Origin of the sequence: Sphingomonas lutea (assembly GCF_014396785.1) — a bacterium.
Lineage (GTDB): Bacteria > Pseudomonadota > Alphaproteobacteria > Sphingomonadales > Sphingomonadaceae > Sphingomicrobium > Sphingomicrobium luteum.
On record NZ_CP060718.1, the window covers coordinates 1,620,611 to 1,676,345 of the forward strand.

Genomic DNA, 55,735 nt, shown 5'->3' on the forward strand with positions numbered 1-55,735 from the left:
TGATGCTGATGCTCTGCCCTTGGTGCAACGTGTTCCACCACAAGACCGAATAATGGATGATCGGCAGGTTGATCGCGCCGGCAAGGCCAAAAATAGCAGTGATCCGGCCTTCTCCGCCACGCTCCCGCTCTGACGCGCCGAGCGCGATGTAGCCAAGATAGAGAAGAAACAGGATCAACATCGACGTCAGGCGGCCATCCCATTCCCACCAAGTGCCCCAAGCCGGACGGCCCCAGATCGAGCCGGTGAGCAGGCAGATGGCGGCAAAGGTCGCGCCTGCAGGGGCGATCGCCCGTCCCGCAACTGCCGCCAGCGGATGCCGCCAGACAAGTTGACTTACCGCCGCCGCAGCAAGTCCCATCCAGCCGCCCATCCCAAGCCACGCTGCCGGCACGTGGATGTAAAGGATCCGTACCGTCTCGCCCTGCAGGTAATCGGGCGGCGTCAGCAGGAGCCCCGCGGCCATCCCGCCGATCGCCAGCACTAGGCCGATGGCCAGCAGCCAGCCCGTCGCCGACCGCGCAATTTTCAGGAATCGGGTGGGATTGGCGAGGAAATGCATGATTCGCCTCGGGCGGCTTAGCCCCGGCCAATCAGCCGCTGGGCCAGCGCATCGGCGACGGCAGCCGGGTTGCGGCCACTCGCCGCGCTTTCGCTCCACACTTCCTCAAGACGCACCGGAATGCCTTCGATCCTGCGGCGGACGAGCGTGGCATCGCCGTCGCCCAGATATTCTGTGCAGACGTTGATAATGCCGCCGGCGTTGATGACGTAATCGGGGGCGTAGAGGATGCCGCGCTCATGCAGGCGCTGGCCATCCTCGGGAGTCGCAAGCTGATTGTTGGCGCCGCCGGCAACCACCGGCACGCGCAGGGCGGCGATACTTTCCTCGGTGAGAATGGCGCCGAGCGCGTTGGGGCTGAACACGTCTGCCTCGATGGTCAGGATCTCCTCGGGCGGAACGATCGTGCCACCGACCGCGGCCGCGAGCTTTTGCACCTTGGCCGCATCGACGTCGGCGATCGACAGCCGCGCACCTTCCGCGCACGCATGCAGGGCAACACCCGTGGCAACGCTGCCCGCGCCCTGAAGCGCGAGGTGCAACCCGTCCAGGCTGTCCTTGCCCAGCGCGCGCTTCACCGCCGCCTTGATGCCGAGGAATACGCCCAGCGATGTGTGCGGCCCGGGGTCGCCACCGACGTCGCCGGTATTGTTGGGCAGCCCGGCAACGAACTTGGTGGCACGGCTGACCTCGATCATGTCCGACACGCTCATGCCCACGTCTTCGGCGGTGACGTAACGCCCGCCGAGGCTGTCGACGGCGGCGCCGAAGGCATGCAGCAGCTCTGGCGACTTGCGCTTGTCCGCCGGCGCCAGGATCACCGACTTGCCCCCGCCCAGCGGAAGCCCCGCCATGGCATTCTTGTAGCTCATGCCGCGCGACAGGCGGAGCGCATCGGTCAGCCCATCTTCGTCGCGCGCATAATGCCAGAAGCGCGCACCGCCGGCCGCGGGGCCGAGATGCGTCGAATGCATGGCGATGATCGCCTTGAGGCCAGTCGCCTCGTCGTCGAAGAAACGTACGTCTTCGTGCGCATCGAAATCGGGCAAAGCCTCGGGCTTGATCATAAGCTTCTAATGTCCGGGTTATCAGCAAGAATGGGGCGACCGACGGGACTTGAACCCGCGACCCTCGGTACCACAAACCGATGCTCTAACCAGCTGAGCTACGGTCGCCACAACGACTTCGGGAGCTGTTCCCTCCGGCGCTCGGGCCACTTAAGGTTGGCGTCCCCTGAACGCAAGCGAGCCGCCGCCCACGATGCACGAGACCATCTGCAAATTTGGCTATCCTGACACCTTGCTAGCGGAGCTTGACCATTGGGTGATCCTGCTTCGCCCGGCGCAGGTGACGCTGGGATCCCTGGTACTCGCAGCGAAAAGTGACGCGACCGCTTATGCCGCGCTTCCCGCGGCAGCCTTTGCCGAACAGGCCGTGGCCGTCGCGCGGATCGAGCAGGCGCTGGCCCGTTTCTGCAAATATGAGAAGATCAACTATCTGATGCTAATGATGGTCGATCCGCACGTTCATTTTCACGTGATCCCGCGCTATTCATCGCCGCGAAGCTGGGGCGGAATGGAATTCGCCGACGCCGGCTGGCCCGGCCCGCCCGATTTGGGCAACGCGGTCAAATTGACGCCGCAACAGATCGTAACGCTGACGGACGAAATCACCCCGGGCATGAACCTGGATTAATTCGCTTGCGCGCCCCCGGGTGCAGGCGCATCCTCGCCCTGGGGAGATCTACGATGGCGAGTCGGCGTTCAAAAGCGCCCGCGCCGGGCGTTCCGCTGGGCGAAACACTTGTCGCGGCCGGACTTGCACCGGAATTGGCCGAGCCTCTTGTGGCGATGCCGCACAAGGTGGTCGAAGTCGATCCCCGCCGCCCCTTCCGCGAACCGGGCGTACCACGCGACGAAGTCATGTTCGTCCGCTCGGGCATCTTGTCCAAGTTCAAGACCGATCCCGCCGGGCGCCGCCAGATCGTCGCGCTGCGCTTTCCCGGCGAAGGCATTTTGCCCCATGCCGGACGAACCGACTACGGCATCCAGGCGATCGTCCGCAGCGAGGTGATGATCGGGCGCGCCGAAGATTTCGACCCGATCGTCGAGGCCCATCCGGACATGCAGCGATTCTTCTGGCGCCTGATCCGGCGGCACGAAGCAATCGGCTATGAATGGCTGGTCAATTGCGGGCGCCGCGACTCGATCGGGCGCGTGGCGCATCTGTTGTGCGAAACGGCGGCGCGGATGCATGTGGGCTCGGGTCGGTTGAACAATCCCTTCACGCAGCAGCAGATCGCCGACATTACCGGCCAGACGTCGGTCAACGTCAATCGTGTGTTCGCGGACCTGGAACGGCAGGGCCTGATCAAGCGCCACGGGCGCGAAATTCAATTCAAGGATTGGGCGGAAATACGCCGCGTCGCGAGCTTTCAGCCCGGCTATCTCGAAGCGTGATCCGGCCAGGCAATGGTGGGCGCGACAGGGATTGAACCTGTGACCCCACCCGTGTGAAGGGTGTGCTCTACCGCTGAGCTACGCGCCCGCCGATCTTCGCGGAAAGGCGCCAGATAAGGATGGCGCCCTGCGCTGTCCAGCGGATTACTGGACCGCGTCCTTTAGCACCTTTCCGGGGCGGAACTTGGGCTGCGAGCTGGCCTTGATCTGCATCGGCTCCCCCGTCCGTGGGTTTCGCCCCGTGGAAGCTTTACGCCGAGTAACCGAGAAATTGCCGAAACCGACCAGCCGCACCTCGTCGCCGCGCTTGAGCGTCGAAGTGATCACTTCGAGCATCGTCTCGACCGCACGGCTTGCGTCGTTGCGGCTGAGGCCTGCGCGGTCAGCGACGTGGCCAATCAGTTCCTGTTTGTTCATCGATCCGCCTCTTCCCTCGGATAATTAGCGGAGACTCGCCCGCGCTCAGCATCGAACCTTAAGGCAAGAGTTGGTGGACGAGTCAAAGCCCTTCGACGCCGAGAGGGCTCTGCCCTAACGAAAGCTAGTGCCGAACAGAGGCGCCCTGGTCCGCCGCCGGCGACGATGGCGGCGGTTCCGCGGCATGTTCGTCGGCATCGGTCCACTCAATCGCGGTCACCGGCTCGACCAGCGCACGGGCAAGCACTTCATCGATATGCTGCACCGGAACGATCTCAAGGCCGTCCTTCACGCTAGCCGGGATTTCCGCGAGATCCTTTTCGTTTTCGGCAGGAATGAGCACGATGCCGATACCGCCCCGAAGCGCGGCAAGCAGCTTCTCCTTGAGGCCGCCGATCGGGAGAACGCGACCGCGCAGCGTCACCTCGCCGGTCATGGCGACGTCGCGGCGCACCGCGATGCCGGTGAGTGTCGAGATCATCGCCGTGACCATGCCGACGCCTGCCGATGGGCCGTCCTTGGGCACGGCGCCTTCGGGCAAGTGGACGTGGATGTCCTTCCGCGCGAAGATCGACGGCTTGACCCCGAATGCCGGGGCGCGCGCCTTGACGAAGCTCATCGCGGCCTGGATCGATTCCTGCATCACTTCGCCAAGCTTGCCGGTCGTCTTGATCATGCCCTTGCCCGGGACTGTTACGGCCTCGATCGTAAGCAATTCGCCGCCGACCTCGGTCCACGCCAGGCCGGTCACGGCGCCGATCTGGTCCTCCTCCTCACCCATACCGTAGCGGAATTTGCGAACCCCCAGATAATCGCCGAGATTCTCCGCGGTCAGTTCGACCGTCTCGGTCTTGTTTTCGAGGATCTGGCGCAGCGACTTGCGCGCAACCTTGGCCAACTCGCGCTCGAGCGTGCGGACGCCGGCTTCACGCGTGTAGTGACGCATGATGCCGCGTAAAGCCTCATCGGTGAAAACGAGCTCCTCGGGCTTCAAGCCGTGCGCTTCCATCTGCTTGGGGATCAGGTGGCGCTTGGCGATCTCGACCTTCTCATCCTCGGTATAGCCCTCGAGACGGATGATCTCCATGCGGTCGAGCAAGGGCTGCGGCATGTCGAGCGAGTTCGCGGTGGTCACGAACATCACATCGCTAAGGTCGTAGTCCAGCTCCAGATAATGGTCCTGGAAGCGGTTGTTCTGCTCAGGGTCGAGCACTTCGAGCAACGCCGAGGCGGGATCGCCGCGGAAATCCTGGCCGAGCTTGTCGATCTCGTCGAGCAGGAACAGCGGGTTGGACGTCCCCGCCTTCTTGAGGTTCGAAATGATCTTGCCCGGCAGCGAGCCGATATAGGTCCGGCGGTGACCGCGGATCTCGGCCTCGTCGCGCACACCGCCCAGCGACTGGCGCGCGAATTCACGGCCCGTGGCGCGGGCGATCGAGCGCCCGAGTGAGGTCTTCCCGACACCGGGGGGCCGACAAGGCACAGGATCGGGCCCTTGAGCTTATTGGTACGGGCCTGCACCGCGAGATATTCGACGATCCGGTCCTTGACCTTCTCAAGGCCATAATGGTCCTCGTCGAGCACGCGCTGCGCTTCGGCAATGTCCTTCTTGAGTCGTGACTTCTTGCCCCACGGCAGGCCGAGCAGGACGTCGAGATAATTCCGCGCGACGGTGGCTTCGGCGGACATGGGGGCCATGGCCTTGAGCTTTTTCAGCTCTGCGGTCGCGCGGGTTCGCGCTTCCTTCGACAGGCGCGTCTTGCGGATTGCGTCGGCGAGCTCCTGAAGCTCGTCGCCGCCTTCCTCGCCCTCATTGCCGAGTTCGCGCTGGATCGCCTTCAACTGCTCGTTGAGATAATATTCGCGCTGCGTCTTCTCCATCTGGCGCTTTACGCGGCTGCGGATTTTCTTTTCGACCTGCAGCACGCCAAGCTCGCCCTCCATGAAGGCGAACACCATTTCCAGGCGGCGCGACGGATTGAGCTCGCCAAGCAGCGCCTGCTTGTCGGCGACCTTGACCGACAGGTTGGACGCGACCGCGTCGGCCAGCGCCGACGGATCCTCGATCTCGGCCAGCTGGATTCCCGTCTCGGGCGGCAGGCGTTTATTGAGCTTGGCGTAATTTTCGAACTGGTCGAGCACCGAGCGCATCAGCGCCTGCGCTTCGGCCGGGCCGATCGCCTCCTCGGCAACTTCCTCGATTTCGGCAACGGTATAGCCGTCGCGCGGCGTCAGGCCGACCAGCCTTGCGCGCTTCACCCCTTCCACAAGCACACGAACGGTCCCGTCGGGCAGTTTCAGAAGCTGCATCGCGGTCGCGATCACGCCCAGGTCGTACAGCGCATCCCGATCGGGCTCGTCCTCGCCCGGGTCGAGCTGCGCGACGAGGAACAATTCCTTGTCGGCGGCCATCGCGGCTTCCAATGCCGCCACCGATTTCTCGCGGCCGACGAACAGCGGCACGATGCGGTGGGGGAAAACGACGATGTCACGGAGCGGCAGGATGGGAAGCGAACGAGTCATAAGAGGTATATGGGCGAGCGCTTCTCCGTCCGCAATGAACGACGCCATACAATAAACGCGGCAAAAAACACGGCTGGAAGCGAAGGACTTTCAGGCCGAAGTGAACGGCGGATTCTGTAACCGTTCAGTTTCACTCACTATCTTGGCCTATGTGACATTCCGTAAAACCCTTCTCGCGCTCAGCGCGCTTACCGTCCCCGCCGCGGCCGCCGCGCAATATGGCATGCCGTGGCCGGCTCCCCCGCCGCCACCCATGCCCATGCCGATTCCGCGAGCTCCGGTCGCCGAGCCGTGGCAGGTTCGGCCGCAGCCGTTCCCGCAGCAGCAGCAGCAGCGGCGCGCCCAGCCGCGCGGCGACGCCAGCCGAGCGCCCGCGCTCGAGCCGATCGATCTGCCCCCGGCGATCGAGCAAGGCGTCGACATGATCTATATCGACGAGGAGCTCGTCCCCCGTGCCGCGCTCGACAAGGGGATGCTCCACGACATCTCGATGGACGAATGGAGCGGTGCGCCGGTCGACATGTTCGTCCCGGTCAACCCCATCTACACCGATTTGCGCCGCGGCCTCGTCCGCTACCAGCAGCGCTGGGCCGATCTGCCGCAAATCGCGATCCCTGCTGGGCCGTCGCTCAAGGCGGGCGCGACGGGTGAGCGCGTGTCCCTGCTTCGGCAACGGCTCGGGCTCGCACCTGGCGGCAACTTCGACGCCGCGCTGGCCGCGCAGGTGAAGGAATTCCAGCAGGTCCATGGGCTCAAGGCCGACGGCGTCGCCGGTGCCGGCACCATCGACGCGCTCAACCGGGGCGCGCGCTATTACGAGCAACTCGTGATGATCAACATGGAGCGCGCCAAGCGCCTCCCCGCCCCGCAAGAGCAGAGCAAATATGCCGTGGTCGATTCCGGCGGCGCCCGGCTGCTGATGTATGAGAATGGCCGCGTCGTCGACAGCATGAAGGTGATTGTCGGCGCCAAGGCGACCGCGACGCCGATGATGGCCGCCTACATCCGCTTCGCCAGCGTCAATCCCTATTGGAACGTGCCACCCGAACTGGTCACTAATCTGATCGGCCCGCGCGTCGTGGCGCAGGGCGTCAGTTACCTCACCGACCGCGAATATCAGGTGCTATCCGACTGGAGCGAAAATCCACGCGTTCTCGACCCGCACACCATCGATTGGAACGCGGTCGTGGCCGGGCGTCAGGAAGTGCGCCTGCGCCGCCTGCCCAGCCCCGCCAATTCGATGGGCATGGTGAAGTATATGCTGCCCAACTATTTCGGCATCTACCTCCACGACACCCCGGAAAAGAGCCATTTCGCCAAGGGCGACCAGTGGATCAGCAACGGTTGCGTCCGGCTGGAGGACGCCCAGCGCTTCGGCCGCTGGCTGTTCGGGTCGATGCCCAAGGGTAGCAACCCGAAGGTCGAGGAGGATATCCACCTGCCGCAGCCGGTGCCTGTGTACATGACCTATCTGACCGCCGCGGCGACGCCCAACGGCATCCAGTTCCGCGCCGACCCTTACGGCAAGGACGCGCACCTGATGGAGCGGTTCGGATCGAGGATGGTCGCGGGCCGCCGCTAGGTGCCGTAGGCGACCTGGTAGGCAGGCCCTGCGTTTTGCATCATGTGAACTGCGGCGGGAATCGCCAGCGCCAGCCAGATGCTGCGCTCGCGCCATACCAGATAGAGCATCGACATGATGAGAAAGGGCCACCACACGACCAGGCCCCAGGCCGACGCCTCGAGCGAGTGCGCCAGGCCCCACCCCGCCGCGCTAACGAATACCGTCAACGTCGGGGACAGAAACAACCGAAGGACGGTCACGATTGCGGCGAGGATCAGGGTTTCGACCACTGGCGCGAACACCGCCAGGGCGAGGAAGCCGACGTGACCCTTGATCGGAAATTCAGGCAGGTCGAGCTGCGGCGCGACGGATGACACGAGATAGGCAAGGCCGAGGCTCGGCACGATGCACAGCAGCCACGCGACCGGAACGACAAGCCAGGCTCGACCCGGCTCGCGCAGGAGTTTCGGGAAAAAGCTGAGCGGACCCTCCCGGAAGGGGGCCGCTGTGACGGCCTGGCTCACCTAGCCGTCGTGATCACGCGGCGTCGCCGGCCTTGTCCTTGGCCGCATAGACCCGGACGGGCTCCTTGGTGCCCAGGACGACATCCTTGTCGATATGCACTTCGTTGACGCCGTCCATCGAGGGCAGGTCGAACATCGTGTCGAGGAGGATTCCCTCTAGGATCGAGCGTAGCCCACGCGCGCCGGTCTTCCGCTCGATCGCCTTCTTCGCCACGCAGTGAAGGGCATCGTCCGTGAACTCGAGCTCGACATCTTCCATGTCGAATAGCTTGGCATATTGCTTCACCAGCGCGTTCTTGGGCTCGACCAGGATCTTGACCAGGGCTTCCTCGTCCAGGTCCATCAGCGTCGCGATCACCGGGAGGCGGCCGATGAATTCCGGGATCAGGCCGAACTTGAGCAGATCCTCGGGCTCGCAATGCTTTAGCGTTTCGCCCGTCTTGCGCTCCTCGGGCGCGGCGACATGCGCGCCGAAGCCCATCGACTTGCCCTGCATGCGGTCGTCGATGATCTTTTCGAGGCCGGCGAAGGCACCGCCGCAGATGAACAGGATGTTGGTCGTGTCGACCTGCAGGAATTCCTGCTGCGGATGCTTGCGCCCGCCCTGCGGCGGAACCGAGGCGGTCGTGCCTTCCATCAGCTTGAGCAGCGCCTGCTGGACGCCCTCGCCCGATACGTCGCGGGTAATCGACGGATTGTCCGACTTGCGGCTGATCTTGTCGATCTCGTCGATGTAGACGATCCCGCGCTGCGCCTTCTCGACATTGTAATCGGACGCCTGGAGCAGCTTGAGGATGATGTTCTCGACGTCCTCACCGACATAGCCCGCCTCGGTCAGCGTCGTCGCATCGGCCATGGTAAACGGCACGTCGAGGATTCGCGCCAGAGTCTGTGCCAGCAAGGTCTTGCCGCAGCCCGTCGGGCCGATCAGCAGGATGTTCGACTTGGCAAGCTCGACCTCATTGCCGGCTTTGGAGCCGTGGGCGAGGCGCTTGTAATGATTGTGGACCGCGACCGACAGGACGCGCTTGGCGCGATATTGGCCGATCACATAGTCGTCGAGGACCTTGCAGATCTCCAGAGGGGTCGGGACGCCATCGCGGGTCTTGACCAGCGCCGACTTGCTCTCCTCGCGAATGATGTCGTTGCACAGCTCGACGCATTCATCGCAGATGAACACGGTCGGGCCCGCGATGAGCTTACGCACCTCATGCTGCGACTTCCCGCAGAATGAGCAGTAAAGGGTGCTCTTGCCGTCGCCGCCGCCAGTAAGCTTGGTCATTACCGTCCTTGTATCGCGACCGCACGCGGCCGTCCTCTCAGGGCCATGCTAGCCCTCTTTATGGCACAATCAACTCTGCCGGAGTGTTAACGTTGCCGCGCCCGGAATTGCTCTTTCGTTTCAAGAATATGGTCGGGGTCGGCGCACCCCGCAAGAGCCCGCCGACCAATCACGGGATGGCCGCCAGCGCGTCCTGCATGGCCTCCTGGAATTCGGACTTCGCGTAAATGTCGTTGTGACCGGCGCCCCGGATGGTGCGATCGAAGACGAGGTTCCGCACCCGTTTGCGCAGCGCGTCGGTACGCGCCGGCTGAATAATCGTGTCGTGCTGCGCGCCGATGATGGCGATTGGCACGCTCGTTCGCTCTGCCGCAGCGGCGGCGTCGATCTCATGCGCGAAAAAGGGGCCGATCGGGATCCACGGATACAAGGATTGCGCCGATGCTTTCAGCGAATCGAAGGGCGTGACGAGGATCGCCCCGGCCACGGGCCGCTGGGTCGCGAGATGTGCAGCGATGCCACTGCCAATGCTGAACCCGACCAGGATGGTGCGATCGGGGCGAATGGCGTCGACGGCATGATCGTAGAGTCGAGGCGCGTCGGCGAGAAGCGCCGACGACGACGGGGATCCCGTGGAGGGAGCATAACCGCGGTAGTGGAATGTCACGACGTGCGCGCCGGGATACAGGTCGTGTAGATAAGTCCCGACGTCCTGCGCGTTCCACGCATTGCCGCCGAAGCCGAGGATCAGTGTCGTGTCCTGGCTTGCCCTGGGAGGCGGGAAATGGACGCCGTTCAGCGTCACGCCCTTGTCGACCTTCAGCGACAGCGTCTTTGCGCCGGTGGGCAAGCGTCCGGCCTTGGGGACGGCATGCGTCGGGAAGATGAGGTGGGACTGAAATTCGAACATGGCGAGGAGCAGCGCGGCGCCCACGGCTGCCGCCGCGAGCCAAAGCCCGAGCTTAGCCGGCGAAGGCCGCCTCGATCGCGGGTGTGACACGGTCGACCGTATAGGGCTTTTCGATCACCGGCGCGTCGTTGAACTCGGGCGGCGGGGGGTCGACGTGGCCGCCAGTGGCGATCACGAAGGGGACTTTACGCGCCCGCAGCGCGCTGGCGACCGGCCAGACGTTCTCGCCCTTAAGGTTGACGTCGAGGATGGCGAGATCGAATCCGCCCTTCTCGACCTCTTCCAGTGCGCATTGCACCGTGTCGCAAGACCCACTGATGGTGTGCCCAAGGGAATCGAGAAAATCCTCGAGCATCATCGCAATCAATGGCTCGTCCTCGACGATGAGGATGGAACGCCCCGCACTCATTGATGCGCAGATAGTGGCGCGAACCCCAAGTGGAAAGGCTTATTTCGCACGCATCTCCCGCTTGGCCGCTTCGGCCAGATCCTGGACTGAAAACGGCTTGGGCAAGAAGCTGACATTGTCGACGTCGATCGAGTTGCGCAGCTGCTCCTCGGCATAGCCCGACATGAAAAGGACCCTTAGCTCAGGCCGGCTCTTCCGCGCCTCCCCGACCATTGTCGGGCCATCCATCCCGGGCATCACGACGTCGCTGATGAGAAGGTCAATCTCCTCGCCGCGATTAAGAATTTCCAGCGCGTCCTCACCATTGTCGGCGGTGATTACCTGATAACCGTGGCGGGTCAGCGCGCGTTCGGCGACGGCGCGAACCATCGGCTCGTCCTCGACCAGCAGGATCGTGCCGCTGCCCCACAATTCGCTCTCCTTGGGCTTGGCGGTGGCCTTGGACTTGGCCGCAGGAGCTTCTTCGCGATGGACCGGCAGATAGATGACGAAGCGCGTCCCCTCGCCGACCTTGGAATCGGCGAAGATGAAGCCCCCGATTGCTTGACGATGCCGTAAACAGTCGACAGCCCCAGCCCGGTCCCCTTCCCCACCTCCTTGGTCGTGAAGAAGGGCTCGAAAATCTTGCCGAGCACGCTCGCGGGGATACCCGAACCCGTGTCAGTGACCGAAAGAGCGCTGTAATCTGCGATGGGAAGGATGTCGGAACCAAGCTCGGCGACCTGGTCGGCCTTTACCGAATAGGTCTGGATCGTGAGCACGCCCGCGCCCTTGGAGGCGATTGCGTCGCGGGCGTTGACTGCAAGGTTGATGATAACCTGCTCCAGCTGGCCCGGGTCGGCGCGCACCGACCCCAGGTTGCGGCCATGCTTGACGACCAGCTCGACCGTTTCGCCGAGCAGGCGCTTTAGGAGATGTGATACCTCGGATACCACATCGGGCAGCTGAAGCACTTGCGGGCGCAGCGTCTGTTGGCGCGAGAAAGCGAGCAACTGCCGCGTCAACCCGGCGGCGCGATTGGAATTCGACTTGATCTGCTGAATGTCGTCATAGTCGCTGTCGCCCGGCGTATGGCGCATCAGCATCAGGTCGCAGTGACCAATGATCGCGGTCAGGATGTTGTTGAAATCGTGCGCCACGCCGCCCGCAAGCTGCCCGACCACCTGCATCTTGGTCGCCTGCGCCACCTGCCGCTTTAGCTTGGCTTCCTCGCTATTGTCCTTGAGCAGCAGCAGAACCGCGGCATCGCCCAGCCCGCGCAAGCCCGCGATGGTCAGCGCGACAGGGTCTGACGATTGTCGCGACAGCCGTACCGCAAGGTCGCCCGACATCGCGGGACCGCGCGCATTGCGCCGCACGGCATCTGCGACCGGCCCTTTGTCTTCCTTGACCACCAGGTCGCCGGGATAAATGGGGAGTGCCGCGCCCTTGATCCCCGCCGCATTGCGGAATGCCTGGTTCATCGTCAGGAAGCGCCCGTCGCGGTCGACCAGGGCCAAGCCGATGGGCAGGACATCTAACAGGGTCTGCAGGTTGGCCGATGCACCGGAAGGACTGTCGGCGCTGTCGAACAGAAGCAACGTTCCCGGCCCCTTCTCGCGATCAGGGTCGATCGGCAAGTGCGCAAATCGCAGCGGTCGCGCCGATTCGCCCTCGGCGACGAGGCGCATTCGCTGGCCTTCATCAGCCTGGACGATGTCCGTGATCATCAGCGGTCCACCGCCCCGTCCATTGGGAAGGGCGCGGTCGATGAAGGCGCGATTCGCCGCAAGAACGACGCCGCCGCCATCGATCACGGCAGCCATGACGCCATTGGCAGACAGTCGTTCGCCTGAATCCCCCTCGACCCTTCGCGCAGCGACCGTGAGCGCATCTGGGCTTGTCGGCGCCGGGAACCGCCACAGAAGCAAATCCTCATGCGCACCAATCCGCTCGACCTCCACCGCGCACGTCCCCGCGTCGGTCGCCGCGCCGGCCACGCACCCGGCGCCATCTCGCCAGGCAAGCTCCCGAGCCATCGCCAGTGCTTCGCGCCCTTCTGCGCCGGACGCGAGGTCCAGCGGTGAACGCGGTGGGCCGAAGCGCTCGCGATACGCCGGGTTGGCGATCAGGAGCGATCCTTCCGCGGTCGTGAGCGCGACCGGTTCCCCCGTCAGCCCGATGACTGTCCCGAGCGCCGCATAATCCGGTCCAAGGCTGATCGGCGCTTGAATCTCTGTCCGCGCCGGACGCCGCATGGCGATCACGCCAGCGCCAGCAAGTCCGGCGATCGCCAGAACCATCGCTGGCACCACAAGTCCCATCAGCAGGGCCCCAGCGCCACCGAAAGGCCTGCCGCGCCGACGATGGCGGGCATCAGCCAGCCGGTGAGCGGGCGCGAATCGATTCTGGGAAGATCCTGGTGAAGCATCTCGCGGGAACGCTTACTAACGCGAGTTGCGACGTCTGTCAGACGAAAGACGTCAGCCGTGCTGGCGCAGAAGCCGCTGCTGGTCGCGCTTCCAATCGCGTTGCTTGATCGTCTCGCGCTTGTCGTGGACCTTCTTGCCACGCGCCAGTGCGATCTCGACCTTGGCCCGGCCCGTGGCGTTGAAGTAGATCGACAGCGGGACCAGCGTCAGCCCTTGGCGGGTGATGGCGCCGTGCAGCTTGGAAATCTCGCGCGCCTTCAGGAGCAGTTTGCGCTTGCGCCGCGGCTCATGGTTCAGCCGGTTACCATGGCTATATTCGGGAATGTGGCTGTTGATCAGCCACACCTCCTCGGCATCGATCGTGGCGTAGCTCTCGGCGATCGACCCCTCGCCCTGGCGCAGCGCCTTGACCTCGGTCCCCGCTAGCTGGATCCCCGCTTCGAAACGCTCCTCGACAAAGTAATCGAAGCGCGCGCGCCGGTTCTCGGCAACCACCTTGGCTTTGTCGAACGGGGCTGGGAGATCGCGGGCCATGACGAAGGGTCAAACGAGACCAGCGTGATCCAGTGCCGCGTCGACCGCGCGTTTCGACGCATCCGACGGCGGAGTCATCGGCAGGCGCAGCTCCGTCGGGAAGTCGGGGCGGAGGCGGTTGAGGGCATATTTGGCCGGCCCGGGCGAGGCGTCGGTGAACAGCGCCGCATGGAGCGGGAAAAGCCGGTCCTGAAGTTCGAGAGCCTCCTCCCAGCGCCCTTCGCGCGTGGCGCGCTGGAAGTCGGCGCACAGCCTCGGCGCGACGTTGGCGGTGACGGAGATGCACCCCACCCCGCCCATGGCGTTGAAGCCGAGCGCCATATCGTCATTGCCGCTGAGCTGGACGAAATCCTTGCCGCAGGCCTCGCGCTGGGCTGAGACCCGCCCCAGATTGCCCGTCGCGTCCTTGACCGCGACGACGTTGGGGAGAGTCGCCAGCCGCGCCATCGTTTCCACCGAAATGTCGGTGATCGTCCGCGCCGGCACGTTGTAGAGCACGATCGGCAGGCCAACCTCGGCGACGGCGGACAGATGTGCGTAGATGCCGTTCTGGTTCGGGCGGTTATAGTAAGGCGGCACGTGGAGCGCGGCGGTAGCGCCAGCGGCTTGCGCTGCCCTAGTCAAGACAATGGCATGCGCGGTGTCGTTGGCGCCGCAACCCGCGATCACCGGAATATTTCCCCCCGCGACCTCGACCGCGATTTCGATCAGCCGGCGATGTTCGGCATCGGTCAGCGTCGCCGCTTCGCCCGTGGTACCGCATGGCACCAGGCCGTCGCTGCCCTGGGCGACCTGCCAGGCCACGAAATCACGGAATAGCGCTTCATCGACTCGTCCTGCCGCAAATGGAGTCAACAGGGCGGGTAAGGAACCGAAAAACATGATTATTTCCTCGCGTCCGGTGTGAAGCGCAACGGACGCTTAGGGCCGGCGTTCAGGGCCTGATAAGGAGGGGGACAACAGGATGTCCAGCGTGAGGCGTCGGGCGATCATTCTGGTAAGTGCATTGGTCGTGGGAACGGCCAGTTCCGCGCAGTATGCCCCCCAATATGCGGCGCGGCCCCAGGCTCCGCCCACCTATTCGACTGCCGCGGTCGGCTACGCGCTCAACGATTGGCGCCGTTTGCGCCAGAGCAGCGGCTACAGCTTCGGCGATTACGCCCGGTTCCTGAATTCCAATCCCGATTGGCCCGCCGAAACGACGATGCGCCGCTGGGCGGAGCGCCAAATGCGCCCGGGCGAGCACGGCTCCACCGTCATCGCCTTCTTCGCACGTAACAAGCCGGAAACGGGCAATGGCTGGGCGCGCCTGGCCGATGCCCATGCCGCGGCCGGCCGAATGGCGGAAGCGATGGCAGCGGCGCGCGAGGCTTGGGCTTCGCCCAACCTGTCGGCAACCGACGAACAGGCGATCTGGGCGCGCTACGGCAGCAGCATGGTGACCGCCGACCATGACCGGCGCGCAGATGCCCTGCTTTTCGCCAAGAAGGCCGACGATGCCGCACGCTTCGCGCCGATGACCAGCCCCAATCGCCGCGCCGCCTTCGCCGCGCGAGTCGCGATGCAGCAAAGGTCGCCGAACGTCGACGCGCTTTACGGCGCCGTCATTGGCAGCGTGACCAGCGATGCCGGCCTGATGATGGACCGCGCCCGCTACCTGCGGGAGACAGGGCGCGAGAATTACGCCCGCGATCTTGCCGCGCGGCCGCACAATTTCACCTATCGCCCGGCCGATCCCGAGCGTTTTTACGAAATGCTTCTGCTCCTCGCCAGTGGTGCGGCGCAGGACCGGCAGTTCAACCTGGCCTATAATATCGCGCGGCAGGTCGACGATGCGCTGCCGCCGGGGACGACGGTCAGCGCGCAGCCGCTTGGCGTGCGCGACGAATATACCAGCCTTGCCTGGCTCGCCGGCACTACCGCGCTCGACCGCATCGGGCAGGCATCCAACGCCATTGCGATGTTCGACCGCTATGCGCGCGGCGGGCGCTCGCTCCAGGTACTGACGAAGGGCCAATATTGGGCCGGCCGTGCCGCGCTCGCCGCGGGCCGTTACGCCGAGGCCAATGGCTATTTCCAGCGCGCCGCCGCTTATCCCGAGTTGTTCTACGGCCAGCTGGCGCTCGAACGGCTCGGCCGTTCGGTGACGACGCCGGGCGCTTCGGTCGCGTCCTATGCGGCGACCCCCGCGCAGCGCAGCGCCTTCGCCAACAACAGCCTTGTCCAGGCGGTCCGCATCCTTGGCCAGCAGGGTCGTTCGACCGAGCAGTCGCTCTTCGTCCGCGCACTTGCGGAATCGCTGACCAACGATGCCGATCGGGGCCTTGCGGTCGACCTGTCGCAGCAAATCCGCCGCAACGACCTCGCGGTTTGGATTTCGCGCGCGGCCCGTACTGACGGGTCGATGTTCTACGTCCGCCAATCCTACCCGACCCTGCCCGCGACCCTGTCGCCCAACGTCTGGTCGCTGGCACACGGCATCACGCGCCAGGAAAGCTCGTTCGATCCCTATGCACAAAGTCACGTCGGCGCGCGCGGCATGATGCAGCTGATGCCCGGCACCGCGCGCGAGCAGGCGGGCAAGATGGGCGTCGGATACGATGCGACGCGGCTTTATACGGATCCCGCCTACAACGTGATGCTCGGCTCCGCCTATTTTCAGCGGATGCTCAACATGTGGGACGGCAACGTTCCGCTCGCCGTCGCCAGCTACAACGCGGGCTATGGCAACGTACGCAAATGGGTTGCACGCTACGGCGACCCGCGCGGAAATGTGGACGTGCTCAAGTGGATCGAGGCCATCCCGTTCGTGGAAACCAAAGGTTACGTGCAGCGGGTGATCGAAAATAGCGTCGTCTATGATTCGATGCGCAGCGGTTCGCCGCAGCAGGCGAGTTTCCACGTCTCCCGCTACCTGGGGAAAAGCCGCCCGGGTTGATAAGTTCGGCCGATGGTCAAGGATCGTTTCATTACCCCAGCAGGGTTCGCGCGCATCCGCGCCGAATATGACAGCTTGTTCGGTGTCGAACGGCCCAAGCTGGTCGAGACCATCTCTTGGGCCGCGGCGAACGGCGATCGATCGGAAAACGGCGATTACATCTACGGCCGCAAGCGTCTGCGCGAGCTCGACCGGCGACTGGGCTATCTCGGCAAGGTCATGAAAAGCGCGAAGGTCGTCGACCCGTCTGCACAGCTGGACCGCGACCAGATTCGCTTCGGCGCAACGGTTGAGCTTGCGGACGAAGACGACGAGCGCCGCACGATCACCATCGTTGGCGACGACGAAACCGACGCTTCCGCGGGCCGCATCGGGTGGAGCGCGCCACTGTCGCGCGCGCTGATCGGCGGCAGGGTCGGCGACGAACGAACGGTTCGGCTGCCCGCTGGCGAGAAGAGCTATGAGGTGATTTCGGTCGCCTACCCGCCCGCTGGCTAAGCCGCGCGGATCGGTGCTTCGACCAAATGCGGCGGTTCGCTCGGCATGGCCTTGTCCCACGCCTCGGCGATCGCTTCGAGCGCGGCGAGGCTGGCCTCGGTCTCGTCAGTCCCGTCGATCATCCGCCACGGCGACCAACGCGTGTCGCTGTGCTTGCGCAGGTCGGCCAGCGCCTCGGCATAAGCGGGATCGCGCAGGTCGAGCGGATCGGCCGACCGCGCGACGGCGCGCCACGGATTGGCTAGGCGCTCGCGCAGCCGCACCTCCTGCGTCTCGGCGCTCACCTCGAAAAAGAGTTTCACGATCAACGTGCCATAGTCGCGCTGCTGCGCCTCGAATTCGTTGATCTCGTCGAAGGCGCGGGCCAGCGCGGCGTCATCGGTGCGACCAAGAAGGCGGTCGTCGAGCACCCGCCGGTACCAGCTACGAAAGAAGATGGCGGTATTGCCCGCACTCGGCAGCTGTCGCCAGAAGCGCGCCAGCCAATGGCCTTCGGACGCTTCGCGGCGGTCGTGAAGCGTGCAGTGGACGGCGGTGTGGCAAGGGTCGAACGCCGAGGCGAGCTGGCGCAGCGCGGCCTTCTTGCCCGACCCTTCAGGGCCTTCGAACAGGACGATGGCGCGGCGCCCGTGGACGATCTGCGGCAGCTGAAGCTCGCAAACATGCTCGCGCAAGGCGGCAAGCGCGGACTGCTGATCGTGGCCGGCGACGGGGGACATGGCGCGGAAGCTACGCAATCGCCGGAATCCGGACAATCGCCCTCTGCGCGACCGTTCCGATTTGGATCAATCGTGGCCCGGAAGCCACGAGCGCCTATTTAGGCTCGACCAGCCGGATGTTGAGCTCCTTGAGCTGCTTGGGATCGACCGCCGACGGCGCGTTCATCATCAGGTCTTCCGCTTTCTGGTTCATCGGGAAGAGGATGACTTCGCGGATGTTGGGCTCGTCGGCGATCAGCATGACAATGCGGTCGATGCCTGGGGCCGACCCGCCGTGCGGCGGCGCGCCGAACTTGAAGGCGTTGATCATGCCCGCGAAGTTCGTGTCGACTTCGTCCCTGGTATAGCCGGCGATCTCGAACGCCTTGTACATGATATCAGGGCGGTGGTTGCGGATCGCGCCGCTGCTCAGCTCCACCCCGTTGCAGACAATGTCATACTGCCAGGCGAGGATATCGAGCGGGTCCTTGCTCTCCAACGCCCCCATCTCGCCCTGCGGCATCGAGAAGGGATTGTGGCTGAAGTCGATCTTCTTCTGGTCGTCGTTATATTCGAACATCGGGAAATCGACGATCCAGCAGAAACGGAAGGCATTTTTCTCGAGCAGGTCGAGCTGCTCGCCGACGCGGGTGCGCGCGAGGCCCGCGAGCTTGGCCGCCTCCTCTTCCTTGCCAGCGGCGAAGAAGATGCCGTCGTCGGGACCGAGGCCCATCGTCTCGGCGAGCTTGTTCATGCCCGCCTCGCCGTGGTTTTTGGCGATCGGGCCACCCCATTCGCTGCCCTTGCGGGTCGCATAGCCGAGACCCGCAAAACCCTCGCCGCGCGCCCATTCGTTCATTTCGTCGAAGAATTTGCGGCTCTTCTCTGCGGTGCCGGGGGCCGGGACCGCGCGGACGACCGCGCCCTTTTCGACCAGTCCTGCGAAGAGGCCGAAGCCCGAGCCCTTGAACTGTTCGCCGACGTCGTGGATCAGCAAGGGATTGCGCAGGTCGGGCTTGTCACTTCCGTACTTTAGCAGCGCTTCCTTATACGGGATGCGAGGATATTCGCCCGCCGGAGTGACGCTGCGGCCCTCGGCGAACTCCTCGAACACGCCCGACAGCACCGGCTCGATCGCGTTGAACACATCATCCTGCGTGACGAAGCTCATCTCGAAGTCGAGCTGGTAGAATTCACCGGGTGAACGGTCGGCGCGCGCATCCTCGTCGCGGAAGCAGGGCGCGATCTGGAAATAGCGGTCGAAGCCCGCGACCATGATCAATTGCTTGAACATCTGCGGCGCTTGAGGAAGGGCGTAGAATTTGCCCGGATGGACTCGGCTCGGGACCAGGTAGTCGCGGGCGCCCTCGGGGCTGCTCGCGGTCAGGATCGGCGTCTGGAATTCGGTGAAGCCGCCGTCGATCATGCGGCGGCGGATCGAGGCGATCACCGCCGAACGCAGCATGATGTTCCGGTGCACCTGGTCGCGCCGCAGGTCGAGGTAGCGGTAGCGGAGGCGGATCTCCTCGGGATAGTCCTGCTCGCCGGCGACCGGCATCGGCAGTTCGGCGGCGGCCGATTGCACCGTTACGGCGTTGGCGAACACCTCGATCTCACCCGTCGGCAGGTTGGCGTTGGTGGTGCCCGCGGCGCGCGCCTTGACGGTGCCGTCGATCGTCACGACCGACTCGACGCGCAGATGCTCGAGCGTCGGCAGCGCCGGACTGTCGGCGTCGGCGACGATTTGAGTGATCCCGTGATGGTCGCGAAGGTCGATGAACAGCACGCCGCCGTGATCGCGCTTGCGGTGCACCCAGCCCGACAGGCGCACGCTGGCGCCGACATCGCTGGCGCGCAAGGCCGCGCAATGGTGGGTTCGATAGGCGTGCATGATGATGTGGCTCAGTTCAGCAAAAAGTGTGGAAAAATGAGCGCCGCGCTTCCTCGCCCACTCCGCTTTTGTCAACCCGCCAAGGCGCGGCTATGGCCGACGGCGAGTCATGAAAATCCATCCGTTGATTACAAAGTCCGAGGAGCTTGCAGCCCTCGTCGATCGCCTTTCGCAGCACGACTTTGTCGCCGTGGACACCGAGTTCATGCGCGAGAACACCTATTGGCCCGACCTGTGCCTGATCCAGGTCGCAAGCATCGACGAAGCCGCGGCGATCGATCCCAAGGCGGACATCAATCTCGCACCATTGCTATCGCTGTTCATCAACAACGCCGATGTCCTGAAGGTCTTCCACGCCGGCGGCCAGGATCTGGAGATCATCCATAATCTGACGGGTAAGATGCCCTTGCCGCTGTTTGACACGCAGGTCGCGGCGATGGCCCTCGGCCACGGCGAGCAGATCGGCTATTCGAACCTGATCGAAAGCCTGCTCGGCCATAGTCTCGACAAGGGGGCACGCTTCACCGACTGGAGCCGCCGGCCGCTCGACAAACGCCAGATCGATTATGCGATCGCCGACGTTACGCATCTTGCAACCGTCTTTCCGCGCATGGTCGACAAATTGCGCAAGACCGGACGCGGTGCCTGGCTCGATGAAGAGATGGAGCGGCTGGCCGATTCGTCGTCGTTCGCCTTCGCGCCCGAAGATGCGTGGAAACGGCTTAAGCTGCCGAGCCGGAATCCGGCGGTGCTTGGCCGGCTGAAGGCCGTCGCGGCGTGGCGCGAGACGGAGGCCCGCTCCAAGAACCTGCCGCGCGGGCGAATCGTCAAGGACGACACCTTGAGCGAGATCGTGCTTCACCCCCCCAAGACGCAGGACGATCTCGCCCGCATCCGCGGCCTATCGGCCGGGTGGAAGAGCAACGATATCGGCGCGCGCCTGATCGCCGCGATCGAGGGTGCGAAACCGCTCGAGGGGCACGAGCTGCCCGATCGCGAGCCGCGCCGCCCCGGACTGACCAAGGATGCCGCGCTCGTCAGCGACCTGCTCAAATTGCTGCTCAAGATCCGTGCCAAGGAAACCGGCGTTGCGGCCCGCCTGATCGCGCGTTCCGACGATCTCGAAGCGCTCGCGGCGGGCGTTCGCAAGAACCTCAACATCCTGTCGGGCTGGCGATTCGAAGAGTTTGGCAGGGACGCGCTTGACCTGGTCGAAGGCCGGCTGGGTTTCGCGATCGAACAGGGAAAGTTGAAGATGAGCCGGCTTGCCGACCAACCGCAGGAGAAAATCGATGCGTAACCTTGCGATTTGCAGCGTGCTTGCATTGGGCGCCTGCGCGGCGGCCGGGCAGACCCGGGTGGTCGGCATCGACCAGGTGCCGCCCGGGTCGACCTGCGTCCAGTCCGGCGCGCTCGACAGCTTCAAGGGCGAGATGGCGAGCACCGAGCTCGGCGCACGAATCATGGGTGCGGCGCGCGCGCCCAACCTGCGCTGGGTGCCGCACGGCGCAATGGTGACGATGGAATATAATGCACGCCGCGTGACGGTGCAGCTCGACCCGCAGAACCGCGTCCTCACCGCCAAATGCGGCTGAGCTAGGCGGCTTCCCCGATCATCTTGGCGTCGGCTAAGGCGCGGCGGATGGTCGGCAGGCTGAGTCGCGCCCGCTCGGCAATGGCGAATCGGTCGATCGCTTCGACCGCCCGCTCGGCGGTCCAGTAATCGCGGTGCAGGCGCTCGCTCATGAACCGCAGCGCGTCGCCCGGGATATGCAGGCCGCGATCGGCGAAGAACAGCTGAATCAAGGCCGCGAACAGCGCATCGTCGGGATGGTCGATCCGCGTCACCGGCGTGACGGCCAGCCGGGTCTTGAGATCGGGTAGCCGCGGGGTCCAGGCGGGCGGCCCCTGGTCGGCAACCATGACCAGCGGGCGACCGCTATCCTGGGCCTGGTTCCAGGCATGGAACAGCTCCTCCTCGTCACGTTGCTCCGCGTCGTCGAACAATCGCCCGCCGACGCGCTCGACAAAGCTTCGCGCAAGCAGCGATCGGCCCGAGCGGCGAGGCCCGGTAAGGATCGTCGCCTTGACGGGCCACAGGCTCCATTTGCGAAAATGCTCGTAAGCCTCGGCATTGGCGTCGCTGGCGATGAACCGGGCATCGCCATCGGTCTGCGGCCAGTCGAGCGGAAGCGCGATCTGGTCGGCGCCGCGAGTCATTCCTCGCGGCCCGCGGCCTGATTGGTGGTCGCCTGCGGCTGCGGCTGTGGCTGCGCCGGCGGCGGTGTCGCCGGCTGGGGCGGTGGCGGCGGCGGCGGGATCGGGGGTGGCCGCCCGCTTACCGACCGGATGCGGACGATTGTGCCGGAAACTTCCGTCGCCCAACCCCGCGCCGACAAGGCCGACGCCAGGGAGTCGATCGCGCCGCGGTAAGACACCAGCACGTAGCTCGTGCCCGACGGATTGATTTGCTGCGGGCTGGCCGATTCGACGCCCGGAAGCGTGCGCAGATGCGCCATTGCGAAATTATAGATGCCGACGTCACCGCCGCTGATCTGCACCTGGAAGCTGTTGGTGGTCTGCGTTGGCGTCGGGGCGACTTCCTCCACCTCTTCCTCGGGCAATGGCGGCGGCGGGGGCAGGTCGAGCGAGGGATCGCGCACCAGCATCCCCGCGGCGAGCGCCCGCGCAAACAATTGGTCCATGCGCTGGACGCCTTGGGCCATCAGCCGCGGAAGCGATTCGCTGTTTGCCGCAGTGAGGGTGAAGCCGCCCACGATCTCGCCATCCGGGCCGTGGCGCGCAATGAAGCGGGCGCGGGCCGGCCCGCCCGGATAAAGGCGCTGAAGCTGCACTTCGGCGACCAGGATGTCCGCCGCCCCGTAGAAATCCACAAGATTTCGCCACCAGCCGCGGCCGGGGCGAGAGACTTGCGCCGCGTTGATCAGCATCGGATCGACACCCAATCCGCTGACGCGGACGTAATCGATCGGGCTCTGTGAGGTGCGGTACTGCGCCCAGGCGCGCTGCCAGGCATTGCGCAGTTCGACGCTCGTCGCGGTGCCCCCCGTGATCGTCACGGGGATGAGCAGCATCGGCAACGAACGCTGCACTTCGCCGCCTTCGACGCCGAGGAAGGGCGCGGCGCGTGCGCGGTCGAACAGGATGCCGAGATCGGCGATATAGCGGTTGGGCCCGATCTGCTCGCGCTCGACGTTGATCGAGCTGACGATCTGGTCGAGCGTCGAATCGGGCAGGTTCGGCGCGTCGCTTAGCGGCACCTTGTGCGTCTTCGCATAAAGCGCGCGGAAACCGCGGCGCTGGGCCTCGCGCCAGCCGGCAAAACGGGCCGCCTGCGCATCCGGGCCACCGACGTCGACATGAATGCCCTCGATCTCAAGCGTGCCCGAGCTATCGATCGGCAGGATTCCGCGCTCAGCCGTTTCCAGCTGCGCATAGACCACGCCCGACAGCGCGGTGAGCAGGATGATGGCAAGGGCAAGGAACAGCGGCCGGCGAAGCATTGCTGAGGCTTTTGGCGACAACGGCGTGGAAATCCAAGCGGCTTGTCTCTAAGCGCGCTTCGCACATGACCGATACACCCCTGACCTATGCCGACGCGGGCGTTTCCATCGACGCCGGCAACGCCCTCGTCAAAGCCATTGGCCCGCTTGCGCGCTCGACCGCGCGGCCTGGCGCGGATGCGGAACTCGGCGGGTTTGGCGGATTTTTCGACCTCAAGTCCGCAGGTTACAGCGATCCTTTATTGGTGGCTGCGAATGATGGGGTGGGCACCAAGCTTAAGCTTGCGATCGACACCGGGCGGCATGACGGGGTCGGCATCGATCTCGTCGCGATGTGCGCCAACGATCTTGTCGTGCAGGGCGCGGAGCCGCTCTTCTTCCTGGATTATTACGCTTGCGGAAAGCTCGATCCGGACACGGCGAAGGCGGTCGTCGCGTCGATCGCCGAGGGCTGCCGGCAAGCCGGTTGTGCGTTGATCGGAGGCGAAACCGCCGAAATGCCGGGGATGTACGCCGCGGAGGATTACGACCTCGCCGGCTTCTGCGTCGGTGCGGTCGAACGCGACAAGGTTCTGACCGGTCGCGAGATCGCGCCGGGTGATGTCCTTCTCGGGCTGGCAAGTTCGGGGGTGCACAGCAACGGCTTCTCGCTCGTCCGGCGGATCATCGAAACGCAAGGGTGGGATCCTGGCCAGCCTCTGCCCGGCGCCGCTGGCGGGACGCTTGCCGAAATCTTGCTCGAGCCGACGCGGATTTACGTGCGGTCGCTCCTCCCGCTCGTTCAGGAACGCCGGATCAAGGGCCTCGCGCACATTACAGGCGGCGGAATTCTTGAGAATATTCCACGGGTTCTGCCCGATCATTGCCATGCCAACGTCGATGTCGGCACGTGGCCGTTGCCGCCCATCTTCTCGACACTGCAACAGGGCGGGCGCGTCGCGCCGGAAGAAATGGCGCGCACGTTCAACTGCGGGATCGGCATGGCGGTGATCGTCGCGCAGGACCAGGCCGACGCGGTGACGCAAGCGCTGGAAGGCGCCGGAGAGCGCGTGTTCCGCATCGGCGAAATCGTCGAGGGCGAACGCGGGTGCAGTGTCAGCGGCGCGGCCGGCAGCTGGAATGCGCCGCAGGAGTGGCGCGCGACCTACCACCATGGCTGAACGCGCCCGCGTCGCGATCCTGATTTCCGGTCGCGGCTCTAACATGGCCGCACTGATCTACGCCGCCAGGGCCGACGATTGCCCGTTCGAAATCGCCCTGATCACCGGCGACAAGCCAGATGCGCCGGGCCTTTCTCTGGCCGAGGCCGAGGGTGTCGCGGTGCAGCGCCTCGATGCCAAAAGTCTCGGCAAGAGTTTCTGGGACCAGCTTCAGGATGCGCTTCAAGCCGCGGACGTCGATGTCGTCGCGCTGGCCGGCTTCATGCGCATCATCCCCGCGGCGTTCGTCGAGCAGTGGGCCGGACGAATGATCAACGTCCATCCGTCATTGCTGCCGAAGTACAAGGGCCTCAACACGCACCGCGATGCGATCGCCGCGGGTGACAAACAGGCCGGCTGTTCGGTTCACCTGGTCACGGCCGAAGTCGATGACGGCCCGGTGCTCGGGCAGGTCCCGGTCGCGATCCTGCCGGGCGACACGCCGGAGACGCTCGCCGAACGCGTGCTGATCGCCGAGCATCAGCTTTATCCGCGCGTCCTTGCCGACTTCGTCGCGCGCGAAACCGGCGTCGAGTGGATCACTGCAAAGGTCGGCGAACTTGCCTTGGCGCTCCCCAGGCCAGCGCCAAGACCAGCCACGGCTCGCCCGGCTGGCGCGTCGGCAGCGAATCCAGCGGCAAGTTCTTCGCCATCATGTTCAACCGCCACCATGGCGAGGACAGCGTCGGCGTCCTCGTCAAATGCGGCGGGCAGGACGAGATGGCGCAGCTGATCGAGGCCGAGCCCGACATCTACTTCCGCCCGGCCTATTACGGGCCGTCGGACTGGATTGGGATCCGGCTCGACCGCCGCGGGGTCGATTGGGATCACGTTGGGGGCTGGCTCGAGCGGAGCTGGGGCATCTGCGCCCCACCCCGCCTCGCCAAGCTGCATCGGGTCGCCGAAGAATTCTGACGTCAGCCGACCGGGTTCATGCCCGGCGGCGTGTAGGTGAATTCGGCGCGCAGCCCGTCGGGATCGGGGATGAACAGCGCGGTCGCGCCGCCAAGGTGCTGGAGCGGCTGAATGTCGAGCCCGGCGCCAATCAGCGCGTCGCGCAACGCTTCGACCGCCGCGACGCTCGGCATCTTCACGCCCCAGTGGTTGAGCCCCGCGCCGTACCGTTCGTAGGGCTTCGTCTCGGCATGGGCCTGGCCGAACTGCAAGAAGAAGCCAGCGCCATCGGTCCAGATCTTGTCGTCGATCCGCTGGAAGCCGGCGAGCGGCAGCAACGTCCCGTAATGGCCTTCGTAGGCAGCCCAATCACTGACGTAGATGGTCAGATGATCGAGCTGCACGGCCATGTCAGCCGACGATTTCGTCTTCGCTGAAGAAAAAGTCGATCTCGATCTTGGCGTTCTCGTCGCTGTCCGACCCGTGGACCGAATTGGCCTCGATCGATTCGGCGAACGCCTTGCGGATCGTGCCTTCGTCGGCGTTTTCGGGGTTGGTCGCGCCCATCACGTCGCGGTTGCGCTTCACGGCGTCTTCGCCCTCAAGTACCTGAACGACCACCGGGCCTGACGTCATGAAGTCACACAAATCGTTGAAGAAGGGCCGCTCGCGGTGGACGCCGTAGAAGCCCTCGGCCTGCTCGCGGGTCATGTGGATGCGCTTCGATGCGACAACGCGCAGGCCGGCGTCCTCCAGCATCTTGGTGACGGCGCCGGTCAGGTTGCGGCGGGTGGCATCGGGCTTGATGATCGAAAAGGTGCGCGTCACGGCCATGACCGGGCGATCTCCTGTGTTGATGGGGCTGGAATTGGCCGCAGCGCCTAGCGGGCCGCGCGGCGCGCCGCAAGGCTCAGCCCTTCTTCACCCATTTGCCGCTTTCATTGGCCCAATAGCGGCGCTCCACGCCCTCGCGTCCGGAAAGCAGTTTCCACGCCAGCCGCGCACCTTCGAGCGTTGCATCGTCGAACAGATAGAAGACACGGTCATACGCAAGCGACGCCTCGCGCCACTGCCCGTCCGCGATGAGAATGTTGCGCGCAAGGTTGGGCGCGTCCGGGGTCGTCGTCAGCAGGATCGGCTGGCGCGCATCATCCGCGCCCCCGGCGATGCCGTGCGGCAGGAAGCTTGCCGCGCCCTGGTCCCACAACAGGCGGTCGAGGCGCGACAACGTCCCTTCGTCCTCGGCGACGATGATCAGGCGGCCGTCCTGCGTCAGCAGCTTCTCGGCGATGCTCGCGATCACCTGCTCGGGCGGCGTGGCGCCCAGCTGATAGAAGTCGACAAGCATGATCGCGCTGCGTCAGGCTTCGAGCACGTCCTCGACATATTGGTCGAGAAGCCGCACGCCAAAGCCCGTCGCGCCCTTGTCATGGAGGTGGTTGGCCTTCTCCGACCAAGCCTTGCCGGCCATGTCGACGTGCGCCCACTTCACGCCATCGTCGACGAAGCGCTGGATGAACTGCGCAGCAGTGATCGAACCGCCCTCGCGCGGACCGACATTCTTCATGTCGGCGATGGGCGAATCGATCAGCCGGTCGAAGCTGTCCGCCATCGGCATGCGCCACAATTTGTCGCCGCTCGAATCCCCCACCTTGATCAGCTTCGCGGCGAGGTCGTCGCTGTTCGAAAACAGGCCCGCCCATTCGTAGCCAAGGCTGACGAGGATAGCGCCGGTTAGCGTCGCCAGGTCGATGATCGTCGCCGGCTGAAATTCCCGCTGCACGTAAGTGACGGCGTCGGCCAGGACGAGCCGGCCTTCGGCGTCGGTGTTGATCACTTCGACCGTCTGGCCCGACATCGTCGTGACGACATCCCCCGGCCGCTGCGCATTGCCCGACGGCATGTTCTCGACCAGGCCGCAGATGCCGACGATGTTCGCCTTGGCCTTGCGCAGGCCGATCGCCTTCATCGCCCCGGCGACCGCGCCGGCGCCGCCCATGTCCCACTTCATCGCTTCCATGCCGGCCGCGGGCTTGATCGAGATGCCGCCGGTATCGAACGTCACGCCCTTGCCGACGAACGCCGTCGCGGCAGTATCGCCGCCGCCCTTCCAGCGCAGCACGAGCATCCGCGCTTCCCGCACCGATCCTTGCGCGACGCCCAGAAGCGCGCCCATGCCCAGCTTTTCCATCGCCGAGCGGTCGAGGACTTCGACGTCCACGCCCGACCCCTTGAGCGCGTCGCGGACCCGGTCGACGAAGCTTTCCGGGTAGATGATGTTGGCGGGCTCGGTCACCAGCTCGCGTGTCAGTGCGACGCCCTCGGCCACCGGCGCCCAGCGGTTCACATAGCGCTCTTCCGCGCCGGCCCCGCCGCCCACGATCGTAACTTCGGCCAGCGACGGCTTCTGCTTGACCTTGAGCTTGGTGCGGTAGCGATCGTGCCGCCATGCCCGAAGGGCCGCACCGAGCGCGACGCGCGCCGCGCCATCGGCGTCGAAGTCGCATCCGCCAAGGTCGATCACCGCGTGGCTTTCGCCCGACGTCAGAAGCTTGGCGACCGCGTTGCCGCCAATTTTTTCCGCGACTTCGGCGGACTTGCCGCGCTTGCCCGTACCGAGAACCACGACGCGGCGACCGTCGACGAAATGCTCGGCGCTTGCGGCGCCTTCGCCATCGAACCGCTGCCGGCCAAGCGCTTCCTTCAGCCCGCCGCCGAACCGGCCGATGTTGTCCGCGTCGGCCCCGGCTGCGGGGAGAACGAGAGCGAAGTCACCATCGGGCCGACGATCGGCAAAGCGGATCTGCATGCAATTAGGTCCTTGGGAAGAAAGCGGTTGGCTGGCCTTTAGGATGCGGCAAACGGCTTGGCAAAGTCCCGGATGGGAGATTGTCGCGCGCCCGGCTTGGCGATAGGCACGACAGTGTTACGGGTCAGTCATCGGGCGGGACACAGGACTTTTGCGCAAATCGATTGCCTGGTGGATGGGCCTGCCGATGCTTGCGGTCGTGCCCGCGACTGTGCACGCGCAGGAAGCGCCGACTGTCGCGCAGGCCGCGGACCCCGCCGCCGAAGTGGTCGAATTCACCGCCGACGAGGTAAGTTACGAAGGCGATGCGGAGACGATCACCGCCAGCGGCGCGGTGCGCATGTCGCGCGACGGCAATTATCTTGCCGCCGATCGGGTCACCTGGAACCGCCAGACGGGCGAGGTTCGCGCCATTGGCAACGTCGTGGTGCTGACCCCAGAGGGGATCGCCTGATCGGCGAGAATGTCGCGCTGACCGATACGCTGCGCGACGGAACGATCGACAATTTGCTGATCGTCCTCGAAAGCGGCGGCCGTATCGCCGCGGCGCGGGGCAACCGCCGCAACGGGGTCACCACGCTCGAGAACGCCATTTATTCGCCCTGCCCGGTAACCAGCGCTACCGGCTGTCCCAAGAAGCCTAGCTGGTCGATCACCGCCGCGCGCGTCACTCAGGACCCGGCGACCCGGACGGTGCGCTTCGCCGGGGGGCGCCTGCAATTATTCGGGATCGATCTGCCGCTCCTGCCGATCTTTGCGATCAGCAGCGGCGACGGCAGCGCTGGCGGCTGGCTGATGCCCGACATCAGCCTGTCGACCAAGAAGGGGCTGGAGATGGCGGTCCCCTATCATTGGAAGATCGCGCCTAACCGCGACCTCACGATCACCCCGCACCTGTACACCGGCGTGTGGCCCGCGCTGGAGGGCAAATATCGCGAGCTCAACCGCATCGGCGCGTTTCAGCTCGGCGGTTTCCTGACCTACGGAACGATCGAAAGCGCCGACTTCGCAGCGACCGACGATGAAGGCCGCGGGCTGCGCGCTTATTTCGAGGCCAACGGCCGGGCGCAGCTCGATCCGGTGTGGAGCATCACAGGCTCGCTCCGCGCGGCGAGCGACAAGACCGTCACCCGCCGCTACGACCTTACCCGCGACGACCGGCTGCGCAACGTCATCAATGCCGAACGGATCAGCCCCAATGCCTATGTCAGCATCGCCGGCTGGGCGTTCCAGGGGCTTCGTCCGGAAGACGAGCAAAAGCAGATCCCGATCGCGCTTCCGGCGATCGATGCGCGCTTCCGCCTCGACGATCCGCTGCTCGACGGACGCATCGAGCTGCAGGCGAACAGCCTGTCGATCCTGCGCATCGACGGCCAGGACACGCAGCGCGCCTTTGCCAGTGCCCGCTGGGACCTGCGCCGGCTGACCCGCTGGGGCCACGAGCTGCTGCTCACCGGCTACGCGCGCGGCGACGTCTATCATACCGACGAAAGCGCAAGTACCGCGGTGCCCGTCTATCGCGGAACCGACGGATGGCACACGCGCGGCATCGGGGCGCTGGCGGCGGACGCGCGCTGGCCGCTGGTCGGGCCGGCGTTCGGCGGAATCCAGCGCCTGACCCCACGGATGCAGGTGGTGCTGACCCCACCGACGCAGAACCTCGACATTCCAAACGAGGACGCGCGCTCGATCGACCTTGAGGACAGCAACCTGTTCGCGCTCAACCGTTTCCCCGGCTACGACCGGTGGGAAGACGGTTCGCGAGTCACCTACGGCGCCGAATGGGCGCTGGATCGTCCCAACCTATCGATCGTGACCAACATCGGGCAGAGCTATCGCATCACGCGGCGCCAGATTTTTCCGGAAGGCACGGGCCTTACCGACCGTATTTCAGATATCGTGGGAAGAACGCGGGTACGCTACGGCCGCCTTATCGACCTCACACATCGGTTCCGCCTCGACAAGGATAATCTCGGCATCCGGCGCAACGAGCTCGACCTGACAGTCGGCACCGACCAGACCTACGCCCAGATCGGCTATCTGCGCCTTGACCGGAACATCGATCCGCTGATCGAAGACCTGCGCGACAAGGAGGAATTGCGCCTTGCCGGGCGGATCCTGTTCCAGCGCTACTGGTCGATCTTCGGCGCGACGGTGCTCGACCTCACCGGGGAGGAAGAGGATCCGCTCACCCTGTCCGACGGCTTCACCCCGATCCGCCACCGCCTGGGCATCGCCTATGAAGACGAATGCCTGGAGCTTGGCCTGTCGTGGCGCCGCGATTATGAGCGGTTCGGGACGTTCCGAAAGGGCAGCACCTTCGGGCTTCGTTTGGCCCTCAAGGGCTTCGGTCGCTAAGGCTGCGTTCAGCGGCTTTGGATAAACGCCAGCTTCCAAGTAGGTCGGGGATAAGGGATCGATACGACGTGGCAGTAGCTTTTGGACGGAATATGGCGCGCGTTTTAGTGACCGCCGCAACGCTTGCACTGGTGGCCGGCACCTCGGCGATCGCCCAGCAAGCCGCACAATCGGCGCCTGGCGTAGACACGACGCGCTCGCTTCGCCTCCCCAGAACCCGCAGATGTTCGGGACGTCCATGCCGTCGGTGGTCAAGGCCACCGCGCTCGTCAATGGCGACATCATTACCCAAACCGACGTCGATCAGCGTCTTGCGCTGCTGGCGATGACCCAAGACGGCCCCATCCCGGCGGACGAGATCGACCGCCTGCGTCAGCAGGTGCTGCGCAACCTCATCGATGAGACCCTCCAGATCCAGGCGGCCAAGGCCGAGAAGATCGAAATCAAGACCTCCGATATCGACCGAACGATCGCGCGCGTTGCCGGCAACGTGAAGCAGACGCCGGAGCAACTGGCCGCTTATCTTGAAACGCGCGGCGCTTCGATCAAGTCGCTGCGCCGCCAGGTCGAGGGCGAGCTGGCTTGGGCGCGATTGCAGCGCGCCAAGATCGAAAGCGGTGTCAGCGTCGGCGACGAGGAAGTGAAGGCGGTCATCGACCGTCTGAATGCCTCCAAGGGCTCCGAAGAATATCGGGTTGGAGAGATTTTTCTTTCCGCGACGCCCGCAAACCAGGATGCCGCGCTGACCAACGCCAATCGCATTCTCGAACAGCTTCGCGGCGGCGCATCGTTCGCCGGCTACGCCCGCCAGTTCTCGGAAGCGTCGACTGCGGCGGTGGGCGGCGACCTGGGCTGGGTACGGCCCGAACAACTTCCGGGCCCGCTTGCCGCGGTGCTTCGGCAGATGCGGCCAGGATCGGTCAGCAATCCGATCGCAGTTCCGGGCGGCGTGTCGATCATCGCCGTACAGGATTCGCGCAAGATCCTGACCGCCGATCCGCGCGATGCCGTGCTTAGCCTCAAGCAGGTGACGATCAGCTTCCCAGCGGGCACGACGCGCCAGCAGGCGGAACCGATCGTCGCGCGCTTCACCCAGGCGACGCGAAGCGTAGGCGGTTGTGGCGGGGCCGAGAAGGTCGCGGCCGATTTCAAGGGCGAGGTGGTGCAGAGCGACCAGGTCAAAATGCGCGATCTTCCCCCTGCACTCCAGCAGATGATGGCGCCGATGCAGGTGGGCCAGACCACCCAGCCCTTCGGCTCGATCGAGGAAGGCGTCCGAGTCCTGGTCATTTGCGGCCGTGACGAGGCTGGCCCTGCCGAGCCTTCCTTCGACGCAATCTCGAATCAGATGGTGGAAGAGCGGATCAACCTTCGCGCCCGACGCTATCTTCGCGATCTTCGCCGCGATGCGGTGATTGAATTTCGCTAGGAGCGGTTTTCCGTTAGGGCCCGGTCATGGCACCGCCGCCGGCATCTCCCCTTGCGATTTCCCTCGGCGACCCGGCCGGGATCGGGCCTGAGGTCATCGCAAAATGCTGGGATAATCGTTCGGCTTTCGGACTTCCGCCCTTCGTCGCGATCGGAGACGCGCGATCGGTAGCGGCGGTCTGGGATGGCGTCATAGAAAACGTCGAGAGCCCTGGGCAGGCCGATGCCGCCTTCGATTTCGGGCTCCCGCTCATTCACATACCGGCGGCAAGCGCGGACCTTCCCGGCCACCCCAGCGTGGCAGGGGCGCATTGCTCGCTCGATGCGCTGGAACTTGCCGTCGGTCTGGCGCGATCGGGGTCGGCGGCCGCCGTCGTCACCGGACCCGTCGCCAAAGAGCAACTTTACGCGATTGGCTTTCAGCACCCCGGCCAGACCGAATTCGTCGCCGAGCGGTGCGGGATTTCCCCCGGCAATGTCGCGATGATGTTGGCTGGGCCGACGCTGCGCACCGTCCCGGTCACCACGCATGTCGCACTCACCGAGGTATCGCTGAAGCTCACGCCGGGCCTGATCGAATCGCGCGGGCGGACGGTGCTTCGCGGCCTCCAGCGCAATTTCGGCATCGCCGAGCCGCGCCTCGCCGTTTCCGGCCTGAACCCTCACGCGGGCGAAGGCGGCGCTCTGGGGCGCGAGGAGCTGGACTTGATCGGCCCCGCCATCGCCGCTCTCGCCGCCGAGGGATGGCGCGTCAGCGGCCCCTATCCCGCCGACACGATGTTTCATGCGCGGGCACGCGCCGCATACGATGCCGCGCTGTGCATGTATCATGATCAGGCGCTCATCCCGGTGAAGGCGCTGCACTTCGAAGATGCGGTCAACATCACGTTGGGGCTTCCGATCGTCCGCACCGCGCCCGACCACGGCACGGCGTTCGACATCGCGGGGCAGGACAAGGCCGACCCCGACCGATGGCAGCGGCCATCCGGATGGCCGCCGAATGCGCGGCGTTTCGGATGGAGATGGCTTGATCCCGGTCGATGAGCCACTGCGCGCCGTCATTGCGCGGCATGGCTTGAGTGCAAGCAAGTCGCTTGGGCAGAATTTCATCCTCGACCGGCAGCTTTTGGCACGCATCGCCGCCATTCCGGGATCGTTGGCGCAAAAGCAGGTTTATGAAGTTGGGCCAGGGCCCGGCGGGATGACCCGTGCCCTCCTCGACACCGGCGCGCGGGTGGTCGCCGTGGAGCGCGACACCCGCTGCATTCCTGCCTTGCGCGAGCTCCAGGCGCAATCCGACGGTCGTCTGACGCTGATTGAGGGCGATGCGCTGGCGATGGATGAACCCGCATTGCTCAAGCGCGGCGTGCATGTTGTCGCCAATCTTCCCTACAACATTGCGACGCCCTTGCTGATCAAATGGCTGGGCGGGCCATGGCCTCCCTGGTGGGCAAGCCTGACGCTCATGTTCCAGAAGGAGGTTGCCGAGCGGATCGTCGCGCCCGCGGACACAGAGGCTTACGGGCGCCTGTCGGTCGCGGCCCAGTGGCGGTCGCGCGCACGAATCGCAATGACGGTCAATCGTTCGGCGTTCGTCCCGCCGCCCAAGGTAACCTCGGCAGTGGTGCACCTTGAGCCGAGCCAAGCGCCCCCGGTGTCTCGGCCGAAATCCTGGAAAAGCTGACCAGCGCGGCGTTCGGCCAGCGGCGCAAGATGCTGCGGTCGAGTGTCAAGGGAATGCCCGGCGCATTAGACGCGCTGCGACGTCTCGGCCTTGACGAACAGCGTCGCGCGGAAACGCTCAGCGTCGACGAATTCGTCCGGATAGCGCGGGAGCTGTCCCCCGCCTGATCGTAATCAGTTGGTCTTCGGAGTCGCCGCCGGCTTGGCCGACGCGACCGTCGGGCCGCGATTGATCGCGGCCGAAAGCTGCGCGACCTGCGGACAGCCCTGCTTGCACAGGGCTTGCAACTTTGTCAGGTTCGCTTTGGCGCGAGCGATCGCGCCAAGTTCCACCATTGCCTCGCCCTGGACCGCGATCGCATCGAGGTCATTGGGCTCGAGCTGAAGCGCGCGGTTGGTCATGCGGATTGCCTTGCCGTGCAGCTTCTGGCGCTCGGCCACCCGGGCGATGCCGACAAAGGCGGCCCGGTTGCGCGGATCGACCGCGAGCGCCGTTTCGAAGGTGCTTTCGGCATCGTCGAGCTTGCCTGCCGAATAGAGCGTCTGCGCATCACGCGTTAGCTGCACAGATCTTGGCTGGATCTGGTCGTCCGCCGACCGCTGACCTGCCACCGGCGCTGCGAGCGCAACAGCGGCCAATCCCAAACCTGCAAGACGAGGCAAGACCCGCATCAATCTCTCTCCACTCTTCGCGCCCGCCCTAGCATGGACGCTCCAGCCGCGCGACGAAAAAGCCGTCTGTCGCATCGTGCCCCGGCGTGAGCAGTCGACCTGCCCCGTCGGACCGTCCCGCGGCAATCGGGATGTTTTGTGCATGCCATGATGAATGGCGGATGAGGAAGTCGTCAACCTGCCCTGCCCCTTCGCGGGACAGGATCGAGCAGACGGCATAGATCAGGCTGCCGCCGGGCCTCACCAACTCAGCCGCCATGTCGAGCAGATGCGCCTGCGTCGCCACGACCTTGTCGAGGCGCTGCGGCGTCAGCCGCCAGCGGCCTTCGGGATTGCGCCGCCACGTGCCGCTGCCCGAACAGGGCGCGTCGACGAGGACGATGTCCGCGCCGGCGTGCCAATCCTCCAGCTCGGCGAGTTCGTTGGGCGGGTTGAGCAGCCGCGTTTCGATCTTCGCTCCGGCGCGGTCGGCGCGGGGCGCGAGTTTCGACAAACGCGCGCGGTTGCTGTCGGTCGCCAGGATCGTCGCCGAGGGTGCTGCAGCGGCGATCGCAAGCGCCTTCCCGCCAGCGCCCGCGCACAGATCCACGACTCGATCCCCCTCCCCCACCGCGCAGGCGAGCGCGATGAGCTGGCTGCCCTCGTCCTGGACCTCGACCAAGCCACTCGCAAAAGCGGGTTGATCGTCGATCCGCGTATCGGCGGGCAGCCGGATTCCCCACGGACTAAGCCGCGTCGCCGTGCCGCCTTCGAATTCGGCGATCAGGTCGTTTCGCTCGGCGCGGGCGGCGTTGACCCGCAGATCGAGCGGCGCACGCTCCAGAAGCGCGGGCCGCTCCTCCGGCGTGATTAGGGGCGAGAATTGATCGAGCAGCCATGCGGGGACGAGGCGTGGTTCGGCAGCACCCTCGCCGGGCGCGCGCGGCTCGGGACCGCGCGGCTCGCCGAGCAGGTCCGCCAGCTCGGGCTCTTGCGCGACCAGGCCCAGCACCGCCGCACGCCCATTAGCCGGCATGTCGCCGAACAGCCGGATGACGCGGAATACGAGTTCGCGCACCGCCCGCCGGTCCTTCGATCCGGCGTAGCGCCGCTGCTTGAAGTAACGCGTGACGATCGAATCCGCGGGCGGCCCATCGGACCGCGCCGAGGCGATGACCTCGTCGATGATCTCAGCGGTCGCCTGCAGCCTTGCCGCGGGCGTCATGGCCTAGCGCGTCGGATAGTTTGGCGCCTCGCGGGTGATCGCGACGTCATGGACATGGCTTTCACTCAGCCCCGCATTGGTGATGCGCACGAAGCGCGCGCGGCTCTGCAGGTCGGCCAAAGTCTGCGATCCGGTGTAGCCCATCGCCGCTTTCACCCCGCCGACGAGTTGGTGGATGATGTCGCGCGCGGGCCCCTTGTACGGCACCTGACCCTCGATCCCTTCGGGAACGAGCTTGAGATGGTCGCGGATGTCCTGCTGAAAATAACGGTCGGCCGATCCGCGCGCCATTGCGCCCACCGACCCCATGCCGCGGTAGGATTTGTAGCTGCGACCCTGGTAGAGGAAGATTTCGCCCGGCGCTTCCTCGGTCCCCGCAAGCAGCGACCCGACCATCACCGTCGAGGCGCCCGCCGCAAGCGCCTTGGCGATATCGCCGCTGGTGCGGATGCCGCCGTCCGCGATCACCGGCACATCGCCGGCGCCCTTCGCCGCTTCGATGATCGCGGTCAGCTGCGGCACGCCGACGCCGGCGACGATCCGCGTCGTGCAGATCGACCCCGGGCCGATCCCGACCTTGATCGCGTCCGCGCCCGCATCCGCCAGCGCCCGCGCCGCTTCGGCGGTGGCGACATTGCCGGCGATGACCTGGACCGAATTGGACAGCTTCTTCACCCGCTCGACCGAGCGCGCGACATCGGTATTGTGGCCGTGCGCGGTATCGATGACGATGCAGTCGCAGCCCGAATCGATCAGCGCTTCGGACCGTTCGAAACCCGCGTCACCGACCGTGGTGGCGGCCGCGACGCGCAGCCGCCCTTCGGCATCCTTGGTCGCAAGCGGCGCCGCCACCGACTTTTCAATGTCCTTGACGGTGATGAGCCCAACGCAATGGTTGGCCTCGTCGACCACGATGAGCTTTTCGATCCGCCGCTGATGGAGGATCTTGCGCGCCTCGGCCTCGGTCGTGCCGATCGGGACGGTCGCCAAATTGTCCTTGGTCATCAGCTCGCTGACCGGCTGGTTCGGATTCTCGGCGAAGCGGACATCGCGGTTGGTGAGGATGCCGCACAATCTGCCCGACCTTTGCACGATCGGGATGCCGCTGATGCGGTGCGTGGTCATCAGCTCCAGCGCCTCGGCGAGCGACTGCTCGGGCGTCATGGTGATGGGATTGACCACCATCCCGCTTTCGAAGCGCTTCACGGCGCGCACGGCGGCGGCCTGGTCCTCGATCGTCAGGTTGCGGTGGAGCACGCCAATCCCGCCTAGCTGCGCCAGCGCGATCGCCATGTCGGTTTCGGTCACCGTGTCCATCGCCGACGACAGGATCGGGATGTTGAGCGGGATTCCGCGGGTCAGTTGGGTGCGGGTATCGGCCTGGCTCGGTAACACCGAGGATTCGCGCGGCTGCAGCAGCACGTCATCGAAGGTCAGGCCCAGCGGGATGTCGGAAGTGTCGTTGAGGACGGCCATGCGGGCCTTTGGCAAAGGCGCGGGACTTTGCCAAGGGGCGGCTAGCCGCCTGCCCGCGCCAGAACCCGCCGCGCCGCATCGACATGCATCCGCTCGATCATCTCATCCTCATGTCGCTGGGCGCCGCCATCGTAGGCCGCGATCAGCTGGCGCGCGCGCTCGACTTCATCCGGACCAGGGCTGAAAGCGGCGTTGCAGGGCGCGATCTGATCGGGGTGGATGAGGCTCTTGCCGTCGAAGCCGAGCATCCGACCGTGCGCGCATTCCGCTGCCAGCCCGTCGCCATACTTGAGTTGATTGAACACCCCGTCGAACACCGGAACACCGGCGGCGCGAGCGGCGAGGACGATCATCTGCAGCGCGGTGCAAATCGGCGCGCGGTCTGCGCCCAGAGGCAGGCGCAGATCGGCGCGCAAATCGTTGGTGCCGGCAATCAGGCCCGCACATTCCTGCGCGATCTCAGCCGCCCCGAGCACCCCCGCCGCGGTCTCAATCATCGCCAGGACCGGCTTGCCCACCGCCGCCTGATCGTTGCGGACAAGATGCGCCGAGGTTGCCCGCGGCACGACGAACAGATCCGCCGCCGACTGGGCGACTGCATCGACATCGAGCGAGTGCCATTCGGTCCCCACGCCGTTGATGCGGATTGCGACCGGCGTTGGCCAAGCGTCCGCTACCGCCGCGACCGCTGCCTCGCGAGCCGCCGCTTTGTCGGCGGGCTTCACGGCGTCCTCAAGGTCGAGCACGACAAGGTCGGCGGCGCTGTCGCGGGCCCGCACGATCGCACGCGGGTTCGACGCCGGAAGGAACAGCAACGATCGCACGGCGAACAGGTCCGGCGCTGCGCTTATGTCGCTTTTTCCTTCCGCTCTGCTCATTGCCGTATCATCATGCGGCAAAAGCGCGGGCACGGGGAAGAGGCATGCTGACGGAATTCATGACAGCGCTGGCGATCCTCGCCGCATTGTACGTCTTCATGGGCGTGAAGATCGTCCGCCAGGGCTACCAATATACGATCGAGCATTTCGGCCGCTTCGTGCGCGTCGGCCAGCCCGGCTTCAACTTCGTGCCGCCGTTTTTTTATCGCGTCGGCCAGCGCGTGAACATGATGGAGCAAGTGCTCGACATCCCGGGGCAGGAGATCATCACCAAGGACAACGCCATGGTCGCGGTCGATGGCGTGGTCTTCTTCCAGGTGCTCGACGCGCCCAAGGCCGCCTATGAAGTCAGCGATCTTTATTCGGCGATCATGGCGCTTTCGACCACCAATCTGCGCACGGTCATGGGTTCGATGGATCTCGACGAGACATTGTCCAAGCGCGACGAGATCAACGCCCGTTTGCTCGTCGTCGTTGACCAGGCGACCGAATCCTGGGGCGTGAAGATTACCCGCGTCGAATTGAAGGACATCCGACCGCCGCAGGACATTTCGAATGCGATGGCGCGGCAGATGAAGGCCGAGCGCGAAAAGCGCGCCGCGATCCTTGAAGCCGAGGGCCTCCGCGCCGCCGCCATCCTCCAGGCCGAAGGGCAGAAGCAGAGCCAAATCCTCAAGGCGGAGGGCCTCAAGGAAGCCGCCTTCCGCGAGGCCGAGGCGCGCGAGCGCGAGGCCGAGGCCGAAGCCAAGGCGACGACCATGGTGTCCGACGCGATTGCCGGCGGCAACGCGCAGGCGATCAACTATTTCGTCGCGCAGAAATATGTCGAAGCGGTGGCCGAGTTCGCCCGCTCGCCCAACGCCAAGACCATCCTCTTCCCGGTCGAGGCAACACAGCTCATCGGCACGCTTGGCGGCATCGGGGAACTGGCCAAGGAGATCGTGGGCGACCGCGCCGCCCCGCCCGAGCGCCCCGCCAAGCCTAAGTCCACGCCCACCACCAGCGGCGTGCCGAGGATCGAGGGCTGATGCTCGACGACATTGATCCCGGCTGGCTGTGGATGATCGGCGGCGTCCTGCTGCTGATCGCGGAAGTGCTGGCGCCGGGCGTCTTCCTGGTCTTCCTCGGCATCGCTGCAATCGCCGCCGGCCTCTTCACCATCCTGTTCGACCTTGGGCTGCCAGCACAGCTTGCCTTGTTCGCACTGTACGCCGTGGTCGCCGTCACCGTCGGCCGCCGAGTCTATGCGCATCGCAACGTCGACAGCTCGGATCCCCTGCTCAACGATCGCGTCGCGCGGCTGCTCGGGAAGGTCGTCATCGTTGTCGAAGCCGTCGACGACCGGGGTGGCCGCGTACGCGTCGGCGACAGTGAGTGGAGCGCGCGGGGCGGGCCAGCCGCGCCGGGCGACCAGGTCCGCATTATCGGCATTGACGGAAATTGCCTGAAAGTCGAAGCCGACCGCACCCTTCCTCCTCCTGCGTAACGGAGCGCCCCTTGACCGCATTTGAGCTGACCCGCCGCGACGCGCTCGCCGGCCTTGCCGCTTCCACCGCCCTCCCCTTCCTTTCCTCGCCGGCATTCGCCCAAGCGACAGCGGCCGATGCGCAGGCTAATGCGCTGCTCGATTCGATCGCCGAGAATTTGCTGCGTTTCTATCCGCAGACGGCGACGTCGCTTGGAATCGACAAGGACGCCCGGGCAGCAATGCGCGCGCAGCTCGATGATCGTTCGGGGCTTACGCAACAGCGGATCGCGCAGACGCTCCGTGCCGACCTCGCCCGCGCCAACGCCATTGATGTCGCCGGCCTGTCCCACTCGACCCGCACCAGCGTCGAGGTCGTCCGCAGCGCCTACACCACCGCGCTTGAAGGGTTCAGGCTGCCCTATGGCGACGTGCCCGTCGGCAGCTGGCGCAACACGCCGTACGTCGTGATCCAGAACGTCGGCGCTTACCTCGACATCCCGCGTTTCCTCGATTCGGAGCATCAAATCGCGACCGCGGCGGACGCTGAGGCGTATCTCGCGCGGCTTGCCGACTTCCCGCAGCAGCTCGACAATGAAACCGGGCGCGTGATGATGGCGCGCTACAAGGGGCTGATCCCGCCCGCCTTCCTTATCGACAAGGCGCTCACGCAATTGCAGGCCTCGGCCAAGAGCGCGCGCGAGGGCGGCGGCCTAGTCGAATCGATCGAGCGCCGCACGCGCGAGAAGAACATTCCCGGCAATTGGGCCGCCCGCGCCCGTGCCATCGCGCAAAAGGAGGTCGCCCCCGCCCTCGAACGGCAGATCGCCGAGCTGACCTTGCAGCGCGGCATGGCCAAGAACGATCCCGGCATGTGGGCGCAACCCAGCGGCGACGAATATTATCGCTGGGCGCTCAAGGCCTCGACGACGACCACGCTGTCGCCCGACGAAATCCACAATATCGGGCGCGAGGAACTGCGCGCGCTCCAGGGCCGGATGGACCCGATCCTGCGAAGCCTCGGGTACACCAATGGCACGGTCGGCGAACGGATGCAGGCGCTGGGCAAGGACTCGCGCTACAAGTTCGCGCCGGGCGACAAGGGCCGCGCGGAAATCATGGCCTTCATCCAGGAGCGGGTGCGGATCATCCGCACCAAGCTGCCGCAAATGTTCAACACGCTGGTGAAGGGCAATCTCGAAGTCCGCCGCTTGCCGCCCGAGGAAGAACCCGGCGCACCCGGCGCGTACGGCGGCGCCGGCTCGATCGACGGCACGATTCCCGGCAAGTTCTGGATCAACCTCCGGACGACCGAGCTGCACACGAAGTTCGATCTGCCCGACCTCACCCATCACGAGGCGATTCCCGGCCACGTGTGGCAGGGCGAATACGCCAACAAGCTCCCGCTCATCCGCACCCTGCTGTCCTTCGGGGCTTATTCCGAAGGTTGGGCGCTTTACGCGCAGCAATTGGCCGATGAGTTCGGCGTCTATGACGACTTCCCCGCCGGGCGCCTCGGCTATCTCCAGGGCCTCGCCTTTCGCGCCTGCCGCCTGGTTGTCGACACGGGCCTGCATTCCAAACGCTGGACCCGCGAGCAAGGCGTGCGCTTCTTCGTCGACGAAAACGGCTCCAAGGCCGAGGAAGTGGCGAGCGAGGTCGACCGCTATTGCAGCTGGCCCGGCCAGGCGTGCGGCTACAAGATCGGCCACACCGCCATCAACCGCGAGCGCGACAAGGCCAAGGCCGCGCTCGGCGCCCGCTACGACATCAAGGCGTACAACGACGCGGTCGTTCTCGGCGGCAACGTGCCGATGGACGTGCTGGCCAAGAACGTCGACGATTATGTCGCGCGGACGCGCGCCTGACGCCTAATCGAGCTTGCGGATCGTGCCTTCGGACTTGGCCACGGTCAGGCCGAGCTTCTTGATCGTCAAAAGGCTGCGGCCGCTTTTCCCGCCGGGCTGGGGCGTGATCCACTGCTCGACCGAAAGGTTGCCGTCCATCTTGAAGCGGAAGCGATAGCGGCCGCCGACTTCCTCGATGACCACGGGGCCCTTGGCCTCGTTCATGGTACCGACGAAGCGATTGGGTCCGGCCTTGCGGATACGCCAGCGGCGCTCGCGCGGCGCCTGGCCTTCGTCCTCGACGCGCTGGACGAGCTCGAGCGTCCCGTCGGGCTTGATCTCGCCGCGTCCCGTGCTGCGCGTCTTGAAGGCCTTCTTCATCATCACCTTGATGGTGCTGACCGTCTCGGTTCGCCCGACCCAGAACCGCAGCGGATCGGTGAGCGGCGCGGCAGTCGCCTGGGACGCCATCAACGCCAGCGGCAGGATCGCAAAATACAAGCGATTCATACACTTACTCCGGTGCAATGCCGGCTGCTTTGCCATTGCCCTGCAAAATCGGAGATGAACCGGACCACTGGCATGGCGGCGAACCTAACGCAGCTTTGCGGCGTGACAACTCAACGAAAGTCAATTTGCAGTGTGCCGCCCCTGCTGCGACGCGATCCACGCCCGCATCTGGCTTTCCAGCACGTTGAGCGGCACTGCGCCCATCGCCAGGAAGGTGTCGTGGAAGGCCGCTTTGTCGAAGTGGGTGCCGAGCTTGGCCTCCGCCTCCCTGCGCAGGCGCCGGATGGTCAGCTCGCCAAGCTTGTAGCTAAGCGCCTGCCCCGGCCAGCTGATGTAGCGATCGACTTCGGTCTCCACCTCATGCTGCGACAAAGCGGTATGGCTGGCGAGATAGTCGATCGCCCGCTGCCGGCTCCAGCCGTAGCGATGAAGACCGGTGTCGATCACCAGCCGCGCCGCGCGCCACATCTCATAGCTTAGCTGGCCGAAGCGTTCATAGGGCGTGCGATAGATCCCCATCTCATTGCCCAGCCATTCGGTGTAGAGGCCCCAGCCCTCGCCGTAGCCCGAGAAATAGAGGTTCTGGCGGAACGACGGCAGGCCCTTCTGCTCGGCGGAGAGCGCCGCCTGGAAGCTGTGTCCGGGCGTGCATTCGTGCAGCGTCAGCGCCGGGATGTTGTACAGCGGCCGCGTCGGCAGATTGTACGTGTTCATCTGGCAGTTCTGAAGGCCGCCGCGGCCCGCGGTGTAGAAGGGCGCGAGCGCGTCGGGCACGGGAATGATTCCGTGGCGGCGGCGCGGCAACAGCTTGAAATAGTCCCCGACCACGCGGTCAACGCGCTTGGCGACATAGGACGATACGCCCATCAGTTCGTCGGGCGTCTTGGCGTAGAATTGCGGGTCGGTGCGGAGGAACTTGAGGAACTCCTCGAACGACCCCTTGAAGCCGCTGTCGCGCATCGTCTTGCGCATTTCGGCATTGATCCGCGCCACCTCGCCAAGGCCGATCTTGTGGATCTCCTCCGGCGACAGGTCGGTCGTGGTGTAAAGCTTCACCTGCCCGCGATAATAAGCGTCGCCATTGGGAAGATCGCGCGCCGACACGGTCGTGCGGGTTTTGGGCAGATATTCGTCGCGATAGAAAATGAGCAGCTTGGCGTAAGCCGGCATGACCGCGCCATTGATCGCGGCGACCGCTTCGGCCTGCAATGCCGCCTGGCGCGCAGGGGCGATCGTCGACGGCATGGTCTTGAACGGCGTGTAGAAGGCGTTTTCGGCACCCGGCTTGGCTGTGTACGATGCGATCGACCCCTCACGCCCGACCAGCGTCGCGCGCGGCACCGAAAAGCCGCGGGCGAGCCCGGCACGCATGTTGGCAATCTGGGCGTCGAAATAGGCCGGAAGCGCCTTCATGCGCGCGATGTAGCGGGTGTATTCGACCTCGGTCTGATAGGGGGTCGACCCATCGAGATAGGTCCAGAAATTGCTGTCGCTGTTAAGCGGCATTTCCCAACCACGCGCCCTGAGGTCGATCAGATTGTTCTCGATCATCACGCGAAACACTTCCGCGTTGACGCGTTCTTCGGGTGACAGCCGGGCGAGGTCGATCGTCTTCAGGCGGGCAAGAATCTGCTCCTGGTGCGCGATCCGCCGCTGCTGTGTCGCCGGGTCCACGGCGCCAAGATAATCGAGCGGCTTGAGGTCCCCCTGCGCGTCGCGCGCATAGCCCGATTCCTGCGCGTCCCACGCGGCATAGCCGTCGTAGAGGGCCTTGAGTTGCTGGTCGGCGCTTTGCGCGGGATCGAGCGCGGGGACGGGTTGCGCCGATGCTTGAAAGGGAATGCTGCACGCCAACGCAACCGCAGAGCACAAAAGCCAACTGAAACGCATGATATCCCCTTCCGAGCTGTTGAGGCAGCTTACCGCCCGCCCCGCCTGCGGCAAGTCACGGCAGCGCGGCGAGATCAGGATCGACGAAGCTGCGCCGCGCTTCGACCGAAAACAGCCGCTCGCGCGAATAGAAGCGAAGCGGCCAGTCGCGGCGGCCCATCGGAGACATCAGCAATTCGTTGACCAGTTCGTGCAACGGCGCGTCGCGATCGGCCTCGAGCAGGAACAGGCGAATGCCGTGCAGGAACGCCCGCGTGATCGTTTCGTGATAGCCTTCGGTATTGCTGTTCACCCCGCCGACGCTTTCATTGAAGCCGCGGATGATCCCGGGCAGCGCCTTGTCGAGGTCGATGTCCGGCCGCTTCAGCAAAAGGTAGGTCGTCGCCGCGAGATGCGCTTCGTGGGTCCACTCCGCGCGCGTCAATGTGCGCGCAAGCAGTCCCTCGCCGAGGTGCGCGATCTCGGCATCGCTGGTGAACAATCGGGGCGCGTGGTCGGTCATGATCGGGTCCTTGGCGGGGCCCGATCGATGACCGGGCCGTCAGACGGTCGTGGGTTGGGCGGCCTGCACCTGTTGTTGTTGCGCAGGCGTCGGACCCGATTGCCGGACGCCTTCGTCCACGTGCGGCGCAAACTCGGCGAAATTGTTCACGAACAGGTCGACCAGCTTGGCCGCCGTGCGGTCATATTCGTCCTTGTCCGCCCAGGTGCTGCGCGGATCGAGGATCGACGTGTCGACACCGGGCACTGAGACCGGCACTTCGAAGTCGAAATTCGGATCCTTGCGGAACTCGACGTTCTTGAGGCTGCCGTCGAGCGCGGCGTTGAGCAAGGCGCGCGTTTCCTTGATCGGCATGCGCTTGCCGGTGCCATACTTGCCGCCGGTCCAGCCGGTGTTGACCAGCCAGCAGTCCGCGCCGCCGTCGGCGATGCGCTTCTTGAGCAGATTGCCGTAAACGGTCGGCCGGCGCGGCATGAAGGCAGCGCCGAAGCAGGTCGAAAAGGTCGCTTCGGGCTCGGTCACGCCGATCTCGGTGCCCGCGACCTTGGCGGTGTACCCCGACAGGAAGTGGTACATCGCCTGGTCGGCGGTCAGCTTGGCGATTGGCGGCAGAACGCCGAACGCATCGGCGGTGAGGAAGATGATGGTCGACGGCGGCGGGCCGAGATTTTCCTTCGACGTGTTCGGGATGAAGTCGATCGGATAGGCGCCGCGCGTGTTCTCGGTCTTGCTTGCGTCGGTGAAATCGAGCTCACGCGTTTCCGGATCCATCGCCACGTTCTCGAGGATCGTGCCGAACATCTTGGTTGTCGCGTAAATCTCCGGCTCGCCTTCCGCCGACAGGTTGATCATCTTGGCGTAGCAACCGCCTTCGAAATTGAAGACCGCAGTGTCCGACCAGCCATGCTCGTCGTCGCCGATGAGCGTGCGGCTGGCGTCCGCGGACAGCGTGGTCTTGCCTGTCCCCGACAGGCCGAAGAAGATCGCGCTCTTGCCATCCGCGCCGATATTCGCCGAGCAGTGCATCGGCATCACGCCCTGCGCTGGAAGCAGGAAGTTCAGCAGGCCGAACACGCCCTTCTTCATTTCGCCCGAATATTCGGTGTTACCGATCAGGATCATCTTCTCGGTGAAGTTGACGGCGATGACCGTATCGCTGCGGCAGCCGTGGCGTTCCGGATTCGCCTTGAAGCTGGGCAGGTTAATGATCGTATATTCGGGCTCGAAGCCGGCCAGTTCTTCGGCTTCCGGACGCACGAGCAGCGTGCGCACGAACAGGTTGTGCCACGCCATCTGATTGATCACGCGGACGTTCACCCGATACTCTGGCTGGCTGCCGCCGTAGAGGTCGGCAACGAACAGTTCGGGCTGGCCCTTCAACGCGTCGAGGAAGTCCGCCTTCAGATTGGCCCAATGCTCGGGCGTCATCGGCTGGTTGATCTTCCCCAATTGATCGTTTCTTCGGTCGTGGCATCGCGCACGACGAACTTGTCCTTCACGCTGCGCCCGGTGAACTTGCCGGTGTCGACCAGCAGCGCGCCGTCCTTGGTCAGCTGCCCCTCGCCGCGCGAAACTGCCTGCTCGACCAATGGCGCAGTCGTCAGATTCCAGTGAATCTTCGCAGCGGTTTCAATGCCCTGGGCCTCAAGCCCGCTCTGCGGAACGCGATCCGTCACTTGCCGTGTCACCCCTTCATGAATGCCAAAAGCGGCGGCGACCGGTCTGGCCTGCCACCGCTTGCAATGTTGTGCCCTTATAGCCGGAAACAAGCCACGCGGTCAAAACGGCTGGCCGACCCCGTCCCTCCACAGGGCTTGGCTTGTTTGTCGGAAGGACGATAGCTAATCCGGGTCGTCAACCGGCAAAGGCGCCCGATGAGCCAAGTGATCGCGCTGGTCGACGACGACCGTAACATCCTCACCTCCGTATCCATCGCGCTCCAGGCCGAGGGCTTCGTGACGCGCGTCTATTCGGATGGCGCGACCGCGCTCAAGGCGCTCGGCGACAATCCCGCCGACCTTGGCGTGTTCGACATCAAGATGCCGGGCATGGACGGGATGGAGCTGCTCCGCCGGTTGCGCGAGACGAGCTCGATGCCGGTCATCTTCCTCACCTCCAAGGACGACGAGCTGGACGAAGCGCTGGGCCTAGCAATGGGTGCCGACGATTATATCGCCAAGCCCTTTTCCCAACGCCTCCTCATCGCCCGCATCCGCGCCATCCTGCGTCGGCAGGAGCTGGCGCGCGGCGAAGCCACTGCGACCGACGACGAGCCCGAACCGCCGTTGCTCGAACGCGGCCGCCTGACGATGGACCCGGCGCGCCACAAGGTCATTTGGGATGGCCGCGACGTCAGTCTCACCGTCACCGAATTTCTGATCCTGGAAGCGCTCGCCCAGCGTCCGGGAGTCGTCAAAAACCGCAATCAATTGCTCGATGTTGCCTATAGTGACGATGTTTATGTCGACGACCGCACCATCGACAGTCACATCAAGCGCATCCGGCGCAAGTTCCGGGTCGTCGACGGACAATTCGACGCCATCGAAACCCTCTATGGCGTCGGCTACCGTTTCGACGTCTGACGACGAATCCGACCTTCAGCTGAGCTGGTCGGGCCGCTGGACGCTGGGATACCGCATTCTGGCGGTGAACATGCTGACCATTGCGCTGTTCATCGCTGCGGTCCTCTACCTCGATGCGTTTCGCGACCGCCTGGTCAACGAGCGGGAGCAGCAGTCGCGCGAGCAAGCGTCTCTGCTTGCCCCGGCAGTCGCTGCGCGCTCTGCGCCCGAACGCAACGCTTGGTTGCGCGACGCCGGGCAGCTCAGCGGTGCACGCTTCCGCTTCTACGACCCCGATGGCACGCTGGTGGCCGATAGCTGGCGCGGCGGGCAGCCGACTTATGAATTGCGAGACCCCGCCACGCAGCGATGGACGAAGGATGCAGCGCGCGCGCTGGATCGCGCCTTCAACGCGTTGGTTGGGGAGCCCAATCCCCCAGACTTCATCGAGCCGGCGGACGACCGCGCGCCGGCTTGGGCGGAGATCGCCGCCGCTCGGAGGCGCGGCCAATCGGTCAGCATGATAAGGGTCGCGCCGGACCTTACGCCGGTCATTTCCTCGGCGGCTCTCAATCCCGACGGAAGCGCCTTGCTGGTGACGGAAAACGACCGGCAGATCACGCGAACCGTGCGGGCGCAACGCAAGAACTTGGGCGTCGTGCTGGTCGCAATCAGCCTGTTTTCCGTGCTGCTGTCGCTGTTTTTGGCGCGCACCATCGCTCGCCCCTTGCGCCGCCTTGCTCTAGCCGCGCATCGGGTCCGGCTCGGCCGCTCCCGCGAAGTGAAGGTTCCGCGGCTTCCCTCCCGCACCGATGAAATCGGTCTTCTGGCGCGGGCAATTTCCGACATGAGCCAGTCCCTTCGCCAACGCATCGACAATATCGAGGCCTTCGCCGCCGACGTTACGCACGAACTCAAGAACCCGTTGGCTTCGCTGCGTTCGGCGGTGGACGGCCTCGACCGCGTCGACGATCCGGCCTTGCAACGAAAGCTTATCGGGATTGCTCGTGACGACGTGGTTCGGCTCGACCGGCTGATCAACGACATCAGCGAGGCCGCGCGCACCGACGCCGAGCTGGCTCGCGCCCGCTTCGAGCGCGTCGATCTCGGGCCGTTGATTGAACAGCTCGCCACCAGCTGGGGGCAAAGACGCGAAACTGGTGACGCGCGGATTGCCTTTGCCCGGCCCCGCAAGGCAACGGCCGTGGTGATGGGAAAGCCCGACCGGCTGGCGCGCGCGATCAACGCCATCCTCGACAACGCCGTTAGCTTCTCGCCCCCGGCGGCCTGGTCGAGATTGCGGCGTCGCGCATTGGAGACGAGGTACGCATTCGCATCGATGACGAGGGGCCCGGCGTGCCCGAGGACGCGCGCGAAGCCATCTTTAATCGGTTTCATTCCGTGCGGCCCGAAGGCGACGGTTTCGGTCGCCACTCGGGGCTTGGCCTTGCGATCGCGCGCGCGATTGTCGAAGGTCACGATGGGGAGATTGACGTGCACGACCGCGACGATGCGCCTTCGGGCGCGCGCTTCACCATCCGCCTCCCCGCGGCGGATCGGGCATGATCGCGCCGCGCCTTTCGGCCGAGACGCTTCACGCCAGCACGGTCGCGAGCGGCGGCCGCGCCGTGCTCATCACCGGGCCGTCGGGCGCGGGCAAGTCGGACCTTGCCCTGCGCATGCTCGATCGCGGCTTCGTGCTCGTCAGCGATGACCGCACTATCGTCCGCAAGGAGGGCGACCGGCTAATCGCCTCGGCGCCCGAAAGCATCGCCGGCAAGCTCGAGGTGCGCGGCATTGGCATCGTCGATGTGGATTCGACCGACGAGGTGCCGGTCGCGCTGATTGTCGAGCTGACCAGCAACATGCAGCGCCTGCCCGACGACAGCCGGACACGCCCGATCCTTGGTCTTGGCATCCCGCTGGTGACGATCGACGCGCTGACCGCCTCCGCGCCCTCCAAGGTCGCCCTCGCGCTCGACCTCATGGGCCTGAAGTTTTGACCGACACCGGGCGGCCCGCGCGGCTGCCGCGCCTCCTGCTCGTCACCGGCATGTCGGGCGCGGGCAAATCCTCGGTGCTCGACGCGCTCGAGGACATGGGCTGGGATACGGTCGACAATCTGCCCGTCGACCTGCTCGACGATTTCGTTCACGCCGGCACCGAATGCCGCGTCGTGCCGGTTGCCATCGGCATGGATGCGCGCAGCCGCGGTTTCGACGCCGACCGCCTGCCCGGCGTCATCCGCGGCATGGAGGGCGTCCACCCCGAAATCCTCTATCTCGACTGCTCGGGCGCCGAACTCATCCGCCGCTATGACGAGACGCGCCGTCGTCACCCGCTCGCCCCTGACCGTCCCGCTGAAGATGGGATCGCCCGCGAACGCCGGGTCACCGCGGGCCTGCGCGCCGCCGCCGATGGCGTGCTCGACACCACCGATCTCAGCCCGGCCGAGCTGCGCGACGAGTTGCGGCGACGCTACGGCGACGATTCCGACCAGCCGGTGCTGACCATGGTCTCGTTCGGTTTTGCCCGCGGCGTGTCGCGCACCGCCGACCTGGTCTTCGACCTGCGCTTCCTGCCCAATCCGCACTGGGTGGATGAGCTTCGGCCAATGACTGGCGACGATCCGCCGGTGCGCGACTATTTGGCGGCCGATCCGTCCTGGAATGAGGCGCTCGACCGGATCGAATCGCTTCTCAAGGACTGGATTCCCCGCTACTGGGCCGCGGGCAAAAGCTATGTGACCGTTGCGTTCGGATGCACCGGGGGCCGCCATCGTTCGGTCGCCGCCGCCATCGAAATGACGGAGCGATTGCGTAGCGCGGGATTTTCCCCGAATGTCCGCCACAGAGACCTGGCCTCGCCGCCGAGCGACACGATTGAGGCCGATCCGCGGCAAGAGGCGTAAGGCAGGCGACGAATGATCGGATTAGTGTTGGTGACCCACGGCCGCCTGGCGGCCGAATTCATCACGGCCATGGAACATGTGGTTGGCCCGCAGGATGCGATCGAAGCGATCTGCATCGGCCCTGACGACGACATGGAGGTCCGCCGCAAGGACATTTCCGAAGCGGTCGCCAAGGTCGACCAGGGCCGCGGCGTGATCATTCTCACCGATCTGTTCGGCGGCACCCCGTCCAACCTCGCCATCTCCCTGATGAAGAGCGAAGGCGTCGAGGTCATCGCAGGGGTCAATCTGCCGATGCTCATTCGCCTTGAGGGTGCGCGCAAGGTGATGCCGGTCCATGCCGCGGTCGCTGCCGCGCGCGAGGCAGGTCGCAAATATATTTCGGTCGCATCCGAGATTCTCGGGGAAGCGGCGGCTTGAGCGCGGTCAGCCGCGTCGTGCGAATCGACAACAAGCGCGGCCTGCACGCCCGCGCCAGCGCCAAGTTCGTCAACATGGCGAGCGAATTGCCGGCAAGCATCGAAGTCGAAAAGGACGGCAACCGCGTCTGCGGCACCTCCATCATGGGCTTGATGATGCTCGGCGCGGCGATGGGCGACAGCATCACCATCCACGCCGAGGGCGCCGACAGCGAAGCCGCGCTGGCCAAGCTCGCCCAACTGGTCGAGGGCCGGTTTGGGGAAGAATAATGCCCCGCGAGGTAACCTCTTTTTCCAACAGTATTGTGAAATTGCTGCGTTCCCTCCGCGACAAGAAGGCGCGGCGGAGCGAGGGACTGTTCCTGGCCGAGGGGCTGCGGATCATTGCCGAAGCACGCGACAGCGGCCGCTTGCCTGAGATCGTCGCCTTCTCGCCTGAGGGCGCGCGCCATCCGCTCGCCGCCGAGATCATCTCCGCGACCGAGGCGGCGGGGGGCGATGCGATCGAGACTAGCGCGGACATCCTCGCCAAAATGTCGGGCAAGGATAATCCGCAGATGCTGCTCGGCGCATATCGCCAGCCCGAGGTTGGGCTGGACGGCATCGACCGCTCCGCATCCGATCTGTGGATCGTCGCCCAGGCGCTGCGCGATCCCGGCAATATCGGGACCATCCTGCGCACTGGCGATGCGGTCGGCGCGGGCGGGTTGATCCTGGTCGACGATTGCGCCGATCCTTATTCGGTTGAGGCGGTGCGGGCGTCGATGGGCGCGGTGTTCACCCAGGCGATCGCCGCCGCGCGCTGGCCCGACTTCCTCGACTGGCTGCGCGTTGGCGAAAGCCAATTGGTCGGGACCAGCCTCAACACCTCGCAAGACTATCTCGAGGCTGCGTATCGCAAGCCGTGCTTCCTTCTCATCGGCAATGAGCAGCAGGGCCTTCCGACCGACTATGAGGCGGCGTGTGACCTGCTTGTGAAGATCCCCATGGCGGGCCGCGCCGACAGCCTCAACGCCGCCATCGCCGCGGCTGTGATGGCGTTCCAGGTGCGCGCCAGCTGGCGCTGACGGAACCGGTGGCGGAGCGCGCGGTTGTTCCGCGCATGAAAAGATCGCTGCTCGCCCTTCCAATCGCCGCCATGCTTGCCGGCTGCCTGTCGACCCCGCCGCCGCCGCCCGCGCCCTACCGCGCGATCGGCACCGAGCCGTTCTGGAACCTGCTGATCGACGAGCACCACATCACCTTCACGCAGATGGACGGGCAGCCGGTGCAACAGCCGACGCCGCGGCCGATCAACGGAATTGCCGGCGAAATCTACCAGACCCCGCGAATCCACGTGAATATCGTCCACAGCCGCAGTTGCAGCGACGGGATGAGCGACCGCGTCTATCCCGATACGGTGCAGGTCGACGTCGACGGCCGACGCTTCAATGGCTGCGGCGGTCTTTAGGGCCGCGGCCCTCGCTCTGGCGCTGGCCGGTTGCGCGAGCGTGACCGCCGATGCGCGCAGCTTCGAAGGTACGCGCTGGACCGTGACCAAGCTCAACGACCGCTCCGCTGGAGGCGAGCTGAGTTTTTCTGGTGGCCAGGTCGGCGGGTCGTTCGGCTGCAACCGCTTTTCCGGCCCCTACCGCACCGCTGGGCAGATGCTCATCGTGCAGACGCTAGCGGTGACCCAAATGGCCTGCGCCTCGGCCCTCGACGAAGGCCCGGACCCGATGGCGATCGAGGGCCAGGGGTTTGCCGTGCTCGGCCAGCCGATGCGCATGGACTGGCGCAGCGGGACGGCGTTGCGGCTGAGCAATGCCGCCGGGTCGCTCGACCTGCAAATCAGGCCCTGAAAACGCGGCAAATCGGCAAGAATCTGACGCTAAACCGGAGCCGTAGCCGGCGAGCGAAAGAGCCTAGCGGCGCTTATCGTCATTAAAGTCATGGTGTGCGGCGCTATTGCTGTGACTTTAGCGCGCCGCGCGGAGTGGATATCGATGGTCAAAGAGCCGGGCCGACCGTGATCAGACCTTACCCAAGCTCCCAAACGAAATCCTATTTTGCAATGTGGTTCAGCGGGCGGCGATCTGCGGCGGCGCGGCCTCTTCCTCATCCTCCTCACGGAGTGAGAGTTCGTCATCGGCGTAGCGCGGCAAGGCCTCGACCGGGCTCAGCACATCGATGTCGCGCCGCCCAGGCTCGATATTCAGCTCCCGGAATTTACGGGCGGTGACCAGCGAGCGCGTCTCAAAGCTGGAGACGAAGCTGTTATAATTGTTGACCGCGCTGGCAAGGCCGCTGCCGACCTTGCGCAAATCGTCGGCGGCCTTGGCAAGGCGCTCGTACAGCTCCTTGCCCAGCTCGCCGATCTGGCGCGCTTCCTTGGCCAGCCGCTCCTGCCGCCAGACGGCGGCGACGGTGCGGGCGATGGCGATGAGGTTGGTCGGGGTCGCCAGCAGCACCTTCTTGTCGAAGGCATAATCCCACAGGTTCGCATCCTGCTCGAGCGCGGCGGTGAGGAAATGCTCGCCCGGGATGAACATCACGACATAGTCGGGCGCGTCTTCGAATTGCGACCAATAGGCCTTGGCGCCGAGCGTGTTGACATGGGCGCGGATCGACAGCGCATGGGCGGTGAGATGCGTGTCGCGCGCGGCTTCGTCGACCGAACCGAAGGCATCCTGATAGGCGTTGAGCGAAACCTTGGCGTCGATCACCAGGCTCTGTCCGCCGGGTACGCGGACCACGACATCGGGGCGAAGCCGCCCGCCATCGCCGTCCGACACGCTGACTTCCGTCGCGAAGTCACAATGTTCCGACAGGCCGCAAGATTCGAGGACGTTGCGCAATTGCTGCTCGCCCCAGCGCCCGCGCGCCTTGGGGGCATTGCGCAGCGCATTGACCAGCTTGGCGGCTTCGGCCGAGACGCGCTCGGTGCCCGTGCGCATGGCGTCGATCTGCCCCGACAGCAGGCCGAAGGCATCGCGGCGCTCGGCCTCGACCTTCTGCACGGTCGTCTCGTACCGTTCGAGCCGGTCGTGGACCGGCTGGAGCAGCGCCTTGATGTTCTGGCCGGCATGTTCCTCGGACTGGCGGAAGCGCTGGTCGGCGCGCTTGAGAAACGTTTCCTGCGCCTCGGCGAGCAACTTGTTGCTGATTTCGGAGAATTGGGCGGAGAGTTGCTCCTTGGCCTCGACCAGTTCCTTGATGCGGGCTTCGAACCCGCGTTCACGCTCCATCTGCGCCGCTTCGAGCGCAGCGAGGCGCGTTGCGGCGTCGCGGTTGGAATCGCGTTCGCGGATGACTTCGTCGAGCTGAAGCCGAAGCGATTGCACGGTCTGCTTGCCCGCGGCGGCCTCGCGGCTGGCGACCAACCAGCCGATCAGCGCGCCCAGCGCCAACCCGATCACGCCAATGACGATGAAGGTCGCGTCCACGCTTGCCTCCGAAGAACAGAATGGGAACTTACCCTTCGGATTTGCCGACGACAAGCGCTGCGGACGCGTCTATCCACAACTTTGGCCGAACAAGGAGAGCGACATTGTCCATTCGCAAGATGATTGCCCTGCATCCGGGGAGCAAAGCGCATAACAACCAGGCGCTGGGCGATGCCGTGCATCACCTCATGTACGCGTCAAAAATGTGCCTGAGCTGCGCCGACGCCTGCATGGCCGAGACGATGGACATGACGCAGTGCATTCGCCTGTGCCTCGACTGTTCGGACATTTGCGAGGCGACTGCACGGCTGGGGCTGCGGCGGACCGGGGACGACCAGCCGATCCTGCTCGAACTGCTCGAGCTGTGCGCGCGGATGTGCGAGCAATGCGCCGCCGAATGCGAGAGCCACGACCACGAGCATTGCAAGCTGTGCGCGCAGATCTGCCGCGAATGCGCCGACGATTGCCGCAGGGCCGCGGCGAGCATCGCGGGGTGATGTTGGGCTTGATCGCGGGTTGAGGGCTCGTTCGTCCTGAGCGAAGTCGAAGGGCGAAGCTCGGACGGTCGTGCCAGCGCCCTTCGACAAGCTCAGGACGAACGGGTCTTATCGACAGTGCGGCCGGTTGGCTACGCCGCCTTTTTCCCCAGCTCTTTCCGCATCTTGGCGATCTTCTTTAGGATCATTTCGCGCTTCAGGCGCGACAGATGGTCGATGAACAGAACGCCGTTCAGATGGTCCATCTCATGCTGCAGGCAGGTCGCAAGCATGCCGGTAATTTCTTCGTCATGCGCGACCCCGTTCTCGTCCAGCCAGCGGGCGCGGATCCGGTCGGGGCGGTCGACCTCGGCATATTGGTCGGGGACCGAGAGGCAGCCTTCGACATAAGGCACGTCGGTGTCGCTATGCTCGACGATTTCGGGATTGATGAATACGCGCGGGTCGCGGACCGGCTCGCCCTCTTCCTCCTCGGGCTCCTGCAGGTCGATGACCAGGATGCGCTGCGGGACGCCGACCTGGATCGCGGCGAGGCCGATGCCGGGCGCGTCGTACATCGTTTCGAACATGTCGGCGATAAGCGCACGCACGCCATCGTCGACCGTTTCGACGGGCTTGGAAATCTCACGCAGGCGCGGATCGGGAACTTCGAGGATGGGACGAATGGCCATGAGGGGGATTTAGTCTCTAGAGCCTCATCCTTCAACACACCCGCGTCCGTCCTGAGCGGAGCCGCCGAAGGGGGCGCAGTCGAAGGGCGTCCTGCACCGAGGCTGGCGAAGCGCCCTTCGACTTCGCTCAGGACGAACGAGAGAGCGGCCGGCGCTAAGTGACCGGACGGCGCGCGCGCAGGGCCTGGGCAAGCGTACCCTCATCGAGATAGTCTAGTTCACCACCGACTGGAAGACCGTGCGCCAACTGGCTGATCCGGATGGGGAAGTTTTCCAGTCGCTCGGCAAGATAATGGGCGGTGGTCTGGCCTTCGAGCGTGGCGTTCATCGCCAGCACGACCTCATCGATTCCGCCGGCAGAGATGCGCCGGACGAGCTGGTCGATCGTCAGGTCCTCGGGCCGAACGCCATCGAGCGCCGACAGCCGGCCGCCGAGGACGTGATAGCGGCCCGGAAACAGGCGCGAGCGGTCGAGCGCCCAGAGGTCGGCGACCTCCTCGACCACGCACAGGCTCTTGTCGTCGCGCCGCGGATCGCGGCAGATGCTGCACGGGTCCGAAGTGTCGACATTGCCGCAGGTGGCGCAGGTCGACAGCTTCTCGGCGACCTGCTGCATCGCCGCCAGCAGGGGCACCAGCGTGGTTTCGCGGCGTTTCATCAGGTGCAGCACCGCACGCCGCGCCGAGCGGGGCCCAAGGCCGGGAAGGCGCGCGAGGGCCTGGCTTAGGGCTTCGATTTCGGGGGAGGCCATGACGAACCTCTGTCATTGCGAGCAAAGCGAAGCAATCCATGCCCCCGAAACTGGATTGCTTCGCTGCTTCGCTGCTCGCAATGACGGGCGATGCGGATCGTGTTCATGGGATCGCCGGACTTCGCCGTGCCCAGCCTCGAGGCGCTGGTCGCGGCGGGACATGATGTCATGGCGGCATATGCCCAGCCGCCCCGCCCCGCCGGCCGGGGCAAGGCCGAGCGCAAGACCGCGGTGCACCAACGCGCCGAAGCACTGGGGATCGCGGTGCGCACCCCGCGCACGCTGCGCGATGCCGAGGAGCAAGCGCGGTTCCGGGCGCTTGATGCGAATCTCGCAGTGGTCGCGGCTTATGGGCTGATCCTGCCCAAGGCGATCCTCGACGCGCCGCGAAAAGGCTGCGTGAACGTCCACGCCTCCCTGCTGCCGCGCTGGCGGGGGGCGGCGCCGATCCAGCGCGCGATCCTCGCCGGGGACGCGATCACGGGGGTGACGATCATGCGCATGGACGAAGGGCTCGATACCGGGCCCATGCTGCTCAAGC

51 protein-coding genes, 2 tRNA genes and 7 pseudogenes (2 of these 60 cut by a window edge) are annotated in these 55,735 nt (G+C 65.3%); 28 read left to right on the plus strand and 32 right to left on the minus strand.

Translation table 11 applies throughout. The annotated features are described in order from the left end of the window. The 3 genes from ccmC to H9L13_RS08360 form a co-directional block, all read right to left on the minus strand. A protein-coding gene (gene ccmC / locus H9L13_RS08350) for a heme ABC transporter permease CcmC (protein WP_187537290.1) crosses the window boundary here: on the minus strand, positions 1–562 show its 5' portion. It extends 158 nt beyond the left edge of the window; the window shows 562 of its 720 coding nt (coding positions 1–562); its start codon is at positions 560–562; its stop codon lies beyond the left edge, outside the window. Positions 563–579: 17 nt separating this feature from the next. Further along, positions 580–1,629 (minus strand): Glu/Leu/Phe/Val family dehydrogenase, encoded by a 1,050-nt coding sequence (locus H9L13_RS08355; protein WP_187537291.1) that lies wholly within the window; start codon positions 1,627–1,629, stop codon positions 580–582. Positions 1,630–1,660: 31 nt separating this feature from the next. Next, a tRNA-His gene (locus H9L13_RS08360) sits at positions 1,661–1,737 on the minus strand. A gap of 85 nt (positions 1,738–1,822) precedes the next feature. Here H9L13_RS08360 and H9L13_RS08365 point away from each other — a divergent pair. After that, complete coding sequence (locus H9L13_RS08365; protein WP_187537292.1) at positions 1,823–2,257, plus strand: HIT family protein; 435 nt, start codon at positions 1,823–1,825, stop codon at positions 2,255–2,257. Between the two features lie 53 nt (positions 2,258–2,310). Continuing rightward, positions 2,311–3,021, plus strand: a complete 711-nt coding sequence (locus H9L13_RS08370; protein WP_187537293.1) for a Crp/Fnr family transcriptional regulator — start codon at positions 2,311–2,313, stop codon at positions 3,019–3,021. 13 nt (positions 3,022–3,034) lie between these two features. Here the strand turns inward: H9L13_RS08370 and H9L13_RS08375 are convergent. From H9L13_RS08375 to lon, 3 genes and pseudogenes are all read right to left on the minus strand, one after another. Beyond that, positions 3,035–3,109, minus strand: a tRNA-Val gene (locus H9L13_RS08375). Positions 3,110–3,165: 56 nt separating this feature from the next. Next, complete coding sequence (locus tag H9L13_RS08380) at positions 3,166–3,438, minus strand: HU family DNA-binding protein (protein ID WP_187537294.1); 273 nt, start codon at positions 3,436–3,438, stop codon at positions 3,166–3,168. A 124-nt stretch (positions 3,439–3,562) separates the two neighbouring features. Next, a pseudogene (gene lon / locus H9L13_RS08385) lies at positions 3,563–5,961 on the minus strand (endopeptidase La). Positions 5,962–6,112: 151 nt separating this feature from the next. Between lon and H9L13_RS08390 the strand changes: the two are divergent. Further along, complete coding sequence (locus H9L13_RS08390) at positions 6,113–7,543, plus strand: L,D-transpeptidase family protein (protein WP_187537295.1); 1,431 nt, start codon at positions 6,113–6,115, stop codon at positions 7,541–7,543. Here H9L13_RS08390 and H9L13_RS08395 read toward each other — a convergent pair. The 7 genes and pseudogenes from H9L13_RS08395 to dapA all read right to left on the minus strand — a co-directional run bounded on the left by H9L13_RS08395 (position 7,540) and on the right by dapA (position 14,477). Beyond that, positions 7,540–8,049, minus strand: coding sequence for a hypothetical protein (locus H9L13_RS08395; protein WP_187537296.1), 510 nt, complete (start codon positions 8,047–8,049; stop codon positions 7,540–7,542). The two genes, H9L13_RS08390 and H9L13_RS08395, sit on opposite strands and share 4 nt — an antisense overlap. Before the next feature lie 13 nt (positions 8,050–8,062). Continuing rightward, the gene (gene clpX / locus H9L13_RS08400) at positions 8,063–9,331 is read right to left on the minus strand and encodes an ATP-dependent Clp protease ATP-binding subunit ClpX (protein WP_187537297.1); all 1,269 of its coding nucleotides are present in this window, start codon (positions 9,329–9,331) and stop codon (positions 8,063–8,065) included. A gap of 169 nt (positions 9,332–9,500) precedes the next feature. Then, positions 9,501–10,265 carry an alpha/beta hydrolase gene (locus tag H9L13_RS08405; protein ID WP_187537298.1) on the minus strand — a complete coding sequence of 255 codons (765 nt, stop codon included), beginning with the start codon at positions 10,263–10,265 and terminating at the stop codon, positions 9,501–9,503. A 28-nt stretch (positions 10,266–10,293) separates the two neighbouring features. Continuing rightward, positions 10,294–10,650, minus strand: a complete 357-nt coding sequence (locus H9L13_RS08410; RefSeq protein ID WP_187537299.1) for a response regulator — start codon at positions 10,648–10,650, stop codon at positions 10,294–10,296. 39 nt (positions 10,651–10,689) lie between these two features. Continuing rightward, positions 10,690–12,953, minus strand: a pseudogene (locus tag H9L13_RS08415) (hybrid sensor histidine kinase/response regulator). Positions 12,954–13,112: 159 nt separating this feature from the next. Further along, positions 13,113–13,595 carry an SsrA-binding protein SmpB gene (gene smpB, locus H9L13_RS08420; RefSeq protein ID WP_187537300.1) on the minus strand — a complete coding sequence of 161 codons (483 nt, stop codon included), beginning with the start codon at positions 13,593–13,595 and terminating at the stop codon, positions 13,113–13,115. 9 nt (positions 13,596–13,604) lie between these two features. Further along, on the minus strand, positions 13,605–14,477 hold the full coding sequence (gene dapA, locus H9L13_RS08425; protein ID WP_187537301.1) for a 4-hydroxy-tetrahydrodipicolinate synthase: 873 nt from the start codon (positions 14,475–14,477) through the stop codon (positions 13,605–13,607). A gap of 82 nt (positions 14,478–14,559) precedes the next feature. On the opposite strand from dapA, the gene H9L13_RS08430 reads away from it, so the two are divergent. Then, a complete protein-coding gene (locus H9L13_RS08430) occupies positions 14,560–16,533 on the plus strand; it encodes a lytic transglycosylase domain-containing protein (RefSeq protein WP_187537302.1) in 1,974 nt (657 codons plus the stop codon). A 12-nt stretch (positions 16,534–16,545) separates the two neighbouring features. Continuing rightward, positions 16,546–17,031, plus strand: a complete 486-nt coding sequence (gene greB, locus H9L13_RS08435; RefSeq protein WP_187537303.1) for a transcription elongation factor GreB — start codon at positions 16,546–16,548, stop codon at positions 17,029–17,031. On the opposite strand, the gene H9L13_RS08440 is transcribed toward greB, so the two are convergent. Together H9L13_RS08440 and aspS are read right to left on the minus strand one after the other, a co-directional pair. Then, positions 17,028–17,750 carry a polyphosphate kinase 2 family protein gene (locus tag H9L13_RS08440; RefSeq protein ID WP_187537304.1) on the minus strand — a complete coding sequence of 241 codons (723 nt, stop codon included), beginning with the start codon at positions 17,748–17,750 and terminating at the stop codon, positions 17,028–17,030. The two genes, greB and H9L13_RS08440, sit on opposite strands and share 4 nt — an antisense overlap. A 94-nt stretch (positions 17,751–17,844) precedes the next feature. Further along, entirely contained in the window at positions 17,845–19,620 is a 1,776-nt protein-coding gene (gene aspS, locus H9L13_RS08445; RefSeq protein ID WP_187537305.1) for an aspartate--tRNA ligase, read from the minus strand. Between the two features lie 109 nt (positions 19,621–19,729). Between aspS and rnd the strand changes: the two genes are divergently transcribed. Together rnd and H9L13_RS08455 are read left to right on the plus strand one after the other, a co-directional pair. Next, the gene (gene rnd / locus H9L13_RS08450; protein WP_187537306.1) at positions 19,730–20,920 is read left to right on the plus strand and encodes a ribonuclease D; all 1,191 of its coding nucleotides are present in this window, start codon (positions 19,730–19,732) and stop codon (positions 20,918–20,920) included. Beyond that, on the plus strand, positions 20,913–21,215 hold the full coding sequence (locus H9L13_RS08455; RefSeq protein ID WP_187537307.1) for an I78 family peptidase inhibitor: 303 nt from the start codon (positions 20,913–20,915) through the stop codon (positions 21,213–21,215). The genes rnd and H9L13_RS08455 overlap by 8 nt, the downstream gene beginning before the upstream one ends. 1 nt (position 21,216) lies before the next feature. Here the strand turns inward: H9L13_RS08455 and H9L13_RS08460 are convergent, their stop codons facing one another. Both H9L13_RS08460 and H9L13_RS08465 read right to left on the minus strand, forming a co-directional pair. Continuing rightward, entirely contained in the window at positions 21,217–21,840 is a 624-nt protein-coding gene (locus tag H9L13_RS08460; RefSeq protein WP_187537308.1) for a P-loop NTPase family protein, read from the minus strand. Continuing rightward, a complete protein-coding gene (locus tag H9L13_RS08465; RefSeq protein ID WP_187537309.1) occupies positions 21,837–23,144 on the minus strand; it encodes a heavy-metal-associated domain-containing protein in 1,308 nt (435 codons plus the stop codon). Before H9L13_RS08465 ends, H9L13_RS08460 begins: the two co-directional genes overlap by 4 nt. A 65-nt stretch (positions 23,145–23,209) precedes the next feature. Here H9L13_RS08465 and purM point away from each other — a divergent pair, with 65 nt between their 5' ends. Together purM and purN are read left to right on the plus strand one after the other, a co-directional pair. Further along, a complete protein-coding gene (gene purM, locus H9L13_RS08470; RefSeq protein ID WP_187537310.1) occupies positions 23,210–24,304 on the plus strand; it encodes a phosphoribosylformylglycinamidine cyclo-ligase in 1,095 nt (364 codons plus the stop codon). Continuing rightward, positions 24,297–25,258 (plus strand): annotated as a pseudogene (gene purN / locus H9L13_RS08475) (phosphoribosylglycinamide formyltransferase). The gene purM and the pseudogene purN overlap by 8 nt, the downstream one beginning before the upstream one ends. A 2-nt stretch (positions 25,259–25,260) precedes the next feature. Here purN and H9L13_RS08480 read toward each other — a convergent pair. The 4 genes from H9L13_RS08480 to H9L13_RS08495 all read right to left on the minus strand — a co-directional run bounded on the left by H9L13_RS08480 (position 25,261) and on the right by H9L13_RS08495 (position 28,046). Further along, entirely contained in the window at positions 25,261–25,647 is a 387-nt protein-coding gene (locus H9L13_RS08480) for a VOC family protein (RefSeq protein ID WP_223176439.1), read from the minus strand. 1 nt (position 25,648) lies between these two features. After that, a complete protein-coding gene (gene ndk / locus H9L13_RS08485; RefSeq protein ID WP_187537311.1) occupies positions 25,649–26,071 on the minus strand; it encodes a nucleoside-diphosphate kinase in 423 nt (140 codons plus the stop codon). 76 nt (positions 26,072–26,147) lie between these two features. Further along, the gene (locus H9L13_RS08490) at positions 26,148–26,585 is read right to left on the minus strand and encodes a DNA polymerase III subunit chi (RefSeq protein WP_187537312.1); all 438 of its coding nucleotides are present in this window, start codon (positions 26,583–26,585) and stop codon (positions 26,148–26,150) included. 12 nt (positions 26,586–26,597) lie between these two features. Next, positions 26,598–28,046 carry a leucyl aminopeptidase gene (locus H9L13_RS08495; protein ID WP_187537313.1) on the minus strand — a complete coding sequence of 483 codons (1,449 nt, stop codon included), beginning with the start codon at positions 28,044–28,046 and terminating at the stop codon, positions 26,598–26,600. Positions 28,047–28,197: 151 nt separating this feature from the next. On the opposite strand from H9L13_RS08495, the gene H9L13_RS08500 reads away from it, so the two are divergent. The 5 genes and pseudogenes from H9L13_RS08500 (at position 28,198) to rsmA (ending at position 33,683) form a co-directional block, all read left to right on the plus strand. Continuing rightward, positions 28,198–28,500: an LPS-assembly protein LptD gene (locus tag H9L13_RS08500; RefSeq protein ID WP_187537314.1), complete on the plus strand. Its 303-nt coding sequence runs from the start codon at positions 28,198–28,200 to the stop codon at positions 28,498–28,500. A 53-nt stretch (positions 28,501–28,553) separates the two neighbouring features. After that, positions 28,554–30,404 carry an LPS-assembly protein LptD gene (locus H9L13_RS08505; protein WP_187537315.1) on the plus strand — a complete coding sequence of 617 codons (1,851 nt, stop codon included), beginning with the start codon at positions 28,554–28,556 and terminating at the stop codon, positions 30,402–30,404. Positions 30,405–30,627: 223 nt separating this feature from the next. After that, positions 30,628–31,833, plus strand: a complete 1,206-nt coding sequence (locus H9L13_RS08510; protein ID WP_187537316.1) for a peptidylprolyl isomerase — start codon at positions 30,628–30,630, stop codon at positions 31,831–31,833. Between the two features lie 26 nt (positions 31,834–31,859). Continuing rightward, a pseudogene (gene pdxA, locus H9L13_RS08515) lies at positions 31,860–32,863 on the plus strand (4-hydroxythreonine-4-phosphate dehydrogenase PdxA). Then, positions 32,833–33,683, plus strand: a pseudogene (gene rsmA, locus H9L13_RS08520) (16S rRNA (adenine(1518)-N(6)/adenine(1519)-N(6))-dimethyltransferase RsmA). Before pdxA ends, rsmA begins: the two co-directional pseudogenes overlap by 31 nt. A gap of 6 nt (positions 33,684–33,689) precedes the next feature. Here the strand turns inward: rsmA and H9L13_RS08525 are convergent. The 4 genes from H9L13_RS08525 to H9L13_RS08540 all read right to left on the minus strand — a co-directional run bounded on the left by H9L13_RS08525 (position 33,690) and on the right by H9L13_RS08540 (position 37,745). Further along, on the minus strand, positions 33,690–34,154 hold the full coding sequence (locus tag H9L13_RS08525) for a tetratricopeptide repeat protein (protein WP_244954802.1): 465 nt from the start codon (positions 34,152–34,154) through the stop codon (positions 33,690–33,692). Between the two features lie 61 nt (positions 34,155–34,215). Then, positions 34,216–35,391: an RsmB/NOP family class I SAM-dependent RNA methyltransferase gene (locus tag H9L13_RS08530; protein WP_187537318.1), complete on the minus strand. Its 1,176-nt coding sequence runs from the start codon at positions 35,389–35,391 to the stop codon at positions 34,216–34,218. 3 nt (positions 35,392–35,394) lie between these two features. Then, positions 35,395–36,867 (minus strand): IMP dehydrogenase, encoded by a 1,473-nt coding sequence (gene guaB, locus H9L13_RS08535; RefSeq protein WP_187537319.1) that lies wholly within the window; start codon positions 36,865–36,867, stop codon positions 35,395–35,397. Between the two features lie 41 nt (positions 36,868–36,908). Next, positions 36,909–37,745 carry an HpcH/HpaI aldolase/citrate lyase family protein gene (locus H9L13_RS08540; protein ID WP_187537320.1) on the minus strand — a complete coding sequence of 279 codons (837 nt, stop codon included), beginning with the start codon at positions 37,743–37,745 and terminating at the stop codon, positions 36,909–36,911. Positions 37,746–37,789: 44 nt separating this feature from the next. Between H9L13_RS08540 and H9L13_RS08545 the strand changes: the two genes are divergently transcribed. The 3 genes from H9L13_RS08545 to H9L13_RS08555 are packed head-to-tail and all read left to right on the plus strand — an operon-like array spanning position 37,790 to position 41,078. Then, entirely contained in the window at positions 37,790–38,773 is a 984-nt protein-coding gene (locus H9L13_RS08545) for an SPFH domain-containing protein (RefSeq protein ID WP_187537321.1), read from the plus strand. Next, positions 38,773–39,231: an NfeD family protein gene (locus H9L13_RS08550; protein ID WP_187537322.1), complete on the plus strand. Its 459-nt coding sequence runs from the start codon at positions 38,773–38,775 to the stop codon at positions 39,229–39,231. Before H9L13_RS08545 ends, H9L13_RS08550 begins: the two co-directional genes overlap by 1 nt. Before the next feature lie 11 nt (positions 39,232–39,242). Beyond that, positions 39,243–41,078, plus strand: a complete 1,836-nt coding sequence (locus tag H9L13_RS08555; protein WP_235090830.1) for a DUF885 domain-containing protein — start codon at positions 39,243–39,245, stop codon at positions 41,076–41,078. 3 nt (positions 41,079–41,081) lie between these two features. Here the strand turns inward: H9L13_RS08555 and H9L13_RS08560 are convergent, their stop codons facing one another. The 4 genes and pseudogenes from H9L13_RS08560 to H9L13_RS08575 all read right to left on the minus strand — a co-directional run bounded on the left by H9L13_RS08560 (position 41,082) and on the right by H9L13_RS08575 (position 45,635). Next, positions 41,082–41,567 (minus strand): hypothetical protein, encoded by a 486-nt coding sequence (locus tag H9L13_RS08560; protein ID WP_187537323.1) that lies wholly within the window; start codon positions 41,565–41,567, stop codon positions 41,082–41,084. Positions 41,568–41,687: 120 nt separating this feature from the next. Next, entirely contained in the window at positions 41,688–43,457 is a 1,770-nt protein-coding gene (locus H9L13_RS08565) for a DUF885 domain-containing protein (RefSeq protein ID WP_187537324.1), read from the minus strand. A 55-nt stretch (positions 43,458–43,512) separates the two neighbouring features. Next, on the minus strand, positions 43,513–43,959 hold the full coding sequence (locus H9L13_RS08570) for a hypothetical protein (RefSeq protein ID WP_187537325.1): 447 nt from the start codon (positions 43,957–43,959) through the stop codon (positions 43,513–43,515). 39 nt (positions 43,960–43,998) lie between these two features. After that, a pseudogene (locus H9L13_RS08575) lies at positions 43,999–45,635 on the minus strand (phosphoenolpyruvate carboxykinase). A gap of 198 nt (positions 45,636–45,833) precedes the next feature. On the opposite strand from H9L13_RS08575, the gene H9L13_RS08580 reads away from it, so the two are divergent. From H9L13_RS08580 to H9L13_RS08620, 9 genes and pseudogenes are all read left to right on the plus strand, one after another. Further along, positions 45,834–46,541, plus strand: a complete 708-nt coding sequence (locus H9L13_RS08580; RefSeq protein ID WP_187537326.1) for a response regulator transcription factor — start codon at positions 45,834–45,836, stop codon at positions 46,539–46,541. Beyond that, positions 46,513–48,086 (plus strand): annotated as a pseudogene (locus H9L13_RS08585) (sensor histidine kinase). The gene H9L13_RS08580 and the pseudogene H9L13_RS08585 overlap by 29 nt, the downstream one beginning before the upstream one ends. Beyond that, positions 48,083–48,523: an HPr kinase/phosphorylase gene (locus H9L13_RS08590; protein WP_223176440.1), complete on the plus strand. Its 441-nt coding sequence runs from the start codon at positions 48,083–48,085 to the stop codon at positions 48,521–48,523. The pseudogene H9L13_RS08585 and the gene H9L13_RS08590 overlap by 4 nt, the downstream one beginning before the upstream one ends. 50 nt (positions 48,524–48,573) lie before the next feature. Then, positions 48,574–49,431 (plus strand): RNase adapter RapZ, encoded by an 858-nt coding sequence (gene rapZ, locus H9L13_RS08595; RefSeq protein ID WP_235091318.1) that lies wholly within the window; start codon positions 48,574–48,576, stop codon positions 49,429–49,431. A 12-nt stretch (positions 49,432–49,443) separates the two neighbouring features. Further along, the gene (locus H9L13_RS08600) at positions 49,444–49,851 is read left to right on the plus strand and encodes a PTS sugar transporter subunit IIA (RefSeq protein WP_187537327.1); all 408 of its coding nucleotides are present in this window, start codon (positions 49,444–49,446) and stop codon (positions 49,849–49,851) included. Beyond that, positions 49,848–50,120 (plus strand): HPr family phosphocarrier protein, encoded by a 273-nt coding sequence (locus H9L13_RS08605; RefSeq protein WP_187537328.1) that lies wholly within the window; start codon positions 49,848–49,850, stop codon positions 50,118–50,120. Before H9L13_RS08600 ends, H9L13_RS08605 begins: the two co-directional genes overlap by 4 nt. Continuing rightward, positions 50,120–50,917: a TrmH family RNA methyltransferase gene (locus tag H9L13_RS08610; protein WP_187537329.1), complete on the plus strand. Its 798-nt coding sequence runs from the start codon at positions 50,120–50,122 to the stop codon at positions 50,915–50,917. The genes H9L13_RS08605 and H9L13_RS08610 overlap by 1 nt, the downstream gene beginning before the upstream one ends. Positions 50,918–50,952: 35 nt before the next feature. Then, on the plus strand, positions 50,953–51,300 hold the full coding sequence (locus tag H9L13_RS08615) for a COG3650 family protein (protein ID WP_187537330.1): 348 nt from the start codon (positions 50,953–50,955) through the stop codon (positions 51,298–51,300). Further along, the gene (locus H9L13_RS08620) at positions 51,281–51,691 is read left to right on the plus strand and encodes an META domain-containing protein (RefSeq protein WP_187537331.1); all 411 of its coding nucleotides are present in this window, start codon (positions 51,281–51,283) and stop codon (positions 51,689–51,691) included. The genes H9L13_RS08615 and H9L13_RS08620 overlap by 20 nt, the downstream gene beginning before the upstream one ends. A 219-nt stretch (positions 51,692–51,910) precedes the next feature. Here H9L13_RS08620 and H9L13_RS08625 read toward each other — a convergent pair whose 3' ends face one another. Further along, positions 51,911–53,275, minus strand: coding sequence for a DNA recombination protein RmuC (locus tag H9L13_RS08625; protein ID WP_187537332.1), 1,365 nt, complete (start codon positions 53,273–53,275; stop codon positions 51,911–51,913). Between the two features lie 104 nt (positions 53,276–53,379). Between H9L13_RS08625 and H9L13_RS08630 the strand changes: the two genes are divergently transcribed. Next, complete coding sequence (locus tag H9L13_RS08630; RefSeq protein WP_187537333.1) at positions 53,380–53,772, plus strand: four-helix bundle copper-binding protein; 393 nt, start codon at positions 53,380–53,382, stop codon at positions 53,770–53,772. A 131-nt stretch (positions 53,773–53,903) separates the two neighbouring features. Here H9L13_RS08630 and def read toward each other — a convergent pair whose 3' ends face one another. Continuing rightward, a complete protein-coding gene (gene def / locus H9L13_RS08635) occupies positions 53,904–54,443 on the minus strand; it encodes a peptide deformylase (RefSeq protein ID WP_187537334.1) in 540 nt (179 codons plus the stop codon). A gap of 154 nt (positions 54,444–54,597) precedes the next feature. Further along, positions 54,598–55,194 carry a recombination mediator RecR gene (gene recR / locus H9L13_RS08640; RefSeq protein ID WP_187537335.1) on the minus strand — a complete coding sequence of 199 codons (597 nt, stop codon included), beginning with the start codon at positions 55,192–55,194 and terminating at the stop codon, positions 54,598–54,600. A gap of 90 nt (positions 55,195–55,284) precedes the next feature. Here recR and fmt point away from each other — a divergent pair, with 90 nt between their 5' ends. Beyond that, on the plus strand, positions 55,285–55,735 hold the 5' portion of the coding sequence (gene fmt, locus H9L13_RS08645) for a methionyl-tRNA formyltransferase (protein WP_187537336.1). It continues 449 nt past the right edge of the window; the window shows 451 of its 900 coding nt (coding positions 1–451); its start codon is at positions 55,285–55,287; its stop codon lies beyond the right edge, outside the window.

Excerpts from the sequence above, each read along its gene's own strand:
- H9L13_RS08355 (WP_187537291.1), bottom strand. The coding sequence starts at position 1,629 with ATGATCAAGCCCGAGGCTTTGCCCGATTTCGATGCGCACGAAGACGTA.
- H9L13_RS08365 (WP_187537292.1), top strand. The coding sequence starts at position 1,823 with ATGCACGAGACCATCTGCAAATTTGGCTATCCTGACACCTTGCTAGCG.
- H9L13_RS08370 (WP_187537293.1), top strand. The coding sequence starts at position 2,311 with ATGGCGAGTCGGCGTTCAAAAGCGCCCGCGCCGGGCGTTCCGCTGGGC.
- H9L13_RS08380 (WP_187537294.1), bottom strand. The coding sequence starts at position 3,438 with ATGAACAAACAGGAACTGATTGGCCACGTCGCTGACCGCGCAGGCCTC.
- clpX (WP_187537297.1), bottom strand. The coding sequence starts at position 9,331 with ATGACCAAGCTTACTGGCGGCGGCGACGGCAAGAGCACCCTTTACTGC.
- H9L13_RS08410 (WP_187537299.1), bottom strand. The coding sequence starts at position 10,650 with ATGAGTGCGGGGCGTTCCATCCTCATCGTCGAGGACGAGCCATTGATT.
- smpB (WP_187537300.1), bottom strand. The coding sequence starts at position 13,595 with ATGGCCCGCGATCTCCCAGCCCCGTTCGACAAAGCCAAGGTGGTTGCC.
- dapA (WP_187537301.1), bottom strand. The coding sequence starts at position 14,477 with ATGTTTTTCGGTTCCTTACCCGCCCTGTTGACTCCATTTGCGGCAGGA.
- H9L13_RS08430 (WP_187537302.1), top strand. The coding sequence starts at position 14,560 with ATGTCCAGCGTGAGGCGTCGGGCGATCATTCTGGTAAGTGCATTGGTC.
- greB (WP_187537303.1), top strand. The coding sequence starts at position 16,546 with ATGGTCAAGGATCGTTTCATTACCCCAGCAGGGTTCGCGCGCATCCGC.
- H9L13_RS08440 (WP_187537304.1), bottom strand. The coding sequence starts at position 17,750 with ATGTCCCCCGTCGCCGGCCACGATCAGCAGTCCGCGCTTGCCGCCTTG.
- aspS (WP_187537305.1), bottom strand. The coding sequence starts at position 19,620 with ATGCACGCCTATCGAACCCACCATTGCGCGGCCTTGCGCGCCAGCGAT.
- rnd (WP_187537306.1), top strand. The coding sequence starts at position 19,730 with ATGAAAATCCATCCGTTGATTACAAAGTCCGAGGAGCTTGCAGCCCTC.
- H9L13_RS08455 (WP_187537307.1), top strand. The coding sequence starts at position 20,913 with ATGCGTAACCTTGCGATTTGCAGCGTGCTTGCATTGGGCGCCTGCGCG.
- H9L13_RS08460 (WP_187537308.1), bottom strand. The coding sequence starts at position 21,840 with ATGACTCGCGGCGCCGACCAGATCGCGCTTCCGCTCGACTGGCCGCAG.
- H9L13_RS08465 (WP_187537309.1), bottom strand. The coding sequence starts at position 23,144 with ATGCTTCGCCGGCCGCTGTTCCTTGCCCTTGCCATCATCCTGCTCACC.
- purM (WP_187537310.1), top strand. The coding sequence starts at position 23,210 with ATGACCGATACACCCCTGACCTATGCCGACGCGGGCGTTTCCATCGAC.
- H9L13_RS08480 (WP_223176439.1), bottom strand. The coding sequence starts at position 25,647 with ATGGCCGTGCAGCTCGATCATCTGACCATCTACGTCAGTGATTGGGCT.
- ndk (WP_187537311.1), bottom strand. The coding sequence starts at position 26,071 with ATGGCCGTGACGCGCACCTTTTCGATCATCAAGCCCGATGCCACCCGC.
- H9L13_RS08490 (WP_187537312.1), bottom strand. The coding sequence starts at position 26,585 with ATGCTTGTCGACTTCTATCAGCTGGGCGCCACGCCGCCCGAGCAGGTG.
- H9L13_RS08495 (WP_187537313.1), bottom strand. The coding sequence starts at position 28,046 with ATGCAGATCCGCTTTGCCGATCGTCGGCCCGATGGTGACTTCGCTCTC.
- H9L13_RS08510 (WP_187537316.1), top strand. The coding sequence starts at position 30,628 with ATGTTCGGGACGTCCATGCCGTCGGTGGTCAAGGCCACCGCGCTCGTC.
- H9L13_RS08530 (WP_187537318.1), bottom strand. The coding sequence starts at position 35,391 with ATGACGCCCGCGGCAAGGCTGCAGGCGACCGCTGAGATCATCGACGAG.
- guaB (WP_187537319.1), bottom strand. The coding sequence starts at position 36,867 with ATGGCCGTCCTCAACGACACTTCCGACATCCCGCTGGGCCTGACCTTC.
- H9L13_RS08540 (WP_187537320.1), bottom strand. The coding sequence starts at position 37,745 with ATGAGCAGAGCGGAAGGAAAAAGCGACATAAGCGCAGCGCCGGACCTG.
- H9L13_RS08545 (WP_187537321.1), top strand. The coding sequence starts at position 37,790 with ATGCTGACGGAATTCATGACAGCGCTGGCGATCCTCGCCGCATTGTAC.
- H9L13_RS08550 (WP_187537322.1), top strand. The coding sequence starts at position 38,773 with ATGCTCGACGACATTGATCCCGGCTGGCTGTGGATGATCGGCGGCGTC.
- H9L13_RS08560 (WP_187537323.1), bottom strand. The coding sequence starts at position 41,567 with ATGAATCGCTTGTATTTTGCGATCCTGCCGCTGGCGTTGATGGCGTCC.
- H9L13_RS08565 (WP_187537324.1), bottom strand. The coding sequence starts at position 43,457 with ATGCGTTTCAGTTGGCTTTTGTGCTCTGCGGTTGCGTTGGCGTGCAGC.
- H9L13_RS08570 (WP_187537325.1), bottom strand. The coding sequence starts at position 43,959 with ATGACCGACCACGCGCCCCGATTGTTCACCAGCGATGCCGAGATCGCG.
- H9L13_RS08580 (WP_187537326.1), top strand. The coding sequence starts at position 45,834 with ATGAGCCAAGTGATCGCGCTGGTCGACGACGACCGTAACATCCTCACC.
- H9L13_RS08590 (WP_223176440.1), top strand. The coding sequence starts at position 48,083 with ATGATCGCGCCGCGCCTTTCGGCCGAGACGCTTCACGCCAGCACGGTC.
- rapZ (WP_235091318.1), top strand. The coding sequence starts at position 48,574 with ATGTCGGGCGCGGGCAAATCCTCGGTGCTCGACGCGCTCGAGGACATG.
- H9L13_RS08600 (WP_187537327.1), top strand. The coding sequence starts at position 49,444 with ATGATCGGATTAGTGTTGGTGACCCACGGCCGCCTGGCGGCCGAATTC.
- H9L13_RS08610 (WP_187537329.1), top strand. The coding sequence starts at position 50,120 with ATGCCCCGCGAGGTAACCTCTTTTTCCAACAGTATTGTGAAATTGCTG.
- H9L13_RS08615 (WP_187537330.1), top strand. The coding sequence starts at position 50,953 with ATGAAAAGATCGCTGCTCGCCCTTCCAATCGCCGCCATGCTTGCCGGC.
- H9L13_RS08620 (WP_187537331.1), top strand. The coding sequence starts at position 51,281 with ATGGCTGCGGCGGTCTTTAGGGCCGCGGCCCTCGCTCTGGCGCTGGCC.
- def (WP_187537334.1), bottom strand. The coding sequence starts at position 54,443 with ATGGCCATTCGTCCCATCCTCGAAGTTCCCGATCCGCGCCTGCGTGAG.
- recR (WP_187537335.1), bottom strand. The coding sequence starts at position 55,194 with ATGGCCTCCCCCGAAATCGAAGCCCTAAGCCAGGCCCTCGCGCGCCTT.